General features: G+C 42.3%; 45 protein-coding genes (2 of these 45 running past the window's edge). 29 read left to right on the top strand and 16 right to left on the bottom strand.

What is annotated here, in order from left to right:
• Positions 1-793, bottom strand: the 5' end (the start) of a protein-coding gene (gene recQ / locus Q8M62_RS08800) for a DNA helicase RecQ (protein ID WP_304900558.1). 1,385 nt of this gene lie to the left of the window's left edge; the window shows 793 of its 2,178 coding nt (coding positions 1-793); it begins with the start codon at positions 791-793; its stop codon lies off the left edge, out of view.
• Positions 794-890: 97 nt separating this feature from the next.
• Here recQ and Q8M62_RS08805 point away from each other — a divergent pair, with 97 nt between their 5' ends.
• Together Q8M62_RS08805 and Q8M62_RS08810 are read left to right on the top strand one after the other, a co-directional pair.
• Entirely contained in the window at positions 891-1,859 is a 969-nt protein-coding gene (locus Q8M62_RS08805; RefSeq protein WP_304900557.1) for an SIS domain-containing protein, read from the top strand.
• A gap of 6 nt (positions 1,860-1,865) precedes the next feature.
• A complete protein-coding gene (locus Q8M62_RS08810) occupies positions 1,866-2,942 on the top strand; it encodes a mannose-1-phosphate guanylyltransferase (RefSeq protein WP_304900556.1) in 1,077 nt (358 codons plus the stop codon).
• Between the two features lie 154 nt (positions 2,943-3,096).
• Here Q8M62_RS08810 and rlmB read toward each other — a convergent pair whose 3' ends face one another.
• Positions 3,097-3,873 (bottom strand): 23S rRNA (guanosine(2251)-2'-O)-methyltransferase RlmB, encoded by a 777-nt coding sequence (gene rlmB / locus Q8M62_RS08815; protein WP_304900555.1) that lies wholly within the window; start codon positions 3,871-3,873, stop codon positions 3,097-3,099.
• On the bottom strand, positions 3,846-5,081 hold the full coding sequence (locus tag Q8M62_RS08820) for a GWxTD domain-containing protein (RefSeq protein WP_304900554.1): 1,236 nt from the start codon (positions 5,079-5,081) through the stop codon (positions 3,846-3,848). The genes rlmB and Q8M62_RS08820 overlap by 28 nt, the downstream gene beginning before the upstream one ends.
• A gap of 61 nt (positions 5,082-5,142) precedes the next feature.
• Here Q8M62_RS08820 and Q8M62_RS08825 point away from each other — a divergent pair, with 61 nt between their 5' ends.
• Positions 5,143-5,919 carry a bifunctional 2-polyprenyl-6-hydroxyphenol methylase/3-demethylubiquinol 3-O-methyltransferase UbiG gene (locus Q8M62_RS08825; RefSeq protein WP_304900553.1) on the top strand — a complete coding sequence of 259 codons (777 nt, stop codon included), beginning with the start codon at positions 5,143-5,145 and terminating at the stop codon, positions 5,917-5,919.
• Between the two features lie 240 nt (positions 5,920-6,159).
• Here Q8M62_RS08825 and Q8M62_RS08830 read toward each other — a convergent pair whose 3' ends face one another.
• Positions 6,160-9,144 carry a DUF2723 domain-containing protein gene (locus tag Q8M62_RS08830; protein WP_304900552.1) on the bottom strand — a complete coding sequence of 995 codons (2,985 nt, stop codon included), beginning with the start codon at positions 9,142-9,144 and terminating at the stop codon, positions 6,160-6,162.
• 168 nt (positions 9,145-9,312) lie between these two features.
• On the opposite strand from Q8M62_RS08830, the gene trxA reads away from it, so the two are divergent.
• From trxA to Q8M62_RS08895, 13 genes are all read left to right on the top strand, one after another.
• A complete protein-coding gene (gene trxA, locus Q8M62_RS08835) occupies positions 9,313-9,633 on the top strand; it encodes a thioredoxin (protein WP_304900551.1) in 321 nt (106 codons plus the stop codon).
• Positions 9,634-9,841: 208 nt separating this feature from the next.
• Positions 9,842-11,266, top strand: a complete 1,425-nt coding sequence (locus tag Q8M62_RS08840) for a rhodanese-like domain-containing protein (RefSeq protein ID WP_304900550.1) — start codon at positions 9,842-9,844, stop codon at positions 11,264-11,266.
• A 107-nt stretch (positions 11,267-11,373) separates the two neighbouring features.
• The gene (locus tag Q8M62_RS08845; protein WP_304900549.1) at positions 11,374-12,789 is read left to right on the top strand and encodes a hypothetical protein; all 1,416 of its coding nucleotides are present in this window, start codon (positions 11,374-11,376) and stop codon (positions 12,787-12,789) included.
• Positions 12,790-12,818: 29 nt separating this feature from the next.
• The gene (locus Q8M62_RS08850; RefSeq protein ID WP_304900548.1) at positions 12,819-13,400 is read left to right on the top strand and encodes a YeeE/YedE family protein; all 582 of its coding nucleotides are present in this window, start codon (positions 12,819-12,821) and stop codon (positions 13,398-13,400) included.
• Positions 13,401-13,610: 210 nt separating this feature from the next.
• Positions 13,611-14,102 carry a DUF6691 family protein gene (locus tag Q8M62_RS08855; RefSeq protein WP_304900547.1) on the top strand — a complete coding sequence of 164 codons (492 nt, stop codon included), beginning with the start codon at positions 13,611-13,613 and terminating at the stop codon, positions 14,100-14,102.
• 251 nt (positions 14,103-14,353) lie between these two features.
• Positions 14,354-15,523, top strand: coding sequence for an MFS transporter (locus tag Q8M62_RS08860; RefSeq protein ID WP_304900546.1), 1,170 nt, complete (start codon positions 14,354-14,356; stop codon positions 15,521-15,523).
• Entirely contained in the window at positions 15,523-16,236 is a 714-nt protein-coding gene (locus Q8M62_RS08865; RefSeq protein WP_304900545.1) for an acyl-[acyl-carrier-protein] thioesterase, read from the top strand. The genes Q8M62_RS08860 and Q8M62_RS08865 overlap by 1 nt, the downstream gene beginning before the upstream one ends.
• A 135-nt stretch (positions 16,237-16,371) precedes the next feature.
• Positions 16,372-17,424: a c-type cytochrome gene (locus tag Q8M62_RS08870; protein WP_304900544.1), complete on the top strand. Its 1,053-nt coding sequence runs from the start codon at positions 16,372-16,374 to the stop codon at positions 17,422-17,424.
• Positions 17,424-18,776, top strand: coding sequence for a hypothetical protein (locus Q8M62_RS08875; RefSeq protein WP_304900543.1), 1,353 nt, complete (start codon positions 17,424-17,426; stop codon positions 18,774-18,776). Before Q8M62_RS08870 ends, Q8M62_RS08875 begins: the two co-directional genes overlap by 1 nt.
• A 378-nt stretch (positions 18,777-19,154) precedes the next feature.
• On the top strand, positions 19,155-20,141 hold the full coding sequence (locus tag Q8M62_RS08880) for an acyl-CoA desaturase (protein ID WP_304900542.1): 987 nt from the start codon (positions 19,155-19,157) through the stop codon (positions 20,139-20,141).
• A gap of 12 nt (positions 20,142-20,153) precedes the next feature.
• Complete coding sequence (locus tag Q8M62_RS08885; RefSeq protein WP_304900541.1) at positions 20,154-21,338, top strand: DEAD/DEAH box helicase; 1,185 nt, start codon at positions 20,154-20,156, stop codon at positions 21,336-21,338.
• 10 nt (positions 21,339-21,348) lie between these two features.
• The gene (locus tag Q8M62_RS08890; protein WP_092728273.1) at positions 21,349-21,609 is read left to right on the top strand and encodes a cold-shock protein; all 261 of its coding nucleotides are present in this window, start codon (positions 21,349-21,351) and stop codon (positions 21,607-21,609) included.
• A complete protein-coding gene (locus Q8M62_RS08895; protein ID WP_092728274.1) occupies positions 21,602-21,796 on the top strand; it encodes a cold-shock protein in 195 nt (64 codons plus the stop codon). The genes Q8M62_RS08890 and Q8M62_RS08895 overlap by 8 nt, the downstream gene beginning before the upstream one ends.
• 57 nt (positions 21,797-21,853) lie before the next feature.
• Here the strand turns inward: Q8M62_RS08895 and Q8M62_RS08900 are convergent, their stop codons facing one another.
• The gene (locus Q8M62_RS08900) at positions 21,854-22,849 is read right to left on the bottom strand and encodes a 2-hydroxyacid dehydrogenase (protein ID WP_304900540.1); all 996 of its coding nucleotides are present in this window, start codon (positions 22,847-22,849) and stop codon (positions 21,854-21,856) included.
• Positions 22,850-22,950: 101 nt separating this feature from the next.
• Here Q8M62_RS08900 and Q8M62_RS08905 point away from each other — a divergent pair, with 101 nt between their 5' ends.
• Positions 22,951-23,382, top strand: a complete 432-nt coding sequence (locus Q8M62_RS08905) for a Dabb family protein (protein WP_304900539.1) — start codon at positions 22,951-22,953, stop codon at positions 23,380-23,382.
• Here Q8M62_RS08905 and Q8M62_RS08910 read toward each other — a convergent pair whose 3' ends face one another.
• A complete protein-coding gene (locus tag Q8M62_RS08910) occupies positions 23,383-23,790 on the bottom strand; it encodes a hypothetical protein (protein ID WP_304900538.1) in 408 nt (135 codons plus the stop codon). It lies immediately after the preceding gene.
• Between the two features lie 98 nt (positions 23,791-23,888).
• Between Q8M62_RS08910 and Q8M62_RS08915 the strand changes: the two genes are divergently transcribed.
• On the top strand, positions 23,889-24,494 hold the full coding sequence (locus Q8M62_RS08915) for an alpha-ketoglutarate-dependent dioxygenase AlkB (protein WP_304900537.1): 606 nt from the start codon (positions 23,889-23,891) through the stop codon (positions 24,492-24,494).
• Between the two features lie 420 nt (positions 24,495-24,914).
• Here Q8M62_RS08915 and msrA read toward each other — a convergent pair whose 3' ends face one another.
• Positions 24,915-25,898 (bottom strand): peptide-methionine (S)-S-oxide reductase MsrA, encoded by a 984-nt coding sequence (gene msrA / locus Q8M62_RS08920; protein WP_370690552.1) that lies wholly within the window; start codon positions 25,896-25,898, stop codon positions 24,915-24,917.
• Positions 25,899-26,234: 336 nt separating this feature from the next.
• Here msrA and Q8M62_RS08925 point away from each other — a divergent pair, with 336 nt between their 5' ends.
• Positions 26,235-26,837: an outer membrane beta-barrel protein gene (locus Q8M62_RS08925; RefSeq protein ID WP_304900535.1), complete on the top strand. Its 603-nt coding sequence runs from the start codon at positions 26,235-26,237 to the stop codon at positions 26,835-26,837.
• 292 nt (positions 26,838-27,129) lie between these two features.
• Entirely contained in the window at positions 27,130-29,790 is a 2,661-nt protein-coding gene (locus Q8M62_RS08930) for a PQQ-dependent sugar dehydrogenase (protein ID WP_304900534.1), read from the top strand.
• Between the two features lie 42 nt (positions 29,791-29,832).
• Here Q8M62_RS08930 and Q8M62_RS08935 read toward each other — a convergent pair whose 3' ends face one another.
• From Q8M62_RS08935 to Q8M62_RS08945, 3 genes are all read right to left on the bottom strand, one after another.
• Positions 29,833-30,339 (bottom strand): hypothetical protein, encoded by a 507-nt coding sequence (locus Q8M62_RS08935; protein ID WP_304900533.1) that lies wholly within the window; start codon positions 30,337-30,339, stop codon positions 29,833-29,835.
• 533 nt (positions 30,340-30,872) lie between these two features.
• Entirely contained in the window at positions 30,873-32,225 is a 1,353-nt protein-coding gene (locus tag Q8M62_RS08940; RefSeq protein ID WP_304900532.1) for a PAS domain-containing sensor histidine kinase, read from the bottom strand.
• Entirely contained in the window at positions 32,215-33,603 is a 1,389-nt protein-coding gene (locus Q8M62_RS08945) for a sigma-54 dependent transcriptional regulator (RefSeq protein ID WP_304900531.1), read from the bottom strand. The genes Q8M62_RS08940 and Q8M62_RS08945 overlap by 11 nt, the downstream gene beginning before the upstream one ends.
• A 487-nt stretch (positions 33,604-34,090) precedes the next feature.
• Between Q8M62_RS08945 and Q8M62_RS08950 the strand changes: the two genes are divergently transcribed.
• Both Q8M62_RS08950 and Q8M62_RS08955 read left to right on the top strand, forming a co-directional pair.
• A complete protein-coding gene (locus tag Q8M62_RS08950; protein ID WP_304900530.1) occupies positions 34,091-35,341 on the top strand; it encodes an efflux RND transporter periplasmic adaptor subunit in 1,251 nt (416 codons plus the stop codon).
• Positions 35,342-35,523: 182 nt separating this feature from the next.
• The gene (locus tag Q8M62_RS08955) at positions 35,524-36,222 is read left to right on the top strand and encodes an ABC transporter ATP-binding protein (RefSeq protein WP_092728285.1); all 699 of its coding nucleotides are present in this window, start codon (positions 35,524-35,526) and stop codon (positions 36,220-36,222) included.
• 26 nt (positions 36,223-36,248) lie between these two features.
• Here the strand turns inward: Q8M62_RS08955 and Q8M62_RS08960 are convergent, their stop codons facing one another.
• Together Q8M62_RS08960 and Q8M62_RS08965 are read right to left on the bottom strand one after the other, a co-directional pair.
• Complete coding sequence (locus Q8M62_RS08960; RefSeq protein ID WP_304900529.1) at positions 36,249-36,659, bottom strand: four helix bundle protein; 411 nt, start codon at positions 36,657-36,659, stop codon at positions 36,249-36,251.
• Positions 36,660-36,732: 73 nt separating this feature from the next.
• Positions 36,733-36,879 carry a hypothetical protein gene (locus Q8M62_RS08965; RefSeq protein ID WP_304900528.1) on the bottom strand — a complete coding sequence of 49 codons (147 nt, stop codon included), beginning with the start codon at positions 36,877-36,879 and terminating at the stop codon, positions 36,733-36,735.
• Between the two features lie 18 nt (positions 36,880-36,897).
• On the opposite strand from Q8M62_RS08965, the gene Q8M62_RS08970 reads away from it, so the two are divergent.
• From Q8M62_RS08970 to Q8M62_RS08995, 6 genes are all read left to right on the top strand, one after another.
• The gene (locus tag Q8M62_RS08970; protein WP_304900527.1) at positions 36,898-39,198 is read left to right on the top strand and encodes an ABC transporter permease; all 2,301 of its coding nucleotides are present in this window, start codon (positions 36,898-36,900) and stop codon (positions 39,196-39,198) included.
• 151 nt (positions 39,199-39,349) lie between these two features.
• The gene (locus Q8M62_RS08975; RefSeq protein WP_304900526.1) at positions 39,350-41,731 is read left to right on the top strand and encodes an ABC transporter permease; all 2,382 of its coding nucleotides are present in this window, start codon (positions 39,350-39,352) and stop codon (positions 41,729-41,731) included.
• Positions 41,732-41,933: 202 nt separating this feature from the next.
• Positions 41,934-44,354 carry an ABC transporter permease gene (locus tag Q8M62_RS08980; RefSeq protein ID WP_304900525.1) on the top strand — a complete coding sequence of 807 codons (2,421 nt, stop codon included), beginning with the start codon at positions 41,934-41,936 and terminating at the stop codon, positions 44,352-44,354.
• Between the two features lie 274 nt (positions 44,355-44,628).
• Positions 44,629-45,321 carry a head GIN domain-containing protein gene (locus Q8M62_RS08985; protein WP_304900524.1) on the top strand — a complete coding sequence of 231 codons (693 nt, stop codon included), beginning with the start codon at positions 44,629-44,631 and terminating at the stop codon, positions 45,319-45,321.
• A 309-nt stretch (positions 45,322-45,630) separates the two neighbouring features.
• The gene (locus Q8M62_RS08990) at positions 45,631-48,048 is read left to right on the top strand and encodes an ABC transporter permease (protein ID WP_304900523.1); all 2,418 of its coding nucleotides are present in this window, start codon (positions 45,631-45,633) and stop codon (positions 48,046-48,048) included.
• A 126-nt stretch (positions 48,049-48,174) separates the two neighbouring features.
• Entirely contained in the window at positions 48,175-50,601 is a 2,427-nt protein-coding gene (locus tag Q8M62_RS08995; RefSeq protein WP_304900522.1) for an ABC transporter permease, read from the top strand.
• Positions 50,602-50,767: 166 nt separating this feature from the next.
• On the opposite strand, the gene Q8M62_RS09000 is transcribed toward Q8M62_RS08995, so the two are convergent.
• Positions 50,768-51,754, bottom strand: a complete 987-nt coding sequence (locus Q8M62_RS09000; protein ID WP_304900521.1) for a bestrophin family protein — start codon at positions 51,752-51,754, stop codon at positions 50,768-50,770.
• Between the two features lie 89 nt (positions 51,755-51,843).
• On the opposite strand from Q8M62_RS09000, the gene Q8M62_RS09005 reads away from it, so the two are divergent.
• On the top strand, positions 51,844-52,938 hold the full coding sequence (locus Q8M62_RS09005; protein ID WP_304900520.1) for an inorganic phosphate transporter: 1,095 nt from the start codon (positions 51,844-51,846) through the stop codon (positions 52,936-52,938).
• 422 nt (positions 52,939-53,360) lie between these two features.
• Here Q8M62_RS09005 and Q8M62_RS09010 read toward each other — a convergent pair whose 3' ends face one another.
• From Q8M62_RS09010 to Q8M62_RS09020, 3 genes are all read right to left on the bottom strand, one after another.
• A complete protein-coding gene (locus Q8M62_RS09010; protein ID WP_304900519.1) occupies positions 53,361-56,516 on the bottom strand; it encodes a carboxypeptidase regulatory-like domain-containing protein in 3,156 nt (1,051 codons plus the stop codon).
• 79 nt (positions 56,517-56,595) lie between these two features.
• Positions 56,596-57,228 carry a DedA family protein gene (locus Q8M62_RS09015; protein WP_304900518.1) on the bottom strand — a complete coding sequence of 211 codons (633 nt, stop codon included), beginning with the start codon at positions 57,226-57,228 and terminating at the stop codon, positions 56,596-56,598.
• 23 nt (positions 57,229-57,251) lie between these two features.
• On the bottom strand, positions 57,252-57,671 hold the end of the coding sequence (locus Q8M62_RS09020; RefSeq protein ID WP_304900517.1) for a dicarboxylate/amino acid:cation symporter. It continues 1,011 nt past the right edge of the window; only the last 420 of its 1,431 coding nucleotides appear in the window; its start codon lies beyond the right edge, outside the window; the stop codon is at positions 57,252-57,254.

Here is a 57,671-nt window from a genome sequence, read left to right on the forward strand (position 1 = left end):
AGCCGGCATGGTAAGGGGCCGCATCTATCTGATTTACCCTGAGTAACGCGGCAATTTCTTCTACCTTTTTGCGGCTGAGGCAATAGATAATACCTGACTTACCTTTATGTTGCTTGATAAATTTGATCAGGGATTTCTTTGATTCATTTTTCATCTTTGGACGCACTTCATAGAAGAGATTGGTCCGGTTAAAAGATGATTTGAATAAATCTGCTTCTTCCATCTGAAGATTTCGCTGGATATCCTGCTGAACTTTTGGGGTAGCCGTGGCTGTCAGGGCAATGATGGGGAGGTTTGGGGCGATTTGGGCAACGATAGACTTGATTCTTCGGTATTCCGGGCGGAAGTCATGTCCCCATTCTGAAATACAATGCGCCTCATCAATAGCTACAAAACTGAGGTGAGCGGACTTCAGAAAAGCAATATTCTCTTCCTTTGTCAGCGATTCCGGAGCCACGTAGAGCAGCTTCGTGTTTTTTTTCAGCACCTCGTTTTTAACTTTGGTGGCCTCTGATTTTGTCAGTGTTGAATTCAGAAAATGCGCATTCACACCCACCGCGTTCAATTGATCTACCTGATTTTTCATCAAAGCAATCAAGGGTGAGATAACAATGGCCGTCCCCTCAGATACCACTGCCGGAAGCTGATAGCATAGCGATTTCCCCGCCCCTGTAGGCATGATTACAAAGGTATTCCTCTGATTGAGCAGGTTGTCTATGATGAGTTCCTGATTCCCACGGAATTGGCTGAATCCGAATATTTTCTTAAGATCTGCTTTTACTTTTTCTTCCACGAGAAGAAGTGGCTTAGTTAGGTGAAAATTGCCTGTAAACAGGAATGAACGATTAGTTTTATACCTTTGTCAAAATTAGTGATTAACCCAGGTAAAATTGAATTTAGCTAAAAATATTAGAAATACAGCCACTCGGGTTTTGCAAAACGAAGCAAATGCCATCTTAAAATTAATTGATGGCTTAGACGGTAGTTTCGAGGCTTGTGTGGAGCGGATTCTTCATTCTAAAGGTCGTGTGGTGATAACAGGAGTGGGAAAGAGCGCCATCATAGCAAATAAAATTGTAGCTACCCTGAATTCAACCGGTACGCCTTCACTTTTCATGCATGCAGGTGATGCAATTCATGGGGATTTGGGGATGATTTTGGAAAATGACATCGTAATATGTATTTCAAAATCCGGAAATACGCCGGAAATAAAGGTGCTTGTTCCATTGTTGAAAAAGCTTGGATCTGTCTTAGTTGCAATGGTCTCTAATATGAATTCGTATCTGGCTGAGCAAGCTGATTTTGTCCTAAATGCGACGATTGGAGAGGAGGCTTGTCCTCACAATCTTGCTCCAACTACAAGTACTACCGCTCATTTGGCTTTGGGTGATGCTTTGGCTGTCTGTTTACTTGAGGCTAGGGGCTTCACTTCGGATGATTTTGCTAAATACCATCCTGGAGGTTCGCTGGGAAAGCAGCTCTATCTAAAAGTGGAAGACGTCTTATCCAAGGGGGTGATTCCCGTTGTCACAGAAGAAGCCGGACTGACTGAGGTGATTATTGAGATTTCAGGAAAAAGGTTGGGGGCTACTGCCGTGAATGACTCAAATGGAAATCTGACAGGAATCATCACCGACGGAGACTTGAGAAGAATGTTGGGTAAAACCCTAGACATCCAGTCGCTTCGGGCAAAGGACATTATGTCTGTCAATCCAAAAACTATTTCAAAAGACGAATTTGCCATTCGTGCTCTGAATCTGATGCGCAATCATAATATTACCCAATTAGTCGCTTTGAATGAGGGAAAAATCGCCGGTTTTGTCCATATTCATGATTTGATGAAAGAAGGAATAGTCTAACCCAGCATGCAGGACAAACCCTACATTGTAATCATGGCAGGAGGAATCGGTTCACGATTTTGGCCATATAGCAGAAATAGCCGACCAAAGCAGTTTTTGGATATCCTTGGTACGGGTAGAAGTCTACTCCAAATGACCTATGACCGGTTCAGGGAAATTGCCGAGCCGTCCCAGTTTATGGTAGTTACCAATCAAGGGTATTTGGATCTTGTCAGGGAGCAACTTCCCGAACTGGAATCCAGCCAGGTACTATCGGAACCACTTAGGAAAAACACAGCTACCTGCATAGCCTATGCAGCTTATAAAATTCATGCTTTAGATCCTGAAGCTAAATTGATCGTGACTCCCGCTGACCATCTGATTTTGCAGGAAAAGCGATTTATTCTGACAATGAACAGGGCAATTCAAGCCTCCGAAACAGAAGGAAGGCTGATTACAATCGGGATTAAGCCCAATCGGCCGGAGACAGGATATGGGTATATTCAATATTTAGAGGGAGATAATGGCAATCCTGCCTTAAAAGTTAAAACCTTTACCGAAAAGCCCAGCATTAAACTTGCGAAGACATTTTTGGATAGCGGCGATTTCGTCTGGAACTCGGGGATATTTGTATGGAAAGCAAAAAGTTTGCTGGATGCCTTCACTGAAAACTTGCCTGACATTGCAGAGATTTTTGAAGAAGGAAAATCCCATTTTGGAAAACCAACTGAACAGGATTTTATCAATAGGGCCTATACCATGGTGAAAAATGTATCCATAGATTATGGAATCATGGAGAAGTCGGATAAGGTTTATGTCATTTTGGGCGATTTTGGCTGGTCAGATTTGGGATCATGGCACAGCCTTCATGAGCTGCGGGAAAAAGATGAGAATAATAATGTGGTTGAGGCAAACGCTTTGTTGTATGACACGAAGGATTGCTATATAAAAATGGATAGTGATAAATTGGTGGTGATCGAGGGCCTTGAAAATTACCTAATAAATGAATCCGAAAATGTTCTCCTGATCTGCAAACTTGGAGGAGAAAGGAAATTCAGAGACTTTGTAGCCAATGCCAAAAAGAAAGGGGAAGACTTCGTCTGAAATCTCCCCATCCCTTTAGTTTTTTATTTCCGCCCTTATTTCTTGATTGACTGTATTTTAATGTTCAATTATCAAGCTCAATGTTCAATTTGCAATGCGTTTAGGTCAGACCTTGAATTTGATCATTGCTTATTGAAAATTGGTCATTGACGAACTATTTTTTACGCTGTCTGAGTGCTTCATAAATCGCCACTCCCGCCGAAACAGAAACATTCAAGCTTTCAATATTTCCAGCCATGGGTATTTTCACTTTATCATCCACTATCCCAAATATCTCCTGAGAAATACCATCTTCTTCAGATCCCATGATCAATGCCACTGGTGAAGAAAAATCAGCATCATACATCACCTTTTCTGTTTTCTCGGTAATTGCTACCAGGGTTAACCCCATTTTTTGTAATTCACGGCAGGTGTAAAACAGGTTTTTGACGCGGACTACAGGAAGGAAATTCAAGGCACCGGAAGAGGTTTTAATCGCATCTGAATTGATTTGAGCACTTCCTTTCTCCGGAATTACGATCGCATCTACTCCCGCACATTCTGCAGTTCTGGCAATTGCACCGAAGTTCCGCACATCAGTAATGTGATCCAGTACCAAAATGAGTGGGGATTTTCCCACGGCAAAGCAATTGTCGATCACATTGTCAAGCGAAGCATAGACAATCGAGGACATCTGCGCTACTACTCCCTGATGGTTCTTTCGGGTGATTCGGTTGAGTTTGGCATCAGGAACTCTGACAACCGGGATTTTTTCTGCTTTGCAAAGCTGAAGCAATTCCTTGATCAAGTCATTGTTCAGCTCTTTTTGTACGAGTACTTTGTCGATTTCTTTGCCTGCATGGATGGCCTCCATTACAGATCGGGTACCGAATATGAAATCTTTTTCAGTGGCTGCTTTATCGATTAGAAAGCCATCCTTCCGCTTCTCCATTGGGAAATGTTTTTGAACCAAACCGGCTGATAGGCTCGGGATCTGTTCAGGGTGTAGAAATGTGGGCTGAGTATTGTTTTAGCCCGCGCAAAGGTAAACTTAATTTTTGAGCTTGCGTCCATGCCTGCATAGGACCAGACTTCCCGATCCAAGTAAAAATTCACTTCCTGTGGTGGCCCCATGACGATATAGACCATTCCTCTATCTGTCTTCCAGCCTTCTTTGAAATCGGTAAATAGAATATTTGCAAATTCTACCATGCGAAAATAATTACGAATCAGTTCCTTGGCGATTTCAGGGTTACGGGTCAGGTTGATCCAGTATTCATCGAGCGCCTTTTTTTTGTCTTGGGCAAGAATCAGCGTTTCATGTTCTTTTCGGGTAGAAATGTAGGTAACCATCTGAACCATTTCTTCCCAATCCTTTACCTTTGGAAATGACTCGTGTGTAGTTTTTAGCAAAAGCCCTGTCTGAGCAGTGGTGTCGGTCTGGAAAAAGTAATAGCCCTCTTCACTAAATTCCTTAGGGATATTGGCCAAGAAGTCGCCCATATTAATCACATTTAGTTCTTTGGGGATATCTGCAGGACGGGTCTCCATAGGAGGAAAAGGCACGTCAAACTTGATCGGGTAAAAGAATGAGTAGATGGAGGGCGATTTTACGGTTTTGAAAAGTAAGGATTCTTCCTTATTTAAGTAGTTTTGATCAAATGCGATTTCATTGGCGTAATAAGCGCCAAAATCAGGTTGGTCCAAGACAAATTGACTTTTCAAATCAATGTGATAGACATATTCATCCCCCTGACGCGTATCCAAAACTGTCAACAATGCGATCGCTGTTTTTTGGCTTTCCGGGATTTCTACCATTTTTTCAAATATCCAATGCCTATCCGAATCTGCTTTTAGATCGTTTTCTGTCAAAAGGTTGATATTATCAGAGCCAATTACCTGATCATAAGAATTGAGTATCGAATAGCTAAAGCTAAAATTTGCGAATGCAGGAGCTTCTTCGATTTTTTCAATGACAAATTGGACTTTGAAACTTTCCTTACTGGTTTTTATCGGAATGATTTTCAATCCCAGGCGAGAATATAGCGAATACCTCAGAGCCTGATCTGTGGAAGAGAGGGTTTTTTGGGCGAGTGAATGATGAGAAATAATAAATGAAGCAAAAAGGAATACTACTAGCGGGGTGAGGATTCGATTCATTAGGTCTTGATCTCGGTTTTTAAAAATTAGACTTACTTTTGCCAAAATACTAAATTTTCAAATGGCTACCTATACAACGGAAATCGCCTCTGACAAGTTGATCAGCGACAATCCTATCCATCAAAGACTTCTCAAAGCATATATCGCTGCCAAGCCTTGGATTTCCGGTAGTTTACTGGAAGTGGGCTGTGGAGAGGGTAGAGGAGTTGAGGAACTTTTGCCCTTGGCATCGAGCTACATAGGTTTGGATAAAATCGGAGAGGTAATCACCATGCTAAAGGAAAAGTATCCCAAAGTCGATTTTCGTCAGGCTGTGATTCCTCCATTTTTGGATTTCGAAAATAATTCCTTTGAGACGATTGTCAGCTTTCAGGTGATTGAACACATCGAAAATGATCATCTCTTCCTTCAGGAAATCTATCGAATGCTAAAGCCGGGAGGGAAGGCCATAATTTCAACACCCAACATCAACCATACCCTGTCACGAAATCCATGGCATGAGCGTGAATACAAGCCTCAGGAATTGATAGATTTAGCTGCCGGGATTTTTGACAAGGTCGAGGCAATGGGAATTGGTGGAAATGAAAAAGTATGGGCATATCATGAAGCCAATCGAAAGTCCGTCCAAAAGATCATGCGCTTTGATATTTTTGACTTGCAGCACAAGCTTCCTGCTTCGGTATTAAGGTTTCCTTATGAGATCCTAAATCGTATGAACCGAAATAAACTTCATAAACAACAGGGCACCTCCGTGGTGGAGATCAGTCATGAAGACTTTCCGCTGGTGAAGGATCCTGCAAAAGGACTTGATTTGTTTTATATCCTTTGGAAAAAGTAAGGATTGATAATTTGCCACGAAGGCGCTAAGGCACGAAGGTTATGTAAAGCTTAACATAGTGTCATTGTAGAGAAAAATCAAGTTGTAGTTTAAGAAATAAGCAAACATAAATTCATAGAGATTCAAGCAAAGCTTTGAATATCACTTGAGACTTTATTTTATAAATCTGTGGGAAACATTTGAGACAACAAAAAGGCGAGAATCAAATCCTCGCCTTTCTTTATTTGCAATTTCAGAAATCTATCTTCTCTCCAACACTCCCGGTTGCGCACTTTCTACCCCGATCAGGCTTTCCAGTCGCAGCTTCAGTGATTGAGCTTCTTCCTGATATCCTCTTTCTTCGAGAAGCGGAATGAAGTATTTTACCATTTCGATCGATATCATCATATCTCTGTCATATCCTCTGTTTTCCCGAGTATAGAAGTCGATCATATCCAGCGATCTTTTGGAGATTTTGTCAATGATGTCCAGTGCTTTTTCATCCTCTCCAACTTCAAAAAACAAGGGAACTGACTGCCCGCTACTCAAATCATAAGGCATCGCCTCATGAGGGATAGTTTCCAGACCATAATTTAACAAAGTAGCTGCCTGCTCCATTTTGTCCTCATCCAACAGGGCCATGACGATGGTATTAAGTGAGCTTCTATGGTTGGATGCAAACCGTCTGTATTCCTCGTCTAGGTAAGCATTCGGGTCATTCATTCCACGGAAGGCAAAATTCTCCATGTAATTCTTATAGGCAAGATCGGTGTTGACCAATTCTTCACGAATAAACTCCGGTTTACGAACAGGTAACAAGCGATAAGTCATCCCTTCCATCACCACGTGGTCTTCGATATTGATTCCGATAGAGGAGAGCGAAGTGTTATTGAAGTAGATCGGTCGCTCCCAGTTGTTGCTTACTATTAAGTCGATGAGCATTAATGTTGCCCTTGTCATATACTGACCTTTTACTTGCAGGTTCATTTGCGAGGCGAAAAGATCTTTGAATTGAGTTGGTACTATTTCATCGTTTGAAACAAAGCTGCTGTCCACCTCCAAAATCAAATTACGGGAAGGAACCATGTTGACCACACTTTTTCCTCCGGTTTTCATTTTTAGCAGATCCGAACCTGAGTTTAAAAGCTTAAGATATTCTGAGGCTGAGATGGCATTCAGGTTTTCCTGCTCCATGACATAGAGCACATCATTGGTTCCTTTTTGGTAACGCTCAGGGATTAATGAAAAAGGAAGCGGCTCAGATTCATTGACCGGTCGGGTCATTTGCTTCATATACCAATCAGTTTCAAAGTAGCTCAAAACGATCACCCGCACATCGGTTCGGAAGTTTTCTACCTCCTGCACGTACCAAAGAGGGAATGTATCGTTGTCACCTCCGGTGAAAAGAATAGCGTTAGGAGCACAGGATGCCAAGAAGTTACGAGCAGAATCTACCGAGAAATAGCGGCCTTTTCTGTTGTGATCATTCCAGTTTTCGGCCCCCATAAGTCCAGCTACCGGAAGTGTGATCAAGGTTGCGATGACTGCTCCAGTCGAGAGGTTTTTTGTGGCTTTTCCGAAGGCATGAGCCAATCCCAATACACCAAGTCCTGCCCAAATGGCAAATGCATAGAAGCTACCCACATAGATGTAATCCCGCTCACGTGGTTCGACAGGCGGTGAGTTCAAATAAAGCACCAACACCACACCCATCATCATGAAGAGCATGAAGTTGACGTAGAAATACTTCGGGTCTTTTTTGGCCTGGAAGAAAATACCGATCAGTCCAAGGATCAAAGGTAGCATCAAATAGTTGTTATGCCCTTTATTTTCTTTGATGTAATCAGGGTATTTGTCGCTAAAAGCATCCGTCAAACCAATCCACGGCGCATCAGTAAAATCACTTTCTCGTCCAGAGAAATTCCACATGAAATAGCGCCAATACATGTGTCCCAGCTGATGGCTAAACATGAAGTAGAGGTTGTCTCCGAAAGTCGGTTCCTGACCTTCTCTCAGTCCCAATTTTGATCGGTAGATGCGTTTATGATTTTCCTGAGTGGAATAGATTCTTGGAAGGATGGTGGTTTTGGCCGGATCGTAGGTATTTTTCAGTTCATAATCTACGATTTCATACTTGTCCTTGCCCTTCATGTACACCGGTGCACCTTCTTCCTGATCGACAAGTTGCGCAGTGAAGTATTGTCCATGAAGTAGTGGTCGGTAGCCGTATTGCTCCCGCTTCAGGTAGGAAACAACGCTTATTACGTCCTTTGGTGCGTTTTGATTGATGATCGGGTCTTGATTGGATCGGACAATTACCAAGGTGTAACTACCGTATCCGATCAGGATGAAAACCAAAGACAGTAAAGCCGTATTGAGGAGTACTTTTTCTTTTTGAATCGAGTAGCGAATGCCAAAGACCAATGCTCCTAGAAAAAGAAGGATAAAAAAGATAATTCCTGATCCGAATGGCAATCCGATGCTGTTGACAAAGAAAATCTCGACTGAAGCGGCTAGACTTGGAAGCCCCGGGATAATCAGGTTATTGATGATGATCAAAGCGACACCACCGAGGAACATAGCGTAAATCGCTCCTTTCAGCGTAGCATTTTGGTATTTTTTGAAATAATACACCAAAGCCAAAGCGGGCAAAGTCACGAGGTTCAATAGGTGAACTCCAATAGAAAGTCCCACCAAATAGGCGATAAAGATCAACCATCGGTTCTCCAATTTTGGATCCTTGATCACTTCCCACTTCAAAAATGCCCAAATTACAATTGCAGTAAAGAAGGAAGACATCGCGTACACTTCCGCCTCGACGGCAGAAAACCAAAAACTGTCTGAGAAAGTGTAAATCAGCGATCCCACAATGGCAGAACCCATCAGCGCGATAGTTTGACCCTTAGTTTCCTTGCCTTCTTCGATTGCAAAGATTCTTTTTCCAAAAAGTGTAATCGACCAGAATAGAAATAAGATGGTGAACCCTGAGAACAAAGCACTGCCGATATTCATCCAGTACGCTACTTGTAATCCGTCTCCCATGGCCAAAAAGCCAAACATTCGATAGACCAAAAGCATAAATGGAGCTCCCGGAGGGTGGGGTACTTGAAGCTTATAAGAAACGGCGATAAACTCTCCCGGATCCCAAAAACTTGCGGTTTGTTCCACAGTGAGAATATATACCAAGGTCGCAACGGCAAAAATTCCCCAGCCGGTGACGTTATTGATCTGCTTATAATTGAGCATTAAACGGAAAATTAGTCGGGGCGAAAATATGAAAATTTACTCCATTTCAGGATTTTTTAGCACTTTTTAAAAGTTTGGGATAACTAAGCAAAAATTTTCGTGTGACAAAAATTACGGTGTAATAGGCTTTGGTGAGCTATTTTTGTTGAGTAATTAAAATTAAAAACCATGAGTACGCAGCCAAAAACATTTCAGGAACTAATTCAAGGGGATATTCCCGTTTTGGTAGATTTCTTTGCTACCTGGTGTGGACCTTGCAAAATGATGCAACCTATTCTGGAAGATACTTCCAGGCAATTAGGCGATAAAGTCAAAATCGTGAAGGTGGATATTGATAAAAATCCGCTTGCAGCAGGAAAATTTCAGGTTAGAGGTGTTCCGACATTGATCCTTTTTCACAAAGGAAAAGCGATCTGGAGACAATCTGGAGTAGTTCCCACGCATCAATTAGTTCAAATTATTGAATCCAATCTGGGTGCCTTTGCTTAAAACCAATGTGACAAAAGTCATTTTGAATTCAGTTTTTAGAAAATAATTTTGATCAAGTTTTAAAAGGAATTAATAAGACAAATCAAATTCATTACAGGATGACGCAAACGTCATCCGCCGGATGATTATTAGTCATGAGCCATAGGCAATAAGGCCCAACATCTCTCCGGATGGCCATCAAGTTGACCACTAAAAAAAAAATAATACTATGAAAATCGAACAAATCTATACCGGATGTCTTGCTCAAGGAGCTTACTACATTGAATCAGACGGTGAAGCGGCCATAATTGATCCGCTGAGAGAAGTCCAGCCCTACATTGAAAAGGCAGCCAGAAGAAATGCGAAAATCAAATATGTTTTTGAGACGCATTTTCATGCGGACTTTGTTTCGGGACATCAAGATCTGGCAGCAAAAACCGGCGCAAAGATTGTTTTTGGCCCAACGGGCATGAAGATGGGATTTGATGCTGTAATTGCTGAAGACAATCAGGAATTCAAACTTGGAAAAGCAAAAATCCGGGTGATTCACACACCAGGTCATACGATGGAATCGTCTTGCTATTTGCTGTACAACGAGGAAGGCAAGGCAGAGGCGATTTTCACAGGTGATACCTTATTCATAGGGGATGTAGGGCGTCCGGATTTAGCACAAAAAGTAATTGCTGAATTAACACAGGAAAAGCTTGCGGCTCATTTATATGATTCGTTAAGAAACAAAATCATGCCTTTGGCTGACGATCTCATCGTCTATCCCGCTCACGGCGCAGGTTCTGCCTGTGGTAAAAATATGAGCAAAGAGACATCTGATACCTTGGGTAATCAAAAGAAGACGAATTACGCACTTCAGCCAATGACCAAAGAGGCTTTTATCAAAGAAGTGTTAAGTGGTCTTACTCCGCCGCCTGCTTACTTTCCCCAAAATGTCATGATGAATATCCAAGGATATGACAGCATTGACGAGGTGTTGGAAAGAGGTATACATCCTTTGACACCAGAAGAATTTGAGGTAGCTGCAAACGAGACCGGAGCAATGATTCTGGATACCCGTGATCCTCAGACTTTCGCCAAAGGCTTTATTCCAAACTCAATAAATATCGGAATTGACGGAAGTTTTGCAGTGTGGGTAGGAGCGATGATCCCGGATTTGAAGCAGGAAATATTGGTAGTGGCAGAAGAAGGTCGAGAGGAAGAAGTTGTTACCAGGCTTGCAAGAGTAGGCTATGATTATTGCCTTGGATATTTGAAAGGCGGTTTTGCATCTTGGAAAAATTCTCCTGTGCATGAAGTGGACTCCATTACATCCATTACAGTGGATGAATTGGCTAAAATCAAAAAAGTTGATCCTGAGATCCATATTCTTGATGTTAGAAAGAATTCTGAGTTTTTGTCAGAGCATGTCTTGGACGCTGAAAACGCACCCTTGGACTATATCAATGACAGCATGCTGAAAGTGGACAAAAATAAAACCTACTACGTGCATTGCGCGGGAGGATACCGATCCATGATTTTCAATTCTGCTTTGAGAGCCAGAGGATATGACAATCTTATAGACGTAGCCGGAGGATTTCAGGCCATTAAAGAATCAGGGAAATTTCAGGTGTCAGACTATGTCTGTCCAACTACCCTACTTTAAGCTTTAGCAATACACATAATTTATTTTGAATGGCAGGCCTTCGGGCTTGCCATTTTTAATTTAAAACTATCCGATGTGATCAAAGTCACACGAATTAGCACCCAAACATGGAGAAATTTGCACTTGCTTTGAAGGGGATTGGGTTGGTCTTAATTGTATTACTTAATCTGTCAGTTCCTTCTTTCGCCCAGCATCATGAAGAAACTATAGTTGACAACACTTCAAATGAAAAGTTATTTGGAGATAAATTGAAAACCGGGAATTTCGAATTTCATCTGCGTTCCTTTTACATGCATACAGAAAACCAAAAGGGGCTTTTGGATTATTCTACATGGGGGTCGGGAGCAGGGCTGGGGTATTTCAGCCCACGGTGGAAAGGGCTTGGTGTAGGGTTTAGTGGATTCTTTGTTTTCAGACATTTTGAAAACAATTTAACCATTCGTGATCCGGCCACAGGACTTCCTAATAGATATGAGCTTACCCTATTTGATGTACACCATCCTGATAATTACCATGATATGGATCGATTAGAGGAGTTTTTTGTTTCCTACGAAAAAGAAAAATTCTCTACTTGGGTTGGCAGGCATCATTTTGAAAGTCCATTGTTAAATGCATCTGATAACCGGATGCGCCCCAACCTCTTCAGTGGATTATCGATGGAGTATCAGCCTGGAAAGTTGAAACTTACGGGAGCATGGTTTACGCATTTGATTTCCAGAGGATCTTTGGAATGGCTTTCGGTGGAAGAGTCAATTGGGTTTTATCCTACAGGAAGAAACCCAACTGGATCAGATAAAAATTATCATCATCACCTCGAATCAAAAGGAATCGGGGTGCTAGGCATAGAGTTTCAAACAAAAGACCTTCAATTGAAATCTTGGACTTACCTGTCAGAAGGAATTTTCACGACAACTTTTGGAGAAGCTTCAGGGAATTTAGCTTTAGCAAATGGTTCCCGCTTCATTTTTGGAGCACAGGGATTTTACCAGACTGCACTGGGCGACGGTGGTAATCCCGAACCAAGCTATGCCTACACTTTGCCGGGTGAATCTACTTATGGCGCAGGGTTTCGTACTGGAATTCATTTAGGAGAATCAGAGTTAACTTTGAATTACTTAGGGATATCAGATAATGGACGATTTCTATTCCCAAGAGAATGGGGCAGGGAAAAATTCTTCGTGAGTATGCAGCGGGAACGTTTTGAAGGAATGGGAGGGGTAAATGCCTTGGGGATGCTTTATGATCAGACATTTATCCAAGATAAACTTAAGGTGAGTCTAGGGGCCAGTCACGTACAAACGCCTGATTTAGAAAATATCGGTTTGAATAAATATGGGCTGCCAAACTATTATCACTTTACTGGACTGGTTGACTATCGATTTACCGGTTTCTTCAAAGGACTGGATTTGCAATTGCTAGTTGCTCACAAAAAAGAGGACAGGGATAGAAAAATCCCACTTGAATATGTTCTCAATCGAGTAAACATGACCAACTACAATCTGATATTGGATTATAGATTTTAACAAAAGGAATAAAACAACTAAACTAAAATATGAATCAATTTATTGAATGGATTTCTCAGCCTTGGCCTTGGTACGTGGCTGGGCCGATGATAGGATTGACCGTGCCTGCCTTACTGATTTTGGGTAATAAATCCTTCGGGATTTCCTCCTCCTTGCGTCATATCTGTGCTGCATGTATACCGGCAGGTATTCCCTTCTTTTCTTACAATTGGAAGAAAGAAATGTGGAATCTACTCTTTGTTCTGGGAGTTGGAATTGGTGGTTTTATAGCCATGAATTTTATGGCAAACCCCAATACAATTGTTATTTCTGAAGCTACTCAGGCTGATTTGAGCGCCTTGGGAATTACCAGCTTTTCCGATTTAATGCCTACGGATATTTTCTCTTGGAGCAATGTGTTTACCGCCAAAGGACTCCTTTTCTTCGTGTTCGGGGGCTTTTTGGTAGGCTTCGGTACTAGATACGCTGGTGGATGTACTTCAGGCCACGCAATTATGGGTATCAGCTCATTACAGTGGCCATCATTGGTAGCTACTATTATCTTTATGGTTGGTGGTTTTCTGATGACTCATGTCCTATTGGAGCCATTAATGAAATTGGTAGGTTTCTAAAAAAAAACAGAATATGAAATCAAGCATGACCCAAAGCGACACATAGAGGGATGCCCCGAGCTATCGGGGAATGCATGCGAAGATTCCATATGGCCTTTGAAAAACAAATTATAAACAGATGAAATCGAGCATGACTAAAAAGTCACACACTGGGATGATTATCGACCATGCGAGATTCCATGTGGCAATTAAAAAACAAAATATAAACACATGAAAGTAGCAGATAAAAAAATAGAAATTTTGGATCCGAACTGTGTGGCTCCAAATCTCAGTGAAAATAACGACAAAGGCCTTGAACTCTTGAAATACCTGATTTTGGGAACGCTTTTCGGAATCGTATTTGTAAAAGCTGAGATCATTTCTTGGTTTCGAATCCAGGAGATGTTTCGGCTCCAATCCTTCCATATGTATGGTGTGATCGGTTCAGCGATAGTGACGGGCATTATATCTATCCAGTTGATCAAGCGATTGAATCTCAAAACTATTCATGGAGAAAGCATCGTGATCCCGGATAAAGTTTTCAAAAAGGGTCAAGTGATTGGCGGCTTTATTTTCGGCTTGGGTTGGGCCCTTACCGGTGCTTGTCCTGGACCACTATTCGCTCAGATTGGAAGTGGTTATTCCGTTATTTTGGTTACGTTGATTTCTGCTTTGGCAGGAACTTGGGTATATGGTAAATTTTCGGATAAGCTTCCGAATTGAATAAAAGCATAAATAAACAATAGAGCCACCTTTAGAAAAAGGTGGCTTTTTTAGTTGAATACCTTTTTGATAATGATCCTAATGAAAATTATGATAGTAATCAAAATGGTCCCTACAATGACAAACTCCATGCGCTTTGCTTTTTGTCAGAACTTATCCAAACCACGAATAGTTTTTCCTTTTCATTAAACTTTTCCCTAATCCAGACCAATATTTCTAAATTTGCCAGCCTATAAAACCTAAACACCCCCATGAATTACCTCTCCAAACGTAGAACCGCCTTAGGGGCTATGTTCTTTTTCGTAGGACTTTGTTTCGCGAGTTGGGCCGCGAGAATCCCTGATATCCAAGCCAAATTTGAACTTTCTGAAGGACAGCTGGGCACTATGCTCCTTTTTTTACCTTTGGGGTCATTACTGGGGTTGCCTCTTGCAGGATGGGCTGTCCATCAGTATGGCAGTCGTAGAGTAATCATGATTGGAAGTTTTGCCTATGCTATGACATTGCCATTGATTGGTTTGAGTCCCTCTGTTTTTTTATTGATACCGGTTCTGATTCTTTATGGTTTACTCGGCAATGTGATGAATATTTCGCTCAATACACAAGCCTTGGATTTGGAGGATCAAATGGGCAAAAGTATTCTGGCATCTTTTCATGGACTTTGGAGCACAGCAGGTTTTGTGGGTGCGGGATTAGGTGCAGGAATGATTTTTATCAACATTCTTCCCGAACTTCACTTTTTGATCATCATGGGTATTTCATTTTTTATCATCATTGCTGCGCAGCGCTTTATTTTAAAAGAGCAAAAAGTATCTGAGGGCAGTGGTTTGGTGATAAAGAAACCGGATTCTTTGCTGTTAAGAATCGGCTTAATCGCTTTCCTAGGAATGATGTGTGAAGGATGCATGTTTGACTGGAGTGGAGTTTATTTTAAAAAAGTCATTCTGGTGGATCCATCAATGATCGCTTTGGGCTATGTGGCATTTATGGGGGCGATGGCATCCGGGAGATTTGTTACGGATAAAATCGCCGCTCGATTTACGAAAGTGGCAGTCATCCAAGTAAGTGGAGTGTTGATTTTTGTAGGATTGGCTTTGTCAGTTGCTTTTCCTACCGTTTGGAGCGCAACCTTGGGCTTCTTGTTGGTTGGATTTGGAATTGCCTCCATTATTCCGCTTTCCTACAGCATCGCTGGTCGATCCAAATTATATAGCCCAAGTGTTGCCTTGGCCTTGGTGTCTACCATTTCCTTTTTTGGGTTTCTTTTGGGCCCCCCTTTGATTGGGTTTATTGCTGAGTTATTTGACTTGAAAACATCCTTTGCATTAATTGCGGTCAGTGGAATTGGGATTACTTTGCTGTCCAGCATTAGAAAGCAGGTTTTTTTGATCCCTCAAAAGGTTAAATCTATGGCAGCCTAATGGTAATTCCTGAAAATCTCCAGTTTCAATATGATTTCGAGGTTGGATCATTTCAGGTCCACCCTGATGGAAAAATCAGCTTAACATCATTGGCTGACCTTCTTCAGGAGATTGCCTGGAGACATGCTGATTCGGCTGATTTTGGAAGAAATTTGATGGACACCCATCAAATGTGGGTGCTTTCCCGCCTTGAAGTCAAAGTGAATAAGTTTCCAACATGGGGCGAGTCAATCCGGCTTTTCACAGGAGGAAGAGGTGCGGACAAGTTATTTGCCTTCAGGGAGTTTCTGGTTTGGGATCGGAATGATCAACTCTTAGCAAGAGGTATGTCTTCGTGGCTTCTTCTAAATTCGGAAACCAAACGCATTCAACGTCCTGAGCAAGTTTTACCTCCGGCACTTTTTGATCCGAAAATGAAACCCGCTTGGCAGCCCGGCAAAATAGTCACCGGAGGTGAGTTAATCGCTGAAGAGGAAATTAAAGTCAGGCTTTCCGATTTGGATCTTTATAATCACGTTAACAATACGAGCTACGTCCGATGGGTAGAAAATCTACTTTTCGATCAGGGGATTCGTCCGGAGAATATCGCCATAAATTATGTGGCCGAATGTATTCAGGGTGATAAAGTCGTCCTGAAACTTTTTGAAAAAGAGTCCAAATTTACAATTGAAGGCAAGGTGAATGAAAAAATCGTTTTTTTGGCTGAAGTCTAGCAAATCAATTTTTAAGAGATCTTTTAGGGAAAATCTCTGAAAATATTTGGATAACTTTTCTCATGTGACCACTGTCACAATTTTTAATTTTGGAAAAGTCTGATTTTTGTACATTACCATGATAGTACTAATCTTATGCTCCAGCCTTTTGTTAAATTGATCACTTTAGTCGTGGCTTTACTCGGTTTAGCTACAGCACTTGTGGGAGTGATCGGTTTTGTTGTTTTTATATCCTACTCCGGTATCCAACTCCCGAGTTTAACCGACGAAGAAAAATCAATTCCTCAGACTATTGCCGAAATCCCTGTAGTCAAAGCCCTTGCAGATCCTGCTGGAATGTGGAAATCCCCCGATTGGAATTCCGTAGATGCGGAACCCAATGCTATGGAAATTAAATACGGGAAAGAGCTGATTGCCAATACTTCTGAGTTTCTGGGTCCAAATGGTAAAGTTAAAGCCATATCAAATGGGATGAATTGCCAAAACTGCCATTTGCAAGCTGGAACAGCTCCTTTAGGAAACAACTACGGTGCTGTGGCGGCGACATATCCGAAAATGAGGGCTCGCTCGGGAACTGAAGAGGATATTCAAAAACGAATAAACGATTGCTTTGAAAGAAGCTTAAATGGGCAGTCCCTCGAGCGGGATTCGAAAGAAATGGTTGCTATGGTTGCCTACATCAACTGGGTAGGGAAAGATGTGCCAAAGGGGGAGATCCCCAAAGGATCCGGACTTTACGAAGTGCCGGTTTTGGATCGTGCCGCAGATCCATCAAAAGGGAAATTGGTTTACGAGAATCAATGTCAAAGCTGCCATGCAGCAGATGGACAAGGGATGGTCAGACCAGATGGCAAAGGGTACACCTATCCACCATTATGGGGTAAAAATAGTTACAATCATGGAGCTGGACTTTATCGACTGTCCAGGTTTGCAGGTTATGTGATCGCTAATATGCCCTTAGGCGCTTCTTTTCAAAACCCAATTCTCTCCGATGAGGAAGCTTGGGATGTCGCAGCCTACGTGAATAGCATGGATCGACCAAAAAAGGATCTTTCGCAAGATTGGCCTGACATTTCAAAGAAACCTGTAGATCATCCATTTGGCCCATTCTCTGATCAATTTACCGAAGCGCAACACAAATTTGGGCCATTCAAACCCATTCAGGAAGCGAAAGCAAAATCAAACTAATGAAGCAAATCTTTTTGATTTCATTCCTCATTTTTGGTTTCTATAATTCCGGATTTGCGCAGGAGAAAAAAGTGGAACTTAGTGTCAATCCGGATATCCATTTCCGATCGTTTTGGATGAATACAAATTATCCCAAAAATGATTTTAAGGAGGATTATGCTTTAGGAATGACCCTTAATCTCGGGGCTATTATTAAATATCAGGAAAATTGGAAGCTTCATGTTGGTTTTCGCTCTTTTGCAAATGTGGCAAGTTCAGAAATTTGGGAACTAGATCAGGCTACAGGCCAAGGAAATCGGTATGAAACAGGGCTTTTCGATCTTCTTGATACCAGAAGTCGATTTTTCGGCAAACTGGAGACCTTATCACTGGAGTTTTCGAAAGAAAAATTTGGAATAAAGGCAGGTCGAATGGAGATCAATTCGGATTGGATTAACGCTCAAGATGGGAGATTGTCTCCTACCGCAGTAGAGGGGGTTAATGCTTGGATTGCGCCGGATAAGGACTGGAAATTTTCTCTTTGGGGGATTGGCAGAATAAGTATTCGAGGAAGCAGCGAATGGCTTTCAGTGGGAGAGACAGTCGGCATTTATCCAGTGGGGAGGACTGTGTCCGGAAGACCTGCCCAATACTTTGGGAATACTTCAAGCGACTGGTTGGGTATCTGGGAAATAGATCGAAAAATGGCTTCAGACTCCAAAATCCACTTTTCAAATACCATTGCCCAAAATCTCTTTTCCACCTATTGGCTTTCTTTTGAAAAAAACCGAAAAATTGAATCAGGTATAGTGATAATGGGGCTGCAAAGTGGATTTCAACATGGAATCGGAGAAGGTGGCAATCCCAATCCAGATCTTAAATACAAAGAGGCGGATGATATAAATTACGCGCTTTCAGGAAGAATAGGGTGGAAAAACATGAAATGGACTACGCATTTGAATTATACGCATGTAGGGGGTGAGGGGCGCTGGCTTAGTCCAAGAGAATGGGGGAAAGATGCTTGGTATACTTTTATTCCAAGGGAGCGGAATGAGGGCTTTGAATCTGTAAATGCAGTGGTAGCTTATGGAGAGTATCGTTTTCAGAAACCACAGGTTACCCTTTATGGACATTTAGGTTTTCATTGGCTTTCTAAAACTGAGGACGCATTTGCCAACAAATACAATTTCCCAAGTTATCGACAGGTAAACCTCGGAGTGAAATTTCAAGCTAAAAAGGTTACAAACCTGGACTTTCATTTTATTTTGGTGAGAAAAGAGCCCTTGACTTCTAGTGACTTAAGTCCAAATCAAATTTATAACAAGGTTGAATTATTGCATTTTAATGGGATAATTAACTGGAGGTGGAATTAATAAATCATGGCCTGATTAGGAATATTGAATCCGAATCCCCACCTTTGAGGAATCGAAGAAATGTTTTCGATACTTGGTGACAAGTCAGCATCGGTGATACACCTGCTTAAGTAGTAAATCAAGAGTTCTCCATTACAGGTTTTAATTCTTCTTATTCTACTTTTTTAATTCATAAAATAACCTTATGTTGTTTACAGAATTAAAACCTGCAGTTTACAATCTTTACGAGAACCCTAGATTTTATTAACCCTAAATAATTTTATTATTAAGACTATTCGATTTTCGGAATCAGAGCTATCTGATTTCTCAATTGCGCTTAAAAGTAGAGTCAATAACTACTTCAAATCTACCCAACAGTCCAAGTTTGCGAACAGAGAAATGATCATCAAGACTGTGGTCATGGTGTCTCTTTATTTCGTGCCTATTATTTTATTAGCCACAGGAGTAGCGACTCAGACCTGGCATTTATTCGCTTGCTATATCCTCAGTGGTTTTGGAATGGCAGGAATCGGAATGGGTGTCATGCATGATGCAATCCACGGTTCGTTTTCCAAAAACCCTACGGTAAACAAACTACTCGGCTATACCCTTAACATGGTAGGAGCCAATGCTACTGTTTGGAAACTGCAACACAATGTACTTCATCATTCCTACACGAATATTTCAGAAGGTGATGATGATATTAATGCGCCATTCTTTCTCAGATTCTCTCCAAACGCTAAGAAAAACGCGCTACACCCCTACCAGCACTGGTATACTTGGTTTTTCTACGGTTTGTCTACGGTATCTTGGGTGACATCTAAAGACTTTATCCGCTTCACAAGATATTATAATATGGGTCTTATGAAAGGCAAAAATGTCTACAGAAACTCGATATTGAAGATATTAGCTTGGAAATTAGTATACTTTGCTTTCATCCTAGGTTTACCGATTGCATTCTCTCCTTTTGGAGTCGGACAGATCTTACTCGCTTATTTAGTGCTTCATTTTATTACCGGATTGAGTATCTCTCTGGTATTTCAGACTGCGCACATCATGCCAAATGTGGATTTTCCAGAGGCAGATGAGCATGGAATCGTAGAAGGTGAGCGAATGCTGCACCAGTTGGTTACTACTTCTAATTATTCCGAAGGAAGCCGGGTATTTGCCTGGATGATCGGAGGATTAAATCATCAAGTAGAGCATCACTTGTTTCCCGATATTTGTCATGTACACTATCGGAAAATTGCCCCCATTGTAAAAGCCACTGCTGCTGAATACAATATCCCTTATCATACAAAAAAGACATTTTTTGATGCTTTGAAGTCCCACTATGAAATGCTCCGTTTTCTGGGCAATTCTGAAATGGTACCTGCCAAAGCCTGATTTAATCCCACCATGAATAATACAAGAAATAACACTGCGCCTTCCAGAGCAGGTAATGCAGACAGAAGGCAAGTGAAAAAGAAAAAAGAATCCACCTTGGATCCAAAGCTTTTTGTTAAAAAAGCAAAACCAAGTGGACAAGCCGGATTTAGGACAGAAAAAACTTTCGAAGACTTAAATTTGAATCCAAGACTTTTGTCAAACATTCTGGCAAAAGGTTACGAAACGCTTACTACCATTCAAGAACAATCCATCTTACCTCTTCTTGAAGGAAGAGATATGATGGCTATCTCAAAAACAGGTTCGGGTAAAACTGCTGCATTTTTGATTCCGATCATCGAGCATGCCCTGAAAGACCCAAGAAACTATACTGCATTGGTGGTTACTCCCACCCGTGAGTTAGCTCTTCAAATAGAAGAGGAGTTCAAAAGTTTGGTTCTGGGATTACAGTTGTATTCAGCCACTTTTATCGGAGGTACAAATATCAATTCGGATTACAAACAGCTTGAGCGTAAGCTTCAGGTCGTAGTAGGTACCCCGGGTAGATTACTGGATCTTGCGGCCAGGAAATTGTTGAAGCTCAATCAGGTTAATACCCTTGTTCTCGATGAGTTTGACAGAATGCTGGATATGGGTTTTGTCAATGACGTTAAAAAATTGGTCAATTTGATCGGTAAACGTGATCAGACACTACTTTTCTCAGCAACACTTGAACCTGCACAAAAGCAATTGATTTCTACACTTCTTCATAATCCGATTGAAGTAATAGTAGAAAATGCCGGTGGAACCAACGAGAATATCGAACAGCAAACCATCAAAGTACCCGAGGGTGCTGAGAAGTTTGATTTGTTGTCAGGATTATTTAAAAGTCCTGAGATGGATAAAGTTATCCTATTTACAGAAACTAAGAGACTGGCCGACAGGCTGGCAAAAAAGCTGAATCAAGTCGGTATCGCTGCAGGACAGATTCACGGAGATAAATCCCAGAATTTTCGGAACAAAATGATCGAAGATTTCAAAAAAGGGAATATACGGGTGCTGGTCGCAACTGACGTTGCAGCCAGAGGTATCGATGTAGCTGATGTGTCCCATGTGATCAATTATCAGTTACCGATGACCATGGATGCATACATCCATCGTATCGGCAGGACTGGACGAGCCGGTAAAATCGGCCACGCCATCACCTTTGTAAACTAAAAAACGCCTAATGTCAAAAAATCAAAACACGTTCATTAAAAAGCAAAAGGCAGAGCTTAAGAAACGGAAGCAAAAGGAAAAACTTGAAAAAAAGTTGGATCGTAAGAGCCAGCCGAAAGATGGAAGCCTCGATAATATGATCGCTTACGTCGATGAGTTTGGAAACTTCTCCGATACTCCACCTGAACCGCCAATTGTCAAAAAGACAAACCCAACACAAACAAATCAAAACAGAGTAAAAACAAATCAAAATTTCAAAAATCATGAATGAAGGAACAGTAAAATTCTTTAACACTACCAAAGGCTTTGGATTCATCACTCCAGCAGATAACAGTGAAGATGTATTCGTACATCACAGCGGTCTGGTACACGAGATCCGTGAAAACGACAAAGTGAAGTATGACCTGGTACAAGGAAAGAAAGGCATCAATGCCGTTAACGTGAAAGTTGTACATTAATCCTTAATGTCTCACGAGGTAAAAACCCCACAGGCCTGCCTGTGGGGTTTTTCTTTTCTAAGTAGCTTTGATCTCGTTTTTCAATTTCAATCCTTTTTCAAAATCAGAAATATTGGACAAAGTGATTTTTGAGATTTGCTCTAAGGCCTCTTTAGTAAGGAAAGCCTGATGTCCTGTAATTAATACATTCGGAAATGTCATCAACCTGGATATTTCCTCATCTTGCATGATTTCCTCTGATAGATTCTTGAAAAAAATATGCTCTTCTTGCTCATAGACATCGATGCCTAAGTAGCCAATTTTTCCTGTTTTGAGAGCTTTTATCACTGCCTTGGTATCAACCAACGCACCTCTACTCGTATTGATCAATGCTACACCGTCTTTCATTTGCGAAATAGTTTCTGCGTTAATCATGTGGTGGGTTTCTGGAGTAAGCGGACAATGGAGGGAAACAATGTCGCTTCTGGAAAGCACTTTTTTTAGGGAATGGTAGGTTACTCCCAGTGTTTTCATTTCTTCATTTTCATAAACGTCATTTGCGATTAGTTGACAACCAAATCCTTTTGCAATCCTGCAAAATGCTCTTCCGATTGCTCCGGTGCCAATCACACCGATCGTTTTACCATGGATGTTGACGCCGGTAAGCCCCTCCAGCGAAAAGTTGTTTTCCCGTACCCGATTGTAAGCTTTATGAGTTTTTCTGCTTAATGTTAAAATCAGTGCAAAAGCATGTTCAGCCACTGCTTCGGGGCTGTAAGCAGGCACTCTTACTACCGTGATTTCTTGTTCCGCTGCGGCATTTAGGTCGATTTGATTGTATCCTGCACACCGAAGTGCAATGAGTTTGATCCCCAATTTTTTTAATTCTTTCAGAATTTTAGCATCGATTTTATCATTTACAAACGAACAAACTACTTCATGGCCTGCTGCCAAGGATAATGTGTCTTTGTCAAGCTTGACTTCGAAATAGCTAATATGATGTCCCGAGCCTGGCAAAAATTGATTAAAACTTTCCCTGTCGTATGATTTGGTGCTGAAGAATGCAATTTTCATTTGATGCGATTTTTGTGTTTGTTTTTTAAAATCGGTAACCTTAATTCAAAAAGTAGAAGATTAAAGTCAAATTATTTTTAGTTTCAGGAAAAATTCCAAAAATGAAAAAGCTAATTTATCTCATTCCAATCCTTTTGTTCTACTCCTGCAATCAACCCAAGTCTGCCGGAGGAGAAGAAACCCTCACTAAAACTCAACCTATTCACGAAGAAGTAGCTATGCCTGATTCTGTACTCCGCCACGTTGTTCTTTTTGGATTCAAAGAATCCTCCAGCCCTGAAGATATCCAATCTGTAATTGATGCATTCAAAGCATTGCCGGCTCAAATCAAAGAAATCAAAGGGTTTGAATGGGGAACCAACTCGAGCCCAGAGGGTCTGAATCAAGGCCTCACGCATGGCTTCACGCTGACTTTTCATTCAGACGCTGATCGCGACGCTTACTTGCCACACCCTGCACATAAGGCTTTCGGGGGAATAGTTGGTCCGCATTTGGACAAGGTCACCGTTGTAGACTATTGGACTAAGCCCTGATTACTTGTCGTAAGGAAGGTCAGTGCTATTGGGTTTCACCAATTCGCTTGCATTGATCACTTCTGATACAACAAATTCGCTCGTGCCTCTCCAAGGTAACTTTCCATTGTATTCTTTATAGCGCAACTCCAGGTGTTTGCCTGAGTTGCGCTCAAGGATTGCAGCAACTTCAGGATCAGTCACACTGAATCGAAACTCGTTGCTTTGCAATGCTCCTGAAGTTGGGCTTTGGAAGCCCTCCTGTACCATACGGCCTTCCCAAGTCTTAAACATGACTCCTTTTTTCACAAAGTAATTGAGACTTCCTGCCTTGACACCTTCTCCAAACACGAAATAGAATTTCCACCAAAAAAAGATTCCGAGTACCAATACCAGAATCAGACCAGTGATCCAACCAAATTTTTTCATAGTTTAAGAATAAAGTTGACTAAAGATAACGAGGGTAAATTTCAAAAATAAACAGAGTGGAAAAATAACCCAATAAGATTAAAATTAGTTGATAGGGTATGCAAAAGTCCATTTTCACACCAGACAATTCCAATCTTTTACCCTTTCAGGGTGAAACAAACCTTGTACATGATTTTTTTTCAAAAAAACTGGCAGATTACTATTTCCAGAAACTTCAGAAATCACTGGATTGGAAGCAGGAACCCATCCGGATGTTTGGAAAAATGGTGATGCAGCCACGGCTGACTGCCTTGTATGGGGATGCGGGTAGACCTTATGGATATTCTGGGATATCCATGAATCCCTCGGTCTGGACTACAGAGCTTTTGGAGATAAAAGAAAAACTTCAGGTGTTCTCTGGAATCGTTTTCACACACGTGCTCTGCAATTATTATCGTGACGGTCGGGACAGCATGGGCTGGCATCGGGACAATGAAGCGGTCTTGGGTAAGAATCCAAGTATAGCATCCATTACTTTTGGTTCAACGCGGTTATTTCAGGTCCGACACTACGAAACAAAAAATCACAAAATTGACATTCCCCTTACGCATGGAAGTCTTCTAATGATGTCAGGCGAAAGTCAGCATCATTGGGAACATCAGCTTCCCAAAACCAAAAAAGTACTTGAGCCGAGGATTAATCTGACTTTCAGGAAATTGCTTTGACTCTATTATTTCATTGAGTTCATTAGGATTCAGATCGGATTTTTCGAGCTTTTCGTGAATAGTGAGCAGGTAGATTGTTTGGGCTTTTAAATATAGATGAGCAACAGCTCTCGCTATTCCTCTTTTTACTTTTACTATTAAACCCGAACTATGCATTAGCAATTCTACGCCACGGCGCACAAGTTATTGCGGCCAGTAATTGCTTCAAAATCAGTCACTACGTTGCTATTTTCTCCCGAGCTATCGGGATCACCATATCCGCCGCGGCGGACTCAGTCTCCAAACAGCCTGATTTTATTGCACTTACTGTCCTCATAACGAAACCTAATGCATAGTCCGGCTTAAAGCAATTGGGTGACGGATTTTAAAGTAATTGTTTCAAAAAAAAGACTGTCAACTGACAGTCCTTTTTTCAAAATTTCAATCCACCAACCACAAGTAATCTCCATATCCTTTGGCCTGCATTTCAGTTTTTGGGATAAATTTCATTGCTGCAGAATTCATGCAATACCGCAGATTGGTGGGTGCAGGGCCATCATAAAATACATGACCTAAATGACTACCGCCAAGCTTGCTCCGTACTTCCACCCGCGTCATTCCCAGTTCTTTGTCAATCGGCTTATCGATTACTCTTGCATCGATCGGCTTTGTGAAACTTGGCCAACCCGAGCCTGACTCATATTTGTCTTTCGAACTGAAAAGCGGTGCGCCGGACACGATACATACATAAATGCCTGATTCCTTATTTCCATTGTATTCATTTTGGAAGGCATATTCTGTGGCGTTTTCCATGGTTACTTCGTATTGAAGTGGTGTGAGATTTTTCTTCAATTCACTCTTTGGAGTAGCTTGATACTTTTTAGCGCTCAATTCAGGCCAATTCGCTTTGATGAATGCGTCTCTACCACTTCCATTCCGATAAGCATAGTATTCCTTTGGACTTTTTTTGTAGTAATCCTGATGATAATCTTCAGCAGCATAGAAATTGGTGTATTTGATAATCGGGGTGGCTACAGGTTTTTTAAACCTTCCGGACTTATCCAATCTTGCTTTGGATTCCTCTGCTACTTTTTTCTGCTCCGCATCATGGAAGAAAATAGCTGATTCGTACTGAGGACCTCTGTCGTAAAATGAACCTCCCACATCCGTAGGATCATAGGTTTGCCAGAAAATATCTACTAATTCAGAATAGCTGATCACCTCGGGATCAAAAGTGATTTGTACAGCCTCTTTATGTGAGGTTTTTCCCGAGGACACCTCGCTGTAAGTGGGGTTCTTTTCCTTGCCTCCGGAGTAACCCGAAATCACCGAAATCACCCCGTCAAGATCTTCAAATGGCGCTTCAACACACCAAAAACAACCACCTGCGAATGTGGCCAGTTGAGTTTTAGAAGAAAAAACCACATTTGCTTCAGGCTCTACCTGTCCTGTGTTTAGATTTGTGTTCTCGGAAGGTGAACTACCACAAGCCATCAAGAGGCTCACTATCAGACTTATCATAGATATTGGGATATTTTGCAAATTTTGCATCTGGTGAAGGTTCTACAGATTTATTTGAATTTTTGGTCAACTTTTTGACATGGGTTTAACAACCAAGGTATTGCTTGTGTTTCAGCTGTTTTCTTAATAGTTATTAAATCTACTTTGAATAAAGTACGGCACAAACAGAAAATTGGATTGTCGGCTCGGTTACATTTCAGGCATTTGCCGCGACAAAGAACCAAATTAAACTCTGAAAAGATGACGAACAGCAAAAAATCAGCATTATTGATCATTATGAGCTTGTTTTTGGGTATTTCAGCTCTTGCCCAGCAAGGTTCTGGATTTGGATTCAAAGGTGGAATGAATTACAATACCAGCGGTAAATACTTCAAAGATGCCGGCCAGATTTTCTCCAGCCCAAGTGAAAACATGGGTTATCACCTAGGTGTTTTTTTTCAACTATCCAGTTACGATATCTCATTAAGACCGGAGATGATCTATACTAAGTCAAAATTTGAAACGAGTTTGGGTGCTGTAGATTATCAGAAAGTTGACCTGCCTGTATTGGTGAAAATGAGACTTTTTAAGGTTATTGGCTTTTCCATCGGTCCATCTCTGCACTACACCTTCGATGAGAAGTTTTCGGTGCCTGAAAATTTCCAAAAAACCGAGCCCTTCGGTCTGGGTTTTCAGATGGGCTTGGGAGTCAATATTGGTCCCGTAGGCTTGGACTTGAGATTTGAGCGGGAAATGAATGAGCGCAAATACTCCTTTGAAAATGTTCTTGGCAAAGAAGATTACAAAAATCAACAGTTGATTCTCGGACTTTCTTTTATGATACCAGGGAAAAGAATCAAATAGAGATTTCTTTATTTGGTGTGGAGGATTTTGATTCCTTTTCAATTTCTATGTTATAATTGCCAGAGATGCACGGCTATTTATCTGTGCATCTGTGGCAATTAAAATTTTTAGTCAGGGTTTGCTTTGATTTGGCCAATCCAGTTTATCATCATGGTTGTTGCCCCTCGGATTGGTATAAGAGGGATCTCGGTCGTTTGAAGAAATTTCCTCGCTTGTGTTCTTCAAATAAAAACCCATTTCAATTTTACATGATTTCTTTATCTTAACCGGACTAAAATAACCAGCTCAATTTATGATCAAAAAATTAAAGGCACTTGGGCTTTTGAGCTTGATAATGTGGAGTTGTGCCAAAAAAGACGAAGATCCCTTCGCAACCATTCGACCTGAGGAAAGTCGCTTTACCAAAATCACCCTAGTAGAAAAACTCAATGAACCCATGGAATTGGAGGTTCTGGATAATTTTGACGTGCTTTTTATCGAGCGGGCCGGAAAAATCAGAAAGTTTGTTGCACAAAGCGGTGAAGTGGAGGAAATAGGATTTTTGGATGTCTATTCCCAGGCTGAGGACGGATTGCTGGGCTTGGCCAAAGATCCAAAATTCAAGGAAAATCAATGGATTTACCTATACTATTCGCCGGCAGGGGATCTGGAAATCAACCGGCTTTCCCGCTTCACTTTGGTGGATGGATTTTTGGATAAGTCCACTGAAAAAATAATGTTGGAAATTCCGGTATTCCGGGGTTGCTGCCATTCGGGAGGATCGCTTGAGTTTGATTCCAAAGGCAATTTATTTTTGAGTTTGGGAGATGATACGACTCCTTTTGAATCCGATAATTACAATCCTATTGATGAGCGAACAGGCCGACCGGCAAATGTGGACGCTCAAAAAACCTCAGGAAATTCCAATGATCTGAGAGGTTCAATCATTCGGATTACGCCACAGGCAGATGGAACTTACACCATTCCGGAGGGTAATCTTTTTCCCGTAGGAACTCCAAATACACGTCCCGAAATCTATGTGAAAGGCAATCGAAACCCTTTTCGGATCGGAATTGATCAGCGCAATGGAAACCTGTTTTGGGGAGAAGTTGGGCCTGATGCTTCCTTCGATAGTTTAAAACGAGGTCCAAAAGGGCATGATGAGTTTAATTTGGCGACCAAGCCGGGCTATTTTGGATGGCCTTATTTTGTAGGAAATAATAAACCGTACTGGAAATATGATTTTGAGAAGCAGGAAAGTCTTTTTGAGTTTGATCCTGCAGCTCCAAAAAACACTTCGCCGAACAATACGGGAGTGGAGATTTTACCCCCCGCTACTCCGGCTCTAATTTGGTATCCTTACGATGAATCTACCGAGTTTCCAATGCTCGGTACAGGCGGAAGGAATGCCATGGCCGGGCCAGTTTACTACAGGGCAGACTATGAAGCCTCTGAGGTTCGTTTCCCTGGATATTTCGATGGGAAGGGTATTTTTTATGATTGGATGCGCAATTGGATTTTTACTGTGAGTCTGACAGAAGATTATAAATATGATACCATGGAGCGCTTCATGCCATCCACTGTTTTCGACAAACCTGTCGATATGCAATTTGCCAAAGACGGTTCGCTTTATATTTTAGAATATGGAACCTTCTGGAGTTCCCAAAATGATGACTCTGGGATTTATAGAATTGAATTTGCGGCTGGAAACAGAAAACCACAAGTCAAAGTCAGTGCTGACAAAACCGTAGGTGCAGCTCCTTTAGCTGTGAAGTTTTCATCAGAAGGGACTGTGGATCTGGATCCAGAAGACCAACTTACTTATGTGTGGGATTTTGGCAAGGGGCAAAGTTCCAGCGATGCTAACCCAGCATTTACCTTTGAAAAGCCGGGTGTTTATCCTGTCAAACTTACGGTTAAAGATCGGGCAGGAGCCAGTTCAGTGGCAAATCTTGAGATCAAAGTGGGGAATGAAGCACCAGTTGTGAATATTGACTGGAAGCAAAACAAAAGTTTCTATTTCGGGCCTGAATCCGTCCCGTATCAAGTAATTGTAAGTGATCTGGAAGACGGTAAAATAGATCCTTCCCGAGTGAATTTTAGCATTGATTATTTAGAAGGTGGATATGATTTAATCCAAATTGGACATCAGCAGGAACAAATTCATCCCGGGGAATCATATATTACTCAAGCTGGCTGTAAGGCCTGTCATGCCATAGAAAAGGAATCTGTCGGACCAAATTATACCGCGGTTTCACAGAAGTATAAAGATCGACCCGATGCCAATACCTATTTGGCAGGGAGGATTATCAACGGTGGAGGAGGAGTATGGGGCGAGCGGGTGATGCCAGGGCATCCCCAATTGGAATCTTCCCAAGTTGAAAAAATGGTCGAGTTTATTTTGGGCATTGCCAACCCTCAGGCTGGAAGTAGTGCTTTACCACTTCAGGGAAACTTTAAACTGGACAAAGTACAAAATCCGGAAGGATACTATCTCATCCAAGCTGCATATGAAGACAAAGGTGCGAATGGAATCGCTCCGCAAAAAACGATGAGTCAATTGACCTTGAGAAACAGTTTGGTGCGTGCTTCTACCGCAACTGAGCTTAAAGACGTAGCTAAGGCCAACGGTCCTCAATTTCAGTTTGTAAAGTTTACGGCAAGAAATTCATGGATCGTCTTTGACAAGCTGGATCTAACCGGAATTTCAGCATTGGAACTCGCTATAAATCCCGGAAATGCAAAAGGATCGCTACAGGTCAGAATCGGAAGTCCGGAAGGTAAATTGATCGCTGAGACGAAAGTCCTGAGTAAAGACGACCGGCCAAAAAATTTGGAAGGACAGTTTTTCAATGTGAAACTGAGCCTGGAGCCGACGGTGGATTTTCAGGATCTCTATTTTGTGTTTCAACCGGAAGGCGAGGTTTCCATTTGGAATACGTTCAACTTAAACACGATCAAGTTTGTCCGATAATTCAGGAAAGCCCGAAATCCAATAGTTTCGGGCTTTTTATTCCTATTTCAAATGAGCTGAAAAGAAAGCCTTTAGTTTGATAGCTTCCTCATCATCTACTTTCTTGTCTTCAAGAACAGATGCAATCAAAGAAAACAGTTCATCGAAAGGTGTTGATTTTCTCAAATGTTCGTTCTTTTCAAGCCATTGATTGAGTTTGTAGATTTCATAGGTATTTACGTCTCCGCTGGCAAGAATTCCTTTAAAGATTCCGTTCAGAAAATATAAGTTGGGTTCTTTGTCATTTATTGACCCGGTTTCTTCCAAAAAGCTATTGAGGATGTCCTTTAGCTCCTCTATTTCTTCTTTATTGACTTTGCCGTCATCTATAATAGGTTTGATTTGACTGTGAAGCCGTTGAAATGAATCCATTTCACAAAGTGGTTCATTTTCATAACACCAACTTTTCATTGCTTCATACTCATTTTTGGTAATGATCCCATCCATGGATATCCCATAAATTAATCCAGCCAGCTGGTAAGCCGCATTTCTTATCTCCTCATTTTTCATCTTTTTATTTGTTTTTTAAAGGCCACATGGAATCTCGCATGACAGATAATCATTACTCTGTGTGACACTGTAGGGTCATGCTGGATTTCATGTGTTTATAATTTTTTCTTTAAGGCCACATGGAATCTCGCATGGTCGATAATCATCCCAGTGTGTGACTTTTTAGTCATGCTCGATTTCACCTGTTTATAATTTAATTTTTTTGGTCAGATGCCCGCCTGTATTCGGACAGGGAATCTCGCAAGTTTGATAATCATTCCTCTGTGTGTCACCTCAGGGGGCATGCTCGATTTCATCTCTTTTTTTGGAAAGAATTTACAACCAATACTTTAAAAAAGTCAGGGTCGGTGGAAATTAGTTTTTGGGTTAGTTGAAAATCGTTTGGAATGCCCATGATCCCGTAGGTACGCGATCACACAGCTTGTCCCGAACTGGTTTCGTGAGGGAAATGATTATTTAATATATTCCACCTGCCTGCCGGTAGCTGTGGCTATTAAAAACAAATTAAAAAAACAAAATGAGAGACTTATTAGTCACTTAAAACTCAAGGTGAAAACCGTCCGCTCTCCCGTCACGGAAGTTACCTGAAGGCTCCCTTTATGAAGGTTCATAATCTGTCGCGAAATCGCCAACCCAATTCCTGAACCGGTCTTTTTGGTGGTGTAGAAAGGAACAAAAATTCGCTCCAAGGCTTCAGGGATTATCCCCGGCCCGTGATCCTCCACCTGAATAATTGTTCCCATGTCTCCTTGCCCTAGAGCCCTTAGACAGATGGTTCGATCTGCTTGGTTTTGGATGGATTCGCCCGCATTTTTCACCAGATTGATCAAAATCATGGTAATCTGATCCGGGTCACAAAGGACCTCCAAATCCCCCGGAATTATTTCAGTTTGGATGTCAATCTGATTTGACTTCAATTCTTCCTTCATCAATCCGATCACATTTTCAAATAGAGCCTTCACTGCAATTAGTTCTTTTTTGGGCTCCGGAATATTGGTGTAATCACGATAAGCATTTACAAAATTCACCAAACCCTTACTTCGGTTGGCGATGGTGTCCAACCCTTCCTGTATATCCTGAAAACCGTCTCTTTTGATCAAAAATCCCTCCTGCTGCACATAGCTATCCTCATCCAGAATCGTCCGGAGCGACTCCACCAAACTCGAAATCGGAGTGATTGAATTCATGATTTCGTGTCGAAGGACTTTGGTCAGGTTTTGCCAAGCCTCAAGTTCGTTAGACTGGAGCTCGGCGTTAATGTTTTGCAGGGAAAGGAGCGACCAACTTTGTCCTCCCATCTTCAGGGAGGCCGATTGGATGATGAGGTGGAGACTGTTGTTTACTTTAAATGAAATGCGCTGTCCCGGCTTCATTTCCATCACCTCCTTCAATAATTTTGGTGATAATTTTCCCAGATCTTTGATGTCTCTGAATTGTGGGATTTGCAGTAAATGCTTTGCTGCATTATTAATGATCCCGATTTTTCCCTCGGCATTGAAAGATATAATACCGGAATTGATATGCTGAATGATGACTTGAAGGAATAGCATCTGTTCTTCCTTTTCTGCCCGTGTCTGTTTGAACACTTCCATGACTTCATTGAAAGCCAGGTTGACTTCCCGGAAAGAACCGCCCATTTTGCTGTCAGAGGTGAAAGAAGAGGAAAAGTCAGTGAATCGGATCGAGTCCAGAAAGCGGGCAAGTTTGTGGTTGATCGAGTTGACATAATAAATCATCTCACCGGCTAAAAAAGCGACAACCAAAGCCAAAATGCCCGGTGCTAGCCATAATTCCTGCACATAGAAAAGCCAAATTCCCGAAAAAAGACAAATGGTAATCAGGATTATTCGGACAATAATCCCTGTTGAAAACCGCTTATAGACCATATTTTTCCAATCTTCTGTAAAGGGAGGATCGAGTCAAACCCAATTCGTCTGCCGCACGGGTGATATGCCCATTGTGCTTTTGTAGCGCTTTGCGGATCAGGATCCGCTCTACATCTTCAATATTGAGGTGTTCCAAGCTTACCGATTCATCTTTCTGATCAGGCTGAGCCATTTTCTGCAAGAATAAGTCTTCAGGCTGCAGGACATTGTGATTGCTCATGATGACTGCGCGTTCGATGGAGTGCTGAAGCTCCCGGATATTTCCCGGCCAGTGATATTTCATCATCCGCTTGATGAGCGGTTCGGAGGCTTTTCGGATGTCTTTGTTGTATTTTTTTGAGTAAAAGGAAATAAAGTGATCGGCTAATACCGGAATATCCTCTACCCGCTCACGCAGTGGCGGCAGCTGAATTTCGATCGTATTGATTCGATAGAGTAAATCCTGTCTAAATCCATTATCATAAACCATGTCGTGGATTGGCATATTGGTCGCTGAAATCAGACGAATATTGACATCGACCGGGCGATTGGTTCCGACTCGGGTTACTTGTCGGTTTTGTAAGACTGCCAGGAGCTTGGCCTGAAGAGGCAAAGGTAAATTCCCGATTTCATCCAAAAAAAGCGTCCCCTTATGCGCCTGTTCAAACCTTCCTGCCCGATCTTCTTTGGCGTCTGTGAAAGATCCTTTTTTATGCCCAAATAGCTCCGATTCAAAAAGAGTAGCAGTGATAGATCCCAAATCAACCCCCACAAATGCCTCCCGATTTCTTCGGGAATGTCGGTGGATTGCACGCGCGATGAGTTCCTTTCCTGTGCCATTTTCTCCCAAAATCAATACATTGGCGTCTGTTGCTGCCACTCGCTCGATCGTCTCGAAAACCTTCTGCATGGCTACACTTTGACCGATGATGTCTTTGAATTTATTGTCAATGTCCTGTTGTAGGGTGTCTTTTTGGTCTTTTAGCAGGTTGACTTCCAATTTTTTTTGTCGGAGGTTCAGGGCTGAACTCAAGGTGGCAAGCAAACGCTCGTTTTCCCAAGGCTTTAATACAAAATCTGTCGCACCCTCTTTAATGGCCTTCACTGCCAAATTCACATCACCATAAGCGGTAATCAATACCACCACTGCAGAAGGATCCAATTCGAGAATTCGATCCAGCCAATAGAAACCTTCCTGACCCGAACTGACATCTTTTGTGAAATTCATGTCAAGCAGAATCACATCATAGTTTTCATTGTGTGTCAGAATAGGAAGTAAGTCAGGGTTGGTCTCGGTGTCAACTTGAGCGAAATGTCGCTTCAGAAAGATCTTCGCTGCTTTCAGCAGGTCTTCGTTGTCATCCACGATGAGAATTTTACCAAATCTTTGATCATTCATGGGAGAGGACGGTTAAATTTATTGGTGTGTAATTAAAATGGCAGAAGCCCGTATTCCGAAGAAGAAAAGCCATAAGTCAGCTTTATTTAAAGTTGATTCAATATAAATCTACTCTCGCTTTAGCACTAGTTAGAAGGTGTACTTTTCCTGAACAAGGCTAACTGATAGTCCGGCGCTGCGACTGATTACTGCAGACTGCCCACTGCCTTCTTGTTCCAAAAGTTTGCCGATTTTTCAGAATGATTAAAAAGGATTAAAAAGTGCCATTTTCGGACGATTATGGCCGATTTTGGAATCAACTTTTATCTGAATAAGGTACTAAAAAAAATTCGGGATTGACCCACTTTTGTTCGGTGGCGGACGAAATTGTTCGAGACTTGAAATTTGCATTTTCTGCAAATCCTGATTTGGAGTGCCTGCGGGCTGTTTTTTGCATGGCACATCATTTGGCATAAAGAGGACAAGCCAATGAGGGCATTTTCACACAATGGACAGAAAAATAGAAAAGAAAACATGGACTCTCAAAAGAATCGCTGCCGTGATCGGCGGTGCAGTCTTGGTGGGAGGAATTATCTACCAAATTGGATATGCTGACCATCGATCCACGATGAATGTTGACAAGGATCGATTGAGTATAGCCACCGTTTCAAAAGGAGAATTTACTGACTACATCCTGGTTTCGGGTCAGATAGAACCTGCCCGGACGGTATTCCTTGATGCAATCGAAGGCGGTATGGTCAATCAGGTCATAAGGGAATCAGGAGCTTTGCTTAAGAAAGGGGATACGATTTTGGTCTTGAATAACTCCAACCTTCAACTCGATGTCATGCAACGGGAGACCATGCTTTACGAGCAAATCAACAACTTGAGACAAACGCGGCTTTTGCTGGATCAAAACGACTTGAATCAGCAGGGGCAACTTGCCGAAATCGATTATCAGATCAGCTTGCTCAAGCCTCAATATGAGCGGTTTAAACAGCTTCATGAAAAAAAACTGGTTTCCGATCGTGAATTCGAAGAGGTTAAAGAGCAGTATGAATACAATGTAAAACGCAAAAAACTCACCTATACGTCCTACCGAAACGATTCCATTGCCAGATCATTTCAGTTGAGTCAGTTGCGCCAATCGGAGGGGAGAATGAATGCATCGCTCAATGGAGTGGGCAATATCCTGAACAATCTGGTGATCACTGCTCCCATCGCAGGGCAATTGGCTACGCCTCAGCAACTCGAAATCGGTCAGGCTATCAATCCCGGCCAACGCTATGGTCAGATTGATATTTTGGATGAATTCAAAGTGAGAGTACCTATTGATGAACTCTACCTCCCGAGAATCGGTCAGGGACTACGTGGTAAATTCACCTTAAGTGGACAAGATTACGAACTCGAAATCACCAAAATCTACCCAACGATCACCAATGGCCGGTTTGAAGTAGACATGGCTTTTACCGGAGAAAATCCTGCCGGAATCCGACGTGGTCAAAGTGTACGAATCCGCCTTGAATTAGGTCAAAGTGAACAAAGCATGCTATTGCCAACAGGTGGGTTTTTCAAGGATACAGGAGGAAATTGGGTTTTTGTTCTCAATGCAGCTGGAAATGCAGAAAGGCGAAATATTCGATTAGGCAGAAAAAATCCAGAGTTCTATGAAGTCCTCGAAGGTTTGGTTGAAGGCGAAAAAGTCATCGTCAGCGGGTATGAGAATTTTGGGAACAATGAGGTGCTGGAGCTTAGGTGATGTCGGACGTATGATTTCGGATTTCGGATTTTCATAACCCCGAGCTCTGAAAGTAAATCCGATATAATTGTATTGGTATAAAGAAGTTGAAAATCAATTAAATAGAAAAATAAATCAACAAAGTGGATCAAGACTTTGGGTTATAGAAATCCGAAATCTGAGATCCGAAATCCGAAATCCAAATGGTAAACGTCATCAAAACTGTAAACCTTCGCAAGCTATATGCTACCGAAGAAGTGGAAACCACTGCGCTGGATGGTATCCAAATTGAAATTAAAAAAGGCGAATTCGTCGCCATCATGGGCCCCTCAGGTTGTGGTAAATCCACGCTCCTAAATATCATCGGCCTGCTGGATAATCCGGATGGGGGAGAGTATTACTTTCTGGATCAGGAAGTGGCAAAATTCTCCGAACGTCAACGTTCTGCCTTGAGAAAAGGAAACATCGGTTTCGTCTTTCAGTCATTCAATCTGATTGATGAACTGACTGTGTTCGAAAATGTCGAATTGCCTTTGCTTTACCTCAAAATCCCTTCTGACGAGCGAAAGACTAAGGTGGAACAAGTGCTGACTCGTATGAACATCATGCATCGAAGAAATCACTTCCCACAGCAACTTTCAGGCGGGCAGCAGCAGCGTGTGGCGATTGCCCGTGCGATTGTAGCCAAGCCATCTGTGATCCTTGCCGATGAACCTACAGGTAACCTGGATTCCACTAACGGCGAAGAAGTAATGCGCCTGCTCGAAGAGCTCAACAACGAGGGAACCACCATCGTGATGGTAACGCACTCTCCGCACGATGCCAACTACGCCCACCGAATCATCAACCTATTTGATGGCAAAGTGGTCACGGAGAATATCCGGGAGCAGTTTCATGTTTAAAGTTGGGGAGTATGGGAGTATGGAGGTTAGGAAGTTGGTGTGTCCCTAGAGTTTGTGTCTCTTTTTTCGGTAGCCTTTTTAGTTTTTAAAGTTGCCCGAAAAGCTCCCATGCTGTTCATTAAAGTATAAGACTGAGTGTAAAAAGAGGAAAATTCAGACTCGGGTAGATACTTTCTTCTTTTTGCCTTGTGAAGACAAGTGACCACCTCGGCCAACGATCTTAAGGAATATCCTATGAATTTTCGAAATTCTTTGGTCGATTGGCCGGTGGAACCTTCCGCAATGTTTAAGGCAATAGAATCAGCAGCCCGCCTGATTTGAGAAATTAAATTGTACTTCTCATCTATCGGAAACCTGCAAGAAACATCAAAAATTAGCTCTCCAAAATCCATTGCTGTATGCCAAATCCTTAGTTCCTCAAATTTGAAAGTTTCCATGCTTAAGTTGATTTAGGGTTAAATACCTATAATACAATTATTTAAATAATTCAAAAAGCAACCACTAAAACCTTTAAGCCTCCCAACTCCCCAACTCCCATACTTCCCAACTCCCATACTCCCCAACTCCCAACTCCCCAACTCCCAACTCCCCAACTCCCATACTTCCCAACTTCCCATGCTCTCCCACTACTTCCTGCTCGCAGTCCGAAATTTTCAAAAGTTCAAGTCCATTTTCTTGATCAACTTGTTGGGTCTTTCTTTGGGATTGACTACGGTTATTTTGATTGCGATGTGGGTGAAGGATGAGCTGAGTATCAATCGATACCATGCAAATTCGGATCGGATTTATGCGGTCATGACCAATCATGATAACGCTGGTGGAATAGTGACTTGGGGAGTCACCCCTGCGGAAATGGCTGAAGCAATGAAAGCTGAACTTCCTCAGGTGGAATTGGCTGCTGGAGTGTCACCTTTTATCAAGGGAATGATCCTCGACTCCGGTACGGATAAACTGGATGCGGAAGGTCTTTTTGTAGATCAGGATTATCTGGACATGTTCAGCCATGAGTTTATCATTGGAAATCGATCCAAAGCGCTGTTGGGAATCAACGCGATTTCCTTATCTGAATCTATGGCAAAAAATCTTTTTGGGTCTCCTGAAAATGCCATGGGAAAATCGCTGAAATGGCAGGTTTTTGACTTCAGTAATGAGGTGGAAGTCACCGGAGTTTACCGGGATTTTGGATCACTAGATGTAGAAAAACCCGAGTTTTTAATGGCATTTCCTTTTTTCAAAGCTATGCTTGGAGATGGTGCTCATTGGGATAATTTCAACAGTTCTACTGTTGTCCTTTTGCGAGAAGGGACCGATGAAACAGCCTTTAATACTCAGATTGCAAGTTTCATTAAGGATAGAGCCAAAGGATCTAACGTGACTCCATTTGTTCAGCTTTATGCGGATACATACTTGTATGGGACTTATGAAGGAGGTAAAGTAGCGGGAGGTCGCATTAACTATGTTTGGATATTTTCAGGTATTGCCCTATTTATTCTGCTGATCGCCTGCATCAATTTTATGAATCTGACCACCGCCCGATCTATGGCAAGAGCCAAAGAAATCGGAGTAAAAAAATCCATGGGCGCATCCCGCATGGGGATTTTTGGCCAGTTTATGGTCAAGTCACTGCTGCTTACCTTATTTGCCTTGGTGATTGCTTTGATCACTGTTTCAGTGTTGCAACCTGTCTTCAACAAAGTCACTTTGAAGGAGCTGAGTTTGAGTTTGGGGATGGAAGATGTCCTCATTTTGGTGGGATTTTGGGCGATAACCAGCTTGATAGCCGGGATTTATCCATCGCTCTATTTATCCAAATTCAAGCCCGTTCAGATCATGAAAAACAATTTGAAAGGGAGTGTTGGAGAACTTTTGGCCAGGAAAGGTTTGGTGGTATTCCAATTCATGATATCCATGCTTTTGATCATAGGCGTGGTCGTGATTGGGAAACAGATGAATTACATCCAAAATCAGAATTTAGGATACAATCAATCGCATTTGCTAAAGATTCCGGCTGAATCCATTCCGGCAGCACAGATGAATACTGTCCTTGATCAAGTCAAGGAAGTAGCAGGAGTCGAAAATGCCTCAAGCCTTACTCATCCGCTGATTGGTCTGGCAAACTCTACGATCGGTTTGACTTGGGAAGGGAAAAATCCCGATGAGCAAGTCAAGTTTGAAAATATCTCTGTCAATATGGGTTTGATCGAAACGATGGATTTTGAGCTGGTGGAGGGTAGGTCTTTTTCCCCTGAATTCGGTGAAGAAAACACCAAAATCATTCTCAATGAAGCAGCTGTTCGCACCATAGGATTTGAAAATCCAATTGGTCAAATCGTCAATCTCTGGGGCAATGACATGGAGGTGATCGGAGTGGTGAAAAACTTCCATTTCGAATCGCTAAAAGAATCGGTAAAACCTGCCTTCATCAAGTATGATCCTGGCTTTGCCCAAAATATTATGGTCAGAATCAATACAGCTGATCAACAAAGAACTATCGCCGGAATCACCCAAGTTTTTCAGACTGTCCTTGGGCAAAAAACCGAGATTGCTTTCATGGATGAATCTTATCAGACACTCTACCTTCAGGAGCAGCGAGTTTCGGTTTTATCTGAATATTTTGGAGTGATTGCCATTTTTCTTTCTTGTTTGGGGCTTTTTGGCTTGGCAGCCTTCACTGCCGAAAGCCGCAAAAAGGAAATTGGTGTTCGCAAAGTACTCGGTGCCTCCATGACCGGAATCCTGAATTTGATCACCTTGGACTTCATCAAATTGGTGTTGATTTCGGTAGTAATTGCACTTCCATTGGGCTGGTATTTTGCCAATTCCTGGCTGGAGACTTATGCCTTTCAGACTAAGCTCAGCTGGTGGATTTTTGCCGGATCGGGTTTGGTTTTATTGGTAATTGCCATTATGACGGTAGGTTATCAGGCATACAAAGCGGCATCTTCCAATCCGGTCAATTCCCTGCGAAGCGAGTAAAAAAGTATCAAGTATCAAGATTCAAGTATCAAGATTTCTTCTCATCCAAACCTCAAAATTCCCTAATACCCAAACATCCTAGCCTCCTAACTTCCCAACATCCAGACCTCCAGTCCTCCAGACCTCCAAACATCCAAACCTCCCAACTCCCATGCTGACCAACTATCTAAAAATCGCATTTCGAGGCTTTGCCAAAAACAAACTGACCTTTTTCATTAATCTCTTTGGACTATCGCTAGGTCTTTGGGCAGCGATTCTGATCGGGTTGTGGATCAAAAGTGAATTCCAGGTAGGAAAGGGACTTCCTGAAATGGATCAGGTTTACCAAGTAATGGAACATCAATCCTATGGTGCTGAAATATTTACCACGAGTTCCACACCGGGGATTTTGGCTGAAGCGATGAAGGAAAGTCTCTCTGAAGTTGAACGTGCGGCAACTTACTCATGGACTGAGCCAAATCTATTTGTGAGTGGTGATAACAAGATAAAGCTCCAAGGCTTTTATGCAGGAGAGGATTACCTGCATATCATGCAGTTTCCATTTCAATATGGTGCAAGGGAAAAGGCACTGACTGACAAATCTCATATCGTGCTGACGGAATCAGCGGCAATCAAGCTTTTTGGGAAAGCCGATGCTATTGGTGAATCAGTTGAACTCGTGTCGAATGAAGGTAGAGAATTATACATCGTTCAGGGGGTACTGGCTGATTTGGGGGGAAACGTAAACAGTAAATTTGAGTACATCATTCCTTTTAAGGTCATGTTTGATAAGCCTTATAATGAATGGTTGAAATATTGGGGAAATAATGGACCAAGTACCATTGTAAAGCTTCAGAAAGGAACTGATTCAGAAGCATTTTCTGCCTCTATCAAAGATTTTATTCTTAAGAAAAAACAGGCTGATAATCAGGGAAGTAACGTTGCCTTGTTTGTTTTTCCAAAAAGTGAACTATACCTCCATGGATCTTGGAAAGATGGAAACCTTCAGGAGGGTCGAATCAAAACTGTCAAACTGTTTGCGATGATAGGATTTTTTATTCTGATCATTGCCTGTATCAATTTTATGAACTTATCCACCTCCAAGTCTCAAAAACGAGCTAAGGAAGTAGGAGTGAGAAAAGTCTCCGGTGCGGACAAAGCATCCCTGATTTATCAGTTTCTGAGTGAATCAGTGTTGATTACCCTTTGCTCAGGCTTTTTGGCTTTGATTTTTGTCCAGAGTACGCTTCCGATTTTTAATAATCTGACAGGAAAACAGCTTGAAATTCCTTATGCCGATGGATTTTTCTGGTTGCAATTTGTAGGGGTATTAGCTTTCACAGGATTGATTGCGGGGAGTTATCCGGCTTTCTACTTATCGGGGACTAAAGTGGTTTCGGTGTTTAAAAACCATCTGAAAGGAAGTAAAAATGTGGTTATGGCGAGAAAGGGGCTGGTTCTTTTCCAGTTTATACTTGCCACTGGCATGATCGTTTCCACGGTGGTGATTTTCAAACAGATAAATTATGCACTTAGCCAAAACCTGGGCTATGAGAAAGACCAATTACTATCCGTGAACCTCGAAGGAGATCTGTTTGAAAAATATGAGATTTTCAAAGCCCGTCTGGAATCCAATCCCGAGATCGAATCTGTAAGCCGAGTGAGCCACAGTATGTTGGGTAGAAATAGTAATACAGGCGATGTAAATTGGGAGGGTAAAGACCCCGATTTCACGGCGCTGTTTGAACGGTTTCCGGTGGATTATGATTTTCTGGAGACTATGGGAATGAAGCTCATAGAAGGAGAGGATTTTTCCCGCGAAAAAGGTTCGGATTCTACCCAATCCGTCATCATCAACCGAAGAGCTTTGGAGCTGATCACCCAAAATAACTCAGAACTTAGAACGCTTTCCATAGGCGGTGAAAGCCGTCAAATCATTGGAGTGGTGGAGGATTTTCATTTTCAGAGCTTTCATGAATCCATGCAACCAGCCTTTATGCTTTTAGACCCGAGTTTTAGCTTCAATTCCTATGTCCGGGTGAAGCCGGGCCAAATGCAGTCCACTTTGGGTTTCATCCAATCCGTGGCAGAGGAATTGAATCCTTTGTTCCCGTTCTCTTACCAGTTTATGGATGAGAATTATGCAAGACTCTATCAGGATGATGTCCGCTTGAGAGATTTGGCGAAGTATTTCAGTATCCTGACGATTTTGATTTCCTGCTTGGGTTTGATGGGCCTGTCTGCACATGTCGCAGAGCAAAAGACAAAAGAAATCGGGATCAGAAAAGTACTCGGTGCTTCCACATTTTCGATCCTGAAAGTGATCAATAAGGAGTTTATAGCCATTGTGGCTATTTCGATAATGATTGGATCCGGGCTTGCTTTTTGGCTGATGCAAGATTGGCTTCAGGGGTATGCTTACCGAATCGAGTTTGAGTGGTGGTTCATTCCATTGGCCGCTGCTGTTATTCTTGGAATCGCGCTACTCACCGTGATAACCCAATCTCTGAAAGCCGCCAGAAGCAATCCGGTGAATGCGATTAAGGCTGAATAATTTGATTTAGGATAGATTGTCCACTAGCGCTCAAAATTTGGACACTTTTATTTTATCCAATTTGAAAAAAAGTCTCTCAGATTGTTCTGAGGGGCTTTTTTGGTTTTGGAACACTTAGTGATTTGAAAATGCAACCTAAGTGGATGAAAGTGCATCTCAATAGTCAGATACTAAACCAACACTTTTCCACCAGCCTACTGCCATGCTGAAATCCTATTTGAAAATCACCTTCAGAAATCTGCTTAAAAACAAAGTGTACTCTGGCATCAATATCCTGGGATTAAGTCTGGGAATGGCTGCCAGCATCTTGATCATCATTTACATCGTCGATGAGCTGAGTTATGACAAATTTCACCCCGGGGGCGAATTGATCTATCGGGTTGGGATGCAGGGTAAGATGAACGGAAATGAATTTAATATGGCCCTATCTCCCGCCCCCTTGAGTCAAGCGTTAAAAGATGAGGTTCCGGAGGTAGCAGATGCGATCCGATTAGGGGCATTCCGAACCATGCCGATTCGATTAGAGGAGAAAACGTTCACAGAACCGATGATGCTGGTGGCAGAATCCAATTTCTTTGAATTCTTCGGTTTTGAGTTGCTGCAAGGAGACCCCAAAACTGCACTTTCTGGTACCGATCGGATTGTTTTGACCGAGTCGACTTCCAAGAAATACTTTGGAGATGCTGACCCAATTGGGCAGATCATCCTCAGAGGATCTGACAAGCGAGCAACCGAAGTCACAGGGGTAGTGGCTGACCCACCTCACAATTCACACTTGGATTTCGAAATGCTCCTTTCGGCCGAAAGTTGGGCATATATGAAAGACCTCCAATGGTCTTCCAATAATTTATACACGTATTTCCGGATTCATCCGGGCTCAAATCCCCAGCAAGTAAAAATTGCATTGGACAGCTTTATTCAAAAGTATTTCGGTCCTGAGATAGAGCAGTTCCTTGGGATTTCCCTGAAAGCTTTCCTTGAGGCTGGGAATCAGTTTGGGTATTTGATACAACCCTTGCAGGATATCCATTTACACTCCGACTTGGATGAGGAAATTAAACCGGGGGGAAGCATTCAGTATCTCTATATTTTCGGAGCAATTGCTTTGTTTATCATTGTGATAGCCTGCATCAATTTTATGAATCTTTCCACCGCCCGCTCATCAAATCGGGCTAAGGAGGTAGGTGTTAGGAAATCCGTCGGGGCAGGGAAAGGCAGATTGATCGGTCAGTTTTTATCTGAGTCGATGGTCTACAGTTTTATGTCCGGTTTTATTGCCTTGCTGTTGATTGTAATAGCGCTTCGGCCTTTCAATTCCCTTTCGGGAAAAGAGTTGGGATTGGAGCTTTTTGCGCATCCTTTGGTTTTGCCGGCTTTTCTTGGTTTTATGATTTTGATAGGATTGATGGCGGGATCTTATCCGGCATTTTACCTCACTGCATTTTCCCCTGTGGCAGTCTTGAAAGGTAAAATCCGTAGTGGAGTGAAGCGTTCCAACTTCAGAAACGGACTGGTGGTTTTTCAGTTTTTTATTTCAATTTCTTTAATTATCAGTAGCATGGTAGTGTACAAGCAACTGAACTACATGCAGGAAAAGAACTTGGGTTTTGACAAAGAAAACGTCATAAAACTACTTCACACCATGGCATTGGGAAAGAATTCAGAGTCATTTAAGCAGGAGCTGCTTGCTAACTCCGGATTTGTTTCTGCAAGTTATGCAAATGCCCTTCCTCCGAATATTGACTGGAATTCGGTTTTCAAGACTTCAGATACCAAGCAGGATTTTCTCTGCAATCTGAATTTTGTAGACCATGACCACCTCGAAACAATGAAATATACAATGGTCATGGGTAGATTTTTTTCCAAGGATTACCCAAGCGATACCGGCGCTATTCTTCTCAATGAAAGTGCTTTTAGACAGATGGGCTGGACTACTTTAGATGGGAATCAACGTTTGGGAGGGTTTTGGAATGTTAATTCTGAGCCCGTGGAGCGGGAAGTAATCGGAGTGATTCAGGATTTTAACTTCGAAAGTCTGAAAAATGCAGTTAGACCATTGATCATGACATTGGGTCCAGAACCCAACCGTGAATTGGCGGTTCGGATTAGTCCGGGTGATTTGGAGTCCAAGTTGGCTTTCCTTGAGCGAACGTGGAAAAAACATTCCGACGGAGCAGCTTTCGAGTATTCCTTTGTCGATGCCAATTTCGATGCACTGTTTAATCAGGAGAAAAAGATGGGGAATATCATCCTTATTTTCACTGTACTAGCCATCAGTATCGCCTGCTTGGGATTATTTGGCTTGGCAGCATATACTGCCGAGCAGCGCTCAAAGGAAATCAGCATTCGCAAAGCTTTGGGTGCTTCCATGGCCAATCTGGTAACCATTCTCAGCAAGGATTTTACGATTTTGGTAGGCATAGCATTTCTAATTGCTGGCCCATTGTCTTACTACCTGATGACTAATTTCTGGCTTCAAAATTTTGCCTTTCGGGTGGATATTGATGTTTTTTTGATCCTAATCGCAGGGGTAATTTCAATTGTGATTGCATGGCTTACGATCAGTGTTCAAAGTTTCAAAACAGCCATGAATAATCCGGTAGATTACTTGAAAAATGAATAATTACCATACCTGGTTTCTAAAATGGGCTTTGACTTCGCTAGCCTGACAGGCAGGTCACACTGTGCGTAGAGGAAGTACTTTCTCACTGTATGGTTTCCTACTGAAAACTGTGACTGCTTACTGAAAACTGATTTCGTTCGCTGACGGTCAAAAATGCCTTATCTCGGACAATTCAAATTCGAAATTACCCACGCCGGAGCGCGTATCGAGGTTTTTTACCTTGGCACAATCTCTGGCATTTTAAATCAATAGAAAACTAACACAAAACTATCCCATGAAAACTTCAAAATTCTCCACCTTAGTTTTTGCCTTGTTCCTGATAGGATCAGTGGCATTCGCTCAAAGATCTGAAATCAGAACTCCAGGTACATTTACAAAAATCGAAAACCATGGAAGTTGGGACGTCGAAATCACCAAAGGCTCCAAGGATGAAATCCGATTGGAGTCTTCCAGTTTTGACCTCAGTAAAGTGATCACAGATCTCGATAGAGGAAAACTTGAAATCAAACTGGAAAAAGGAAACTACAGAAACGTTGAACTCAAAGTATTTATCACTGTTCGCCAATTGGAATCAGTAGGAAACGGAGGCTCAGGTAATATGGAGATCAAGTCTGATTTTGGCGCAGAAACATTTGGAATCGGACTTTCTGGATCCGGAAGTATCTCAGCTAAAAAAATCAACGCCCAAAAACTCAGCGTCGGAATGAGTGGATCAGGAAAAGTGAAAATCGAGGGTGGTCAGGCGGAAGAAGCCAATATTGGGCAATCCGGTTCCGGTAATTTTGAAGGGATCAATTTCACCGCTGAATCTGTAAAAATCGGAAAGTCGGGTTCGGGTACCACAGCAATCAGCGTAGTGGAATCACTAACAGTAGGTGCTTCCGGCTCAGGAAATGTCTACTACCGTGGGAATCCAGAGAAGCAAAGCATCGGAGTATCCGGATCTACCAAGGTGATAAGACAATGATCAATGCTCAATGACCAATGAACAATCCTCAATTATCAATAACCATTGCTCAATTATCAAGATAAAAGGTCAGTACTCAATACCCTGAAAATTGAAAATTGAATTTGATAATTGAACATTGTTTAAGTAGCTGGTATCAAGTATCAAGATTTAGAGGCGATAGCCAAGAAGCAAGAGGTTTTGGTAAGAAGTAAAGAGTAAAAAGTAAGTCAGGAATTTGGATTTTAATTAGGGAGGAGATGAACCTTTCAATTTTCCAATCCGCCACGGCCAAGTAGTTCCAATCTTTCAATTTTCCAATCCGAAATAATGTTCAAAAATTACCTGAAAATTGCCTATAGGAATCTTGTCAAAAACAAAGTCTATTCAGCAATCAATATTTTCGGATTGACCTTAGGCTTTGTTTGCTGCATTTTGATCATGCTATATGTCAAGAATGAACTGTCCTATGATAAGTTTATTCCCAATCATGAGCAAATCTATCGCGTTGCTTTGGAGCGAATCTACCCGGATCACTCCAGCTTTTATGCGATTATTCCTGATAGCTATTCTGAAGTCATAGCAGAGGAAATCAAGGGCGTAGAGGAATCTGTCCGCTTGTTCAATTTTGGAAATGCCCTAATCATCGAACTAGGAGAGGAAAAAATTGAAGAAAAGAATGTAATCGCCGCTGATTCTAATTTTTACAATGTTTTTGAGTTTGAAATTTTGCTGGGTAATGCCCAATCCGCACTGAGCCAACCCAACACGGTTGTCCTTACTACGACTACCGCTCAAAGATTATTTCCAGGTGTAAATGCTGTTGGTCAATCATTTCGATTTTTTGATCAGGATTATGCCGTTTCTGCGGTGATGCAGGATATCCCTGAAAATTCTCATTTAAAGTTTGATTACATTTTTTCATCGGTCTCATTTCCCAATCTGGCCCAGGAAAATTTCACCGGATTTTCGGCATTTACTTATTTGAAATTAAGTCCGGGTACTGATCCTCTAGAAGTAGAAAATCAAATTCCAAGCCTGGTAGAAAAGTATGCGGCAGGACAGATCGAACGAGAATTGGGAATTTCATTTTCCGACTATTCAAAAGCTGGAAATGGATACCGTTACTTCCTTCAACCTTTAGCTTCAATTCACCTGAATTCAAATTTGCAATCTGAATTAAGAGCAAATGGAAATGCCCTATACGTCTATATTTTTATTTCCATTGCTATTTTCATCTTAGTCCTAGCCTGCATCAACTTTATCAATTTGGCCACGGCAAGATCTGCAGACCGAGCTAAAGAAGTGGGAGTAAGGAAAGCAATGGGTTCTCAACGAAATCAAATCGTTGTTCAGTTTTTATTAGAGGCCATGGTGTTGACTTTCGTCAGTTTAGGCATCGGGATTGTTTTAATAAGTTTTTCGCTTCCATTTTTCAATCAGCTTGCAGAAAAGACCCTTCGAATAGATCTTTCTGCCGTGTTAATTGCTCTTCCCATTTTGGTTGGATTTGGCATTTTAATAGGACTTTTGGCAGGCTATTATCCTGCTTTTCATATTTCTAAATTGAATACCATCAGTATTCTAAAGGGTAAACTTCAAGCCAACGGAAATCAAAACTGGCTAAGAAACGGACTGGTTGTTTTTCAGTTTGCTATCGCTATCATCCTGATTTCAGGCACCTTGATTGTCAATAAACAAATCGATTTTATCCAATCCTCCAGCTTGGGATTTGAGAAAGAAAATGTGGTCATCATTGAACGATTTGCGAATCAAGAAAATCAAGAGGTGATTCGGAATGAAATTGAACGATTTTCCAATGTGATTTCTGTAGGCACCTCGAGTTCAATCCCTGGAGGGCGAACTTTCGGTTCCCAGTTCACCACGCCGGGAGATCAGAAAGTATTAACCACCAAGAGTATGTCCGCCGATGAGGACTTTTTCAGTACACTTGGAATTGCCGCTGAGGAAGGCAGATTGTTCCAAAAAGAATTCAATGACTCTCTTTCTTTGATATTGAATAGGGAGGCGGTGAAAGTATTTTTTGGGGATGAGAATCCGATTGGGAAAAAGCTTTTTAATACCGCATTTAGGCAGGAGGTTCCAAACGAATTGACAGTGATTGGTGTAGTGGACAATTTTAATTTTGAATCCTTACATACTACAGTCACGCCCTTGGCGATTTTTAACATTCGAAATGGAAATGGTTTTCCAGCTTTCTTAACCATTCGTTATGCGGGTGCTGACCAAGAGGCAGTGTTGAATAAACTAGAGGCCACCTGGTCCGAATTTTCAGACGGTAGCCCTTTGGCTTATTCATTTCTGGATGAAAACTTGGCAGAATTATACAGTGCCGAGCGGGTTTCAGGACAGATTTTGGGAGTATTTTCATTTTTAGCGATCGTGATAGCCTGTATCGGATTATTTGGTCTGGCGGCCTATACGGCATTTTTGCGAACCAAAGAGATTGGAGTTCGCAAAGTCTTGGGAGCTTCGGTAGGAAGTATCGTGCTTTTGCTCTCTGTGAATTTTGCCAAACTCGTCGGAATAGCTTTTCTCTTTGCGATTCCTGTTTCCTGGCTAATGATGGATAACTGGCTTGATTCCTTTGCTTTCAAAATTGAACTCGGGATTTGGGTTTTCGCCTTTGCAGGCATCATTACGCTTTTGATAGCGTTGCTGACGGTGAGCTATCAAGCGTTCAGTGCCGCTGTTGTCAATCCCGTGAAAAGTCTGAAAAGTGAATAAAGTATTAAGACATAAGATTCAAGACATAAGTATTTAGAATCGAGAACCAAGAGTAAAAAAAAGAAAATGAAAGGGTGATCCTAATTTTTCAATCTTCAAATCTTCCAATATTTCAATCAAATAACCATGTTCAAAAACTACTTCAAAATCGTCTTCCGGAATTCCAAAAAGCATCCGATGTATGTACTGATCAATTTGATTGGGCTGGCCATCGGTATGGCTGTCAGCATCGTGATTTTGTTGTATGTTCAGTTTGAATTGAGCTATGACAAACACCACCCCGATGCCGACCGAATATATCGTGTGAGCAGGGCTTGGTTCAATCAGGATGGAACTGAAAGTTTACATTTGGGGCATTTGGCACCACCTTTCGGCCCATTGATTCAGTCAGACTTTCAGGAGGACGTGGAGGCTTCAGCCCGACTTTTCAACTTTAATGCATTGATTAAATCCAGAGGAAATTCAATGGAGGAGGAGCGGTTTTTCTTTGCCGATCCGGAATCGTTCGACCTGTTTTCATGGGAAATAATTGAAGGTGAAGCCCAAAAAGCCCTGAGGGAAGGGGATGGAATTATACTGACTGAAAGTACGGCTAGACGGTATTTTGGTGATGAATCAGCAATCGGTAAAGAATTAATGGCAGAATTGGCAGGTCAGGAATTCACCTTTCAAGTGCGAGGCGTGATAAGGGATATGCCGGAAAACTCCCATTTTCATGTGGATTTTCTCGCTTCTATGATTCCTGTGGTTCAGTTTTACGGAGGACAGGAAGCCTTCATGTCCAACTATGGCTCCAATAATTTTTCCACCTTCATCAAATTGGCTGAAGGGGTTGACGGGAAGGCATTCGAAGCCAAACTTCCTGCGATGATCGACCGACACATGGGCGAAAATCAGGCAGGAATACCGATGTCAAAAGGTACAAAACTTACACTTTGGCCAATCACAGACGTTCATCTCTATTCCAATTTGGCTTCTGAAATCGAACCTAACGGGAACATCGCGTATGTATTTGTCTATCTGGCAGTGGCGCTTTTTATTCTCCTGATCGCCTGTATCAATTTCATGAATCTTTCTACTGCAAGGTCTTCCTTGAGATCCATGGAAGTGGGGCTTCGCAAAGTAATGGGAGCGGATAAAATGGTTTTGATCCGTCAGTTTATGGGAGAATCTTTCGTTATGACACTTTTTGCGATGATTTTTGCGATCCTGTTGGTTTACTTGTTTTTGCCGACCTTTTCTGATTTTACCGAAAAGCGGCTAAGTCTGAATTTCATTGAAAACCCGCAATATCTCCTGGGGATTTTTGGATTGATCGTTTTTGTGGGTTTGATTTCCGGAAGTTATCCTGCCTTGTTTCTGTCGGGCTTTATGCCTGCAAAAGTGCTAAAGGGTGCATTCAAAGCCGGAAAAGGTCATGAAAATTTCCGATCTGTATTGGTCATTGGACAATTTGCCATTTCTGTGATCCTCATTGTAGCAGTTTTGGTGGTGGTACGGCAGCTGAACTATATGCAAAGCAAAGATTTGGGTTTTCAGAAGGAAGATATTTTGGTCCTACCAAATAGTTCACAAATCAATTCGAATTATCTCATTATAAAAGATCGACTGGAAAACCATCCCGGAATTAAGGAAGTGAGCATTTCCAGCCGGGTTCCTTCCGGAAGATTGCTGGATTCACAGGGTACTACTGCGGAAGTAAACGGTGAACTGACACAACTCAATGTCCGCATTGCAGATATTCATGTAGCCCACAATTTCCTGGATACTTATGGGATTCCATTGAAAGCGGGTCGGGATTTCGACTTCCAGCGAGCCAGTGATTCTACCGAAGCTTTTATCTTAAATGAGGCTGCAATACGAGCCATAGGTTGGGCAAATTCTGAGGAAGCTGTTGGAAAGCAATTTCTCTACGGTGACCGAAGAGGCTTTGTAACAGGTGTGATGCAGGATTTTCATTTCGAAAGTCTCCATCAGCCTATCGTGCCCATAGTTTTCATGATTTCTCAAAATCGAAACAATCAGGTCAGCATCAAGATCGATGCGGCCCAGCGGGAAGAAGTTTTGGCCTACTTGGAGGGAGAATGGGCTCAGTTGCGTCCTGATTATCCTTTTGAACCGCTATTTGTGGATGAAGGATTCAACAGGCAATATGAGGCCGAAGCCAAAGTGAAGACAATATTCACCTTCTTTTCTGTTTTGGCGATATTGATTTCGATTCTCGGATTATTAGGTTTGGTGACTTTTGCGACTGAGCAACGGACCCGCGAAATCGGCATCCGGAAAGTGATGGGAGCGGAGACAGGCAATATCTTGGTGTTGCTTGGCAAAGATTTCCTTAAGCTTGTGGCGATTGGCTTTTTGATTGCCATCCCGGTATCATGGTTCGGAATGAACAATTGGCTGGAAGATTTCGCCTACAAGACAGGCATCGGCTGGACCACTTTTCTGTGGGCTGGTCTGATCGCCGGAATCATCGCTGCCGCCACTGTTACTTTCCAAACCCTCAAAGCGGCTTGGTCAAATCCTATAAAGAGTATTAAGAATGAGTAGGAGGTTGGGGAGTTAGGAGGTCGGGAAGCAGGGAAGTTTGGAGATTCTGGGAATATGGTAGAAATACGATAGAAATAGGCTCCCTGCGGTCGCGAAATAAGATTTAAGATATCTAGCCCCATACCTCCTGGCCTCCTAACCTCCATACTTCCCAGCCTCCAACTTTCTACATCAAAAACCCATTCTCCACCGGATAAGGCTCGGGAATGTCCTTTTCCTCCAGCAATTCCAGCAAATCAATTTCGATAACCCGTGAGATAGAAGAAATGGGCACATCATTGTATCCTCCCTCAAATGGGTTTTCGGAATAATCCCCGATTCGGTCTACCAAAAAGAAAACCCAAATAATAACTGTTGAGAAAGGCACAGTGAGCCAATAATGCAATTTGCTGGATTGCTCAAAGATATCGAGCAAACCAAATGGAATCATTGCGCAAAATATAAAATTGATAAACAAGCCGGTAGAGGCATACTGTCGGGGAAAGGGGAAATTTTTGATTCGCTCGGACATGCCCTGATTGTCGATAAGTTTTGAGATCAATTGCTGAAGCCATACATGCTTATATTCTGTGATTCCTCCGCTTTCCTCCAGTTTTTTCAACTCATGACTTTGTGTTTTCAGTAGCTGAAGTGGAATATTGTTAAATGTTTTTAACCGCTTGATCTCCTCTTTATTCAGGTATTTTTCGAGTTCGGGATCCAGCCCTTTTAGCCCTTCTTGCTGGTAATAGGGGGTAAAAACCAAATTCTCAACTTTGGCATTGTGCTCCCAGGATTTTTCTTTCCTCATGGCATGCTTAAGCGCCATTAACCAGGAAAGGTGTCGATAGACGAATTGTTTTTTCCAGGAAAAAGGAACTTCGGAATTGGGTAAATTCAATATCCCAATTGCAATAGACCTGCTGTCATTGACGATGGCGCCCCAGATTTTCCGGGCTTCCCAAGCTCGGTCGTAGGAGCTGTTGTTCTTGAAACCCAAGTAAAAAGCCACTGCAATACCGATAACTGAGATAGGCTGCCAAGGAAGTGAAAACGGGATTCCGGTGACTTCATAGAGTATGATTACGGCCGCCGAATAAAACAGCGCATTGATTAATGGTTTTTTTGACCAGCGTATGGTGCTCCAAATATGATAATGCCTGTTGACGTACATGAGTGGTGGTTTTGGTTTAGAATATCAAAAAGTTATCCCGATTATCCAATTCAAAAATCTTAAACACACAAATTTTTCGTACTTGTTTCATGATTTGGACGGTATTGGTGCTGGCTGTTGCATTTTTCGCATACAGTAATGGAGCAAATGACAATTTCAAAGGATTTGCCACAATCTATGGAAGTGGAAAGTTGTCTTACAAAAAGGCAATCACCTGGGCTACGATCACCACCTTTCTCGGGTCTTTGGCAGCGATTATCTTGGCTGTGAACTTGGTTAAGAGTTTTTCCGGTCGTGGGCTTGTTCCCGATAGCATTGTCGCTGATCCGATTTTTGCCGTTTCGGTTGCCATGGGTGCAGCTATGACGATTATCCTCGCTACCAAAATCGGAATGCCCGTTTCGAGTACCCATGCAATGGTCGGGGCATTGGTTGGAACCGGCTTGGCCATTTCTGGTGGGGAAGTGGCTTTTTCCAAATTGGCTACTGTCTTCGTTCTTCCTTTGATTTTGACGCCTGTTTGCTCGGCGTTTTTGTCTTACATTCTCCTGCGGTTTCAGCTGAAATCCCTTAGGGATGAGCGAAACTGTGTTTGTATTCCTGAGGAAAAAGTGTTGGTGCAAACCACCGAAAATAGACAAGTGTTGGAACTGCCTTCCTTGATTTTCGAAAAGTCAGAAAATTGTGATCAAATCCCGGTAAAATCTGTTTTTTCCTTTGACCGGGAAAAGGCTGAAGACTATCTCCATTTTTTCAGTGCAGGTTTGGTCAGCTTTGCCCGTGGGCTAAACGATACCCCAAAAATCGTGGCCTTGCTAATTCTGATTCCTTTTCTCAATGTCCAAGCCGGGATGGTTTTGGTAGCCCTGGTCATGGCCATTGGCGGTCTGATTAATTCCCGGAAAATAGCCGAAACCATGAGTCATAAGATGACCTCGATGACGGGTAGACAGGGACTTTCCGCCAATTTGATTACCAGCAGTTTGGTGATGGGAGCCTCAGTTTTTGGCTTGCCAGCTTCTACGACGCACGTCTCAGTAGGCGCTTTGGCAGGAATGGGTTGGGCCAATGGTACGGCTAATTTTCAAGTTTTGAGGCAAATCCTGATGGCTTGGATGATGACTTTGCCCTTGGGCGCGGTGCTTGGGATAGGGGCGTATTATTTGGTGCAGACGATCTTTTGAGAAGCAAGAAGCTAGATAATAAGTCAAAAAGCGCGAAGGACGAAAGAAAGATTTACGCCCCCGTGGGTTCCTGTCTGCCGTTAGGTAGATCCCCACTTACAGCTCCTTCACTTCAATGAAGGCTTTTCAAAACAAATCGCAAGAGATTTTAATGTATAGCAGAGATGAAGAAGTTGATCTTTTCTTTTCCGAAAAAAACATAATCAATTTAAATACAATCACGTGAGTGGAGACACTCGCGTAGGCGAAAAGGTCCTCGACTCCGCTCGGACTGACACACTTTTATCCTATCAAAATCAATCTGTCATCGGTAGCGAAGTCGAAGTCCAATTCAGAAAGCTAAAGCCAGAAATCTGAAAAATCACTATTTACAATTTGCTGTCGACTGTTGACCGTTGTCTGTTGACAATAATTAATTCCAATCAAAAACTATAAGTCAGACCCAATTGCATTTGCCATCTCGATTCGATCGGATCGATCAGCCAGGGAGTTCCTTCGGGATTTTTAAACTGAAATACTGGCCTTTCACCCTCAATACCCACAAAATCAATCAGTCCAAAGCCTGAGTTCTGCACATTGGGGACAAAATGCTGTTTACCCCAATTTCGGTTTAGCAGGTTTCCGAAGTTGAACACATCCAAGGTAAGATTCAGCTGATTACCATTGTCACTGAATACCCTGTTAGAACTCAGACGGAGATCCAACTGATGATTCCAGGGTGTGCGTGCGGCATTTCGTTCAGCATAGCTTCCCCGATTGGCTTTTAGATAGGAATTGGAATTCAAATAGGCGTTCAGCTGCTGCCATTGTTCGGATTCACTGACTCGGATCTGACCATTAGAATTTCTGATTGGTCTGAATTTAATGTCTTCCTGTTTTTCCGGGATATAGATCAGGTCATTTTTTGCAGAACCGTCCCGATTCAGATCACCTTCATACACGAATGTAAAAGGGCTGCCTGCACGGCCGTTGTAAACCAGCCCGATGGTCATGAATTGCTTCTTGCCCAGCCCGAAATTCAGAAATTGGGTTGAAATGATTTTATGCCTCAGATCAAAGTTGGAATAGGATAAATCAGGATTGTTTGCATTGACAGCCTGATTCCATTCAAAATTCGCCGCATGCGAGCTCCTGACTGTGCTGGAGATGTCTTTGCTCTCACCAAAGGTATAGCCGATATATCCCTGGTAGATTTTTGTTTTTTTGCTAAGCCCGGCGGTCAGATTATACCGCCATCCCTGATTGGTATTGGTGAGCAAGAAGACGTTAGTGAAATTCGGATTGATTTGGATGGATTTGCCGCCAGAGAGAAAATAGGTTCGATTGTCTGCTCCTGAAAAATTCCCGACAGAATCTTTCCTGTTGATAGACTGGAAAAGCAATCCGCTCATGACCTTGGCATAGGTAGCTTCCAGGGTAAGTTCAAAACCGTTTGCAAGCCGGATATCTGTTGCGAAATTGGTCTTCCAGTCCCGGGGAAGCTGAAAGCCATTGTCCACTAAGTTAATCTCGGTGAGCCCAGGCTGTAGGTTCCTGAGCTCTGACAGATCCTTGCTGATGGGCAAAGGCCCGGAAGGCCGGAGGTCGATGTTGTTGTAGGTAATTCCGGAATTGTAGTGCACATAGGCGTACCACAAAAACGGCATTCGGCTGGTGAATAGCCCGCTCCCTCCTCTGAAAAGCACATTTTCTTTCCATCGGTAATCAAAACTTATTCTCGGATTCAACTGAGGTTTGGTATTGATGTCGTTTTCAAATCGGGAGAATTCGGGATTGTCCTTCAGATTTTGATTGAGTGGAAACTCCCCGATGTGATTCTGCATGTCCACCCGCACTCCCGCTTGAATATTCAGTTTTTGATTGACCCGATATTCATCCTGGGCATAAAGGGCAAGCAACAGCACACTGTAATCCGCTGATGGAGTGTTTCGGTTCAATTCAAAATCATTGTTCTGGGCATTGTACACCCCTCGAACCCGCGAAGGAAGATCATTGAAAAAAGCAGTTTCTGATGGGTATTGCCAGCGCCCGTTGTAGGCAGTGAGGAATTTGTATTGGATCGAGCTGAATTCCGCATTTCCTCCCAAAGTAAAAATGTGTTTGTCTTTGTAAACGGTGAGGTTGTCTGAAATTTGGGTCGTACTGAGATCGAGTCCATAAATTGCGGCTTCACGGTAAGTTCCCGCAAAAATGGTATTGGCAGTGTTGTAGGTAATTTCCAGGTGGGGAAAAACCGATCCATCATAAGTCCGATTGTCATTCACGCGGGTATTGCCAATGGTGAATTTATTGGACAGGTTTGAGCCCAGATTGCTTTTAAGCTCAGCCAGAAAACTGTTGGTGAATGTGTTATGTCTGTATCCCTGATTTCCAAAATTGAAAAAGTTTGGAGACCACTCCAAATTGTCCGCATAGCCCCGGACAAGATTATTTCTAAGGGTGAGTTTGTGCCGTTCGGACAGGTTGAAATCAAAGCGTAAGAAGTATTTGGTACTTGCACGTTCCAGAGAGGCAGCCTGAAAAAAGCCGGGGTCGTAACCATACCTGGCTTGCAAAGTATCTGAAATAGCTGTAACCAATTCCAGGGGAATATTGGAACTGGTACTTCCTGGTGCATTCAACAAGGGAGCGTTACGATACGCCCGCTCAACGTTAAGAAAGTAAAACAGCTTGTTTTTGATTATAGGACCGCCCAAACTCATACCAAATTGGGCGTCCTTAAATGCGGCCTTTTCCTGTTGTTCACCTCCGGCAAATTTTCCCTGCAGCAGTTCATTTCTCCCAAATCCATACAGGCTTCCGACAAAATCATTGGTTCCGCTTTTGGTCACGACATTGATGCTTGCACCTGAGAAATTACCATAGCTGACATCAAACGGGGCGATTTTGACCGAAAGTTCTTCAATCGCTCCAAAGCCAATGGGTTGTGTCCCGGCCAAACCACCCGGCGTACCCGATGCACTGGATCCCGCCGCCCCGCTGGCAGGTTCCTGAAATCCAAAGACATCATTGGTGGCCAAACCGTCAATGCTAAGATTGTTGAATCGGTAATTTGCGCCACCGAAAGAATTGAGATTGGACTCCGGCATCAGCCGGGTAGCGTCCTGTATGCTTCTGTTGAGCGAAGGGATTTTGGACAAAGTCGTACCGTCAATGCTGGTTTCATTGCCCTTTTTGGGGTTTTCTATAAAATCTCCTACTGCAGTGATAAGTACTTCATCCAGCTGCCGATCCTCGGGTTTGAGAAGGATGTTGAGCGTGGTAGTCTTTCCCAGATTCACTTTAACCGACGTTTCGGAGAAGTCGGAAAAGCCAACATAGTGAACCGTGAGCAGGTAGGTATCTGCTGGAGGAAGTTGATTGAATTCGTAATAACCGTCATTTTGCGAGATGACATTGAATCTGCTCCCGTTGGAGCGGTTTTCAACACGAATCAAAGCTCCTGGAAGTGGGGTCTTATCGTTGTCCAATACAAAGCCCTGAAGTTTTCCGGTAGTTTCCTGTGCCCAAAGGGAAAGGCTACTCAAAAAAAGTAATATAAATGCGAGACAATAAGGCAGGGGTAGTTTTGCAACCATTTAGATTAAGCTTTCCCAAATATACGAGGGTGAAGTATTATTCAGATGTAAGGAAAATGACAAGCCGAGTGAAAGCTGGTTAGGAATTTGGACCTCGTTTGAATTTGAGATATTGTCTGATCAACGGAATGGAGGTAATAGCGATCAATGTCAAAATGATCCATTCCAGGTAATGAATAAGATCGGGAAAGATGATTTTTAGAAAATATCCAGCCAATACCAAACTCGAGGTCCAAACTAAAGCCCCGATGAGATTGTAAATCAGGAAATTCCGAAAATTGGATTTGATCAATCCAAGGCAAAGTGGCAGAAAGGTTCGGATGATCGGAATGAATCGTCCGATGATAATAGCACCATGCTGTCGCTTTTCGAAGTAAGAAGCTGCAATATTGAGATAGCTCGACTTGAAGAAAAGCGAGTCCGGTCTGCTCAACAGCCACTTGCCTAGCTTAAGACCTACGAAATAAGAGACGATATATCCCAAAAAGGCTGCAGTAGCGATGTAAAATACCAAGGCATAGATGGAGACTTCCAAAATTGGCAGCCCGCAGAGCATACCCGCCAAAAACAGGAGTGAATCTCCGGGTAGAAAAAAACCGAAGAAAAGCCCGTTTTCAGTAAATACGATCGCCAATAACAGGAGCAACCCACCCCGCTGAATGATCAGTTCGGGACTTAACAGCTCTAAAATTGAATTGATAAATTCATACATCAGATTTTTGGGTTTATCCGCGCTTAATTTTTTACTGAATTCGGCAATTCATGCACTGCAACGGCCTCGGCTTCGATCAGTTCGAGATTTTCCTCAGGCGGCAATCCAAACTCGCCTTCCCATTTTGCAATCACACAGGTAGCAAGGCAATTGCCGATCACATTGACCGATGTTCTGGCCATATCCATAAGTTCATCAATGGCCAAAATCAGAAATATTGGAGCCATGGGCAGGTTGAAGCTTGCGGCGGTTCCCATCAGGATGATCAGCGAAGCTCTGGGAATTCCAGCAACACCTTTGCTCGTCAGCATCAGGGTCAGTACCATTAGGAGTTGGTCCTCAATACTCATCTTGATCCCGGCAGCTTGGGCCACGAAAATGGAAGCCAAAGCAAGGTAAAGTGTGGTGCCGTCCAAATTGAAGCTGTAGCCTGTGGGCATTAC

The organism is Algoriphagus sp. (genome assembly GCF_030694375.1).
GTDB lineage: Bacteria > Bacteroidota > Bacteroidia > Cytophagales > Cyclobacteriaceae > Algoriphagus.

Excerpts from the sequence above, each read along its gene's own strand:
- Q8M62_RS08810 (WP_304900556.1), top strand. The coding sequence starts at position 1,866 with ATGCAGGACAAACCCTACATTGTAATCATGGCAGGAGGAATCGGTTCA.
- rlmB (WP_304900555.1), bottom strand. The coding sequence starts at position 3,873 with ATGGAGAAGCGGAAGGATGGCTTTCTAATCGATAAAGCAGCCACTGAA.
- Q8M62_RS08820 (WP_304900554.1), bottom strand. The coding sequence starts at position 5,081 with ATGAATCGAATCCTCACCCCGCTAGTAGTATTCCTTTTTGCTTCATTT.
- Q8M62_RS08825 (WP_304900553.1), top strand. The coding sequence starts at position 5,143 with ATGGCTACCTATACAACGGAAATCGCCTCTGACAAGTTGATCAGCGAC.
- Q8M62_RS08830 (WP_304900552.1), bottom strand. The coding sequence starts at position 9,144 with ATGCTCAATTATAAGCAGATCAATAACGTCACCGGCTGGGGAATTTTT.
- trxA (WP_304900551.1), top strand. The coding sequence starts at position 9,313 with ATGAGTACGCAGCCAAAAACATTTCAGGAACTAATTCAAGGGGATATT.
- Q8M62_RS08840 (WP_304900550.1), top strand. The coding sequence starts at position 9,842 with ATGAAAATCGAACAAATCTATACCGGATGTCTTGCTCAAGGAGCTTAC.
- Q8M62_RS08845 (WP_304900549.1), top strand. The coding sequence starts at position 11,374 with ATGGAGAAATTTGCACTTGCTTTGAAGGGGATTGGGTTGGTCTTAATT.
- Q8M62_RS08850 (WP_304900548.1), top strand. The coding sequence starts at position 12,819 with ATGAATCAATTTATTGAATGGATTTCTCAGCCTTGGCCTTGGTACGTG.
- Q8M62_RS08855 (WP_304900547.1), top strand. The coding sequence starts at position 13,611 with ATGAAAGTAGCAGATAAAAAAATAGAAATTTTGGATCCGAACTGTGTG.
- Q8M62_RS08860 (WP_304900546.1), top strand. The coding sequence starts at position 14,354 with ATGAATTACCTCTCCAAACGTAGAACCGCCTTAGGGGCTATGTTCTTT.
- Q8M62_RS08865 (WP_304900545.1), top strand. The coding sequence starts at position 15,523 with ATGGTAATTCCTGAAAATCTCCAGTTTCAATATGATTTCGAGGTTGGA.
- Q8M62_RS08870 (WP_304900544.1), top strand. The coding sequence starts at position 16,372 with ATGCTCCAGCCTTTTGTTAAATTGATCACTTTAGTCGTGGCTTTACTC.
- Q8M62_RS08875 (WP_304900543.1), top strand. The coding sequence starts at position 17,424 with ATGAAGCAAATCTTTTTGATTTCATTCCTCATTTTTGGTTTCTATAAT.
- Q8M62_RS08880 (WP_304900542.1), top strand. The coding sequence starts at position 19,155 with ATGATCATCAAGACTGTGGTCATGGTGTCTCTTTATTTCGTGCCTATT.
- Q8M62_RS08885 (WP_304900541.1), top strand. The coding sequence starts at position 20,154 with ATGAATAATACAAGAAATAACACTGCGCCTTCCAGAGCAGGTAATGCA.
- Q8M62_RS08890 (WP_092728273.1), top strand. The coding sequence starts at position 21,349 with ATGTCAAAAAATCAAAACACGTTCATTAAAAAGCAAAAGGCAGAGCTT.
- Q8M62_RS08895 (WP_092728274.1), top strand. The coding sequence starts at position 21,602 with ATGAATGAAGGAACAGTAAAATTCTTTAACACTACCAAAGGCTTTGGA.
- Q8M62_RS08900 (WP_304900540.1), bottom strand. The coding sequence starts at position 22,849 with ATGAAAATTGCATTCTTCAGCACCAAATCATACGACAGGGAAAGTTTT.
- Q8M62_RS08905 (WP_304900539.1), top strand. The coding sequence starts at position 22,951 with ATGAAAAAGCTAATTTATCTCATTCCAATCCTTTTGTTCTACTCCTGC.
- Q8M62_RS08910 (WP_304900538.1), bottom strand. The coding sequence starts at position 23,790 with ATGAAAAAATTTGGTTGGATCACTGGTCTGATTCTGGTATTGGTACTC.
- Q8M62_RS08915 (WP_304900537.1), top strand. The coding sequence starts at position 23,889 with ATGCAAAAGTCCATTTTCACACCAGACAATTCCAATCTTTTACCCTTT.
- Q8M62_RS08925 (WP_304900535.1), top strand. The coding sequence starts at position 26,235 with ATGACGAACAGCAAAAAATCAGCATTATTGATCATTATGAGCTTGTTT.
- Q8M62_RS08930 (WP_304900534.1), top strand. The coding sequence starts at position 27,130 with ATGATCAAAAAATTAAAGGCACTTGGGCTTTTGAGCTTGATAATGTGG.
- Q8M62_RS08935 (WP_304900533.1), bottom strand. The coding sequence starts at position 30,339 with ATGAAAAATGAGGAGATAAGAAATGCGGCTTACCAGCTGGCTGGATTA.
- Q8M62_RS08940 (WP_304900532.1), bottom strand. The coding sequence starts at position 32,225 with ATGGTCTATAAGCGGTTTTCAACAGGGATTATTGTCCGAATAATCCTG.
- Q8M62_RS08945 (WP_304900531.1), bottom strand. The coding sequence starts at position 33,603 with ATGAATGATCAAAGATTTGGTAAAATTCTCATCGTGGATGACAACGAA.
- Q8M62_RS08950 (WP_304900530.1), top strand. The coding sequence starts at position 34,091 with ATGGACAGAAAAATAGAAAAGAAAACATGGACTCTCAAAAGAATCGCT.
- Q8M62_RS08955 (WP_092728285.1), top strand. The coding sequence starts at position 35,524 with ATGGTAAACGTCATCAAAACTGTAAACCTTCGCAAGCTATATGCTACC.
- Q8M62_RS08960 (WP_304900529.1), bottom strand. The coding sequence starts at position 36,659 with ATGGAAACTTTCAAATTTGAGGAACTAAGGATTTGGCATACAGCAATG.
- Q8M62_RS08975 (WP_304900526.1), top strand. The coding sequence starts at position 39,350 with ATGCTGACCAACTATCTAAAAATCGCATTTCGAGGCTTTGCCAAAAAC.
- Q8M62_RS08980 (WP_304900525.1), top strand. The coding sequence starts at position 41,934 with ATGCTGAAATCCTATTTGAAAATCACCTTCAGAAATCTGCTTAAAAAC.
- Q8M62_RS08985 (WP_304900524.1), top strand. The coding sequence starts at position 44,629 with ATGAAAACTTCAAAATTCTCCACCTTAGTTTTTGCCTTGTTCCTGATA.
- Q8M62_RS08990 (WP_304900523.1), top strand. The coding sequence starts at position 45,631 with ATGTTCAAAAATTACCTGAAAATTGCCTATAGGAATCTTGTCAAAAAC.
- Q8M62_RS08995 (WP_304900522.1), top strand. The coding sequence starts at position 48,175 with ATGTTCAAAAACTACTTCAAAATCGTCTTCCGGAATTCCAAAAAGCAT.
- Q8M62_RS09000 (WP_304900521.1), bottom strand. The coding sequence starts at position 51,754 with ATGTACGTCAACAGGCATTATCATATTTGGAGCACCATACGCTGGTCA.
- Q8M62_RS09005 (WP_304900520.1), top strand. The coding sequence starts at position 51,844 with ATGATTTGGACGGTATTGGTGCTGGCTGTTGCATTTTTCGCATACAGT.
- Q8M62_RS09010 (WP_304900519.1), bottom strand. The coding sequence starts at position 56,516 with ATGGTTGCAAAACTACCCCTGCCTTATTGTCTCGCATTTATATTACTT.
- Q8M62_RS09015 (WP_304900518.1), bottom strand. The coding sequence starts at position 57,228 with ATGTATGAATTTATCAATTCAATTTTAGAGCTGTTAAGTCCCGAACTG.